Annotated in this window: 42 protein-coding genes and 2 pseudogenes (1 of these 44 only partly in view); 23 read left to right on the top strand and 21 right to left on the bottom strand. The window is 62.6% G+C overall.

Annotated features, from left to right (window positions below; genetic code table 11):
- Nucleotides 1–254: 254 nt before the first annotated feature.
- Nucleotides 255–1,308, top strand: a pseudogene (locus AC4HIX_RS01890) (IS5 family transposase).
- Between the two features lie 78 nt (nucleotides 1,309–1,386).
- Nucleotides 1,387–1,764 (top strand): annotated as a pseudogene (locus AC4HIX_RS01885) (integrase core domain-containing protein); the annotation flags it as partial.
- Between the two features lie 133 nt (nucleotides 1,765–1,897).
- Here AC4HIX_RS01885 and AC4HIX_RS01880 read toward each other — a convergent pair.
- From AC4HIX_RS01880 to AC4HIX_RS01830, 11 genes are all read right to left on the bottom strand, one after another.
- Nucleotides 1,898–3,214, bottom strand: a complete 1,317-nt coding sequence (locus AC4HIX_RS01880; RefSeq protein WP_490397663.1) for a TRAP transporter large permease — start codon at nucleotides 3,212–3,214, stop codon at nucleotides 1,898–1,900.
- Nucleotides 3,215–3,225: 11 nt separating this feature from the next.
- A complete protein-coding gene (locus tag AC4HIX_RS01875) occupies nucleotides 3,226–3,726 on the bottom strand; it encodes a TRAP transporter small permease (RefSeq protein ID WP_490397662.1) in 501 nt (166 codons plus the stop codon).
- Between the two features lie 40 nt (nucleotides 3,727–3,766).
- The gene (gene dctP / locus AC4HIX_RS01870; RefSeq protein ID WP_490397661.1) at nucleotides 3,767–4,735 is read right to left on the bottom strand and encodes a TRAP transporter substrate-binding protein DctP; all 969 of its coding nucleotides are present in this window, start codon (nucleotides 4,733–4,735) and stop codon (nucleotides 3,767–3,769) included.
- 252 nt (nucleotides 4,736–4,987) lie between these two features.
- A complete protein-coding gene (locus AC4HIX_RS01865; protein WP_490397660.1) occupies nucleotides 4,988–6,532 on the bottom strand; it encodes an indolepyruvate oxidoreductase subunit beta family protein in 1,545 nt (514 codons plus the stop codon).
- Complete coding sequence (locus AC4HIX_RS01860) at nucleotides 6,532–8,694, bottom strand: thiamine pyrophosphate-dependent enzyme (RefSeq protein ID WP_490397659.1); 2,163 nt, start codon at nucleotides 8,692–8,694, stop codon at nucleotides 6,532–6,534. The genes AC4HIX_RS01865 and AC4HIX_RS01860 overlap by 1 nt, the downstream gene beginning before the upstream one ends.
- Before the next feature lie 39 nt (nucleotides 8,695–8,733).
- Nucleotides 8,734–9,237, bottom strand: a complete 504-nt coding sequence (locus tag AC4HIX_RS01855) for a MarR family winged helix-turn-helix transcriptional regulator (protein WP_490397658.1) — start codon at nucleotides 9,235–9,237, stop codon at nucleotides 8,734–8,736.
- A 92-nt stretch (nucleotides 9,238–9,329) separates the two neighbouring features.
- Nucleotides 9,330–10,121, bottom strand: coding sequence for a cyclase family protein (locus AC4HIX_RS01850; protein ID WP_490397657.1), 792 nt, complete (start codon nucleotides 10,119–10,121; stop codon nucleotides 9,330–9,332).
- A gap of 1,016 nt (nucleotides 10,122–11,137) precedes the next feature.
- On the bottom strand, nucleotides 11,138–11,485 hold the full coding sequence (locus tag AC4HIX_RS01845; RefSeq protein ID WP_490397656.1) for a response regulator: 348 nt from the start codon (nucleotides 11,483–11,485) through the stop codon (nucleotides 11,138–11,140).
- Nucleotides 11,486–11,812: 327 nt separating this feature from the next.
- Nucleotides 11,813–13,423, bottom strand: a complete 1,611-nt coding sequence (locus AC4HIX_RS01840) for an FAD-dependent oxidoreductase (protein WP_490397655.1) — start codon at nucleotides 13,421–13,423, stop codon at nucleotides 11,813–11,815.
- 684 nt (nucleotides 13,424–14,107) lie between these two features.
- Nucleotides 14,108–15,094 (bottom strand): zinc-dependent alcohol dehydrogenase family protein, encoded by a 987-nt coding sequence (locus tag AC4HIX_RS01835; RefSeq protein WP_490397654.1) that lies wholly within the window; start codon nucleotides 15,092–15,094, stop codon nucleotides 14,108–14,110.
- A 128-nt stretch (nucleotides 15,095–15,222) separates the two neighbouring features.
- Nucleotides 15,223–16,131 carry a LysR family transcriptional regulator gene (locus tag AC4HIX_RS01830; protein ID WP_475051511.1) on the bottom strand — a complete coding sequence of 303 codons (909 nt, stop codon included), beginning with the start codon at nucleotides 16,129–16,131 and terminating at the stop codon, nucleotides 15,223–15,225.
- Between the two features lie 118 nt (nucleotides 16,132–16,249).
- Between AC4HIX_RS01830 and AC4HIX_RS01825 the strand changes: the two genes are divergently transcribed.
- From AC4HIX_RS01825 to AC4HIX_RS01800, 6 genes are all read left to right on the top strand, one after another.
- Nucleotides 16,250–17,239, top strand: coding sequence for a thiamine pyrophosphate-dependent dehydrogenase E1 component subunit alpha (locus tag AC4HIX_RS01825; protein WP_490397653.1), 990 nt, complete (start codon nucleotides 16,250–16,252; stop codon nucleotides 17,237–17,239).
- A 17-nt stretch (nucleotides 17,240–17,256) separates the two neighbouring features.
- On the top strand, nucleotides 17,257–18,276 hold the full coding sequence (locus AC4HIX_RS01820; protein ID WP_490397652.1) for an alpha-ketoacid dehydrogenase subunit beta: 1,020 nt from the start codon (nucleotides 17,257–17,259) through the stop codon (nucleotides 18,274–18,276).
- 132 nt (nucleotides 18,277–18,408) lie between these two features.
- Nucleotides 18,409–18,711 carry a DUF1330 domain-containing protein gene (locus tag AC4HIX_RS01815; protein WP_490397651.1) on the top strand — a complete coding sequence of 101 codons (303 nt, stop codon included), beginning with the start codon at nucleotides 18,409–18,411 and terminating at the stop codon, nucleotides 18,709–18,711.
- Nucleotides 18,708–19,757 (top strand): LLM class oxidoreductase, encoded by a 1,050-nt coding sequence (locus AC4HIX_RS01810; RefSeq protein ID WP_490397650.1) that lies wholly within the window; start codon nucleotides 18,708–18,710, stop codon nucleotides 19,755–19,757. The genes AC4HIX_RS01815 and AC4HIX_RS01810 overlap by 4 nt, the downstream gene beginning before the upstream one ends.
- A gap of 18 nt (nucleotides 19,758–19,775) precedes the next feature.
- On the top strand, nucleotides 19,776–20,561 hold the full coding sequence (locus tag AC4HIX_RS01805; protein WP_490397649.1) for an SDR family NAD(P)-dependent oxidoreductase: 786 nt from the start codon (nucleotides 19,776–19,778) through the stop codon (nucleotides 20,559–20,561).
- 203 nt (nucleotides 20,562–20,764) lie between these two features.
- Nucleotides 20,765–22,060 (top strand): cation:proton antiporter, encoded by a 1,296-nt coding sequence (locus AC4HIX_RS01800; protein ID WP_490397648.1) that lies wholly within the window; start codon nucleotides 20,765–20,767, stop codon nucleotides 22,058–22,060.
- 153 nt (nucleotides 22,061–22,213) lie between these two features.
- Here the strand turns inward: AC4HIX_RS01800 and AC4HIX_RS01795 are convergent, their stop codons facing one another.
- A complete protein-coding gene (locus AC4HIX_RS01795) occupies nucleotides 22,214–23,620 on the bottom strand; it encodes a hypothetical protein (RefSeq protein ID WP_490397647.1) in 1,407 nt (468 codons plus the stop codon).
- Between the two features lie 232 nt (nucleotides 23,621–23,852).
- Between AC4HIX_RS01795 and AC4HIX_RS01790 the strand changes: the two genes are divergently transcribed.
- The 8 genes from AC4HIX_RS01790 (at nucleotide 23,853) to preA (ending at nucleotide 31,833) form a co-directional block, all read left to right on the top strand.
- Complete coding sequence (locus AC4HIX_RS01790; protein ID WP_490397646.1) at nucleotides 23,853–25,262, top strand: UbiA family prenyltransferase; 1,410 nt, start codon at nucleotides 23,853–23,855, stop codon at nucleotides 25,260–25,262.
- On the top strand, nucleotides 25,259–25,678 hold the full coding sequence (locus AC4HIX_RS01785) for a GtrA family protein (RefSeq protein WP_490397645.1): 420 nt from the start codon (nucleotides 25,259–25,261) through the stop codon (nucleotides 25,676–25,678). The genes AC4HIX_RS01790 and AC4HIX_RS01785 overlap by 4 nt, the downstream gene beginning before the upstream one ends.
- Nucleotides 25,675–27,003 (top strand): FAD-binding oxidoreductase, encoded by a 1,329-nt coding sequence (locus AC4HIX_RS01780; RefSeq protein WP_490397644.1) that lies wholly within the window; start codon nucleotides 25,675–25,677, stop codon nucleotides 27,001–27,003. The genes AC4HIX_RS01785 and AC4HIX_RS01780 overlap by 4 nt, the downstream gene beginning before the upstream one ends.
- The gene (locus tag AC4HIX_RS01775) at nucleotides 27,000–27,737 is read left to right on the top strand and encodes an SDR family oxidoreductase (protein ID WP_490397643.1); all 738 of its coding nucleotides are present in this window, start codon (nucleotides 27,000–27,002) and stop codon (nucleotides 27,735–27,737) included. The genes AC4HIX_RS01780 and AC4HIX_RS01775 overlap by 4 nt, the downstream gene beginning before the upstream one ends.
- A gap of 120 nt (nucleotides 27,738–27,857) precedes the next feature.
- Nucleotides 27,858–28,256, top strand: a complete 399-nt coding sequence (locus tag AC4HIX_RS01770; RefSeq protein ID WP_490397642.1) for a RidA family protein — start codon at nucleotides 27,858–27,860, stop codon at nucleotides 28,254–28,256.
- A gap of 88 nt (nucleotides 28,257–28,344) precedes the next feature.
- The gene (locus AC4HIX_RS01765) at nucleotides 28,345–28,986 is read left to right on the top strand and encodes a cupin domain-containing protein (protein ID WP_490397641.1); all 642 of its coding nucleotides are present in this window, start codon (nucleotides 28,345–28,347) and stop codon (nucleotides 28,984–28,986) included.
- Nucleotides 28,987–29,141: 155 nt separating this feature from the next.
- Nucleotides 29,142–30,476: an NAD(P)-dependent oxidoreductase gene (locus AC4HIX_RS01760; protein ID WP_490397640.1), complete on the top strand. Its 1,335-nt coding sequence runs from the start codon at nucleotides 29,142–29,144 to the stop codon at nucleotides 30,474–30,476.
- A gap of 52 nt (nucleotides 30,477–30,528) precedes the next feature.
- Entirely contained in the window at nucleotides 30,529–31,833 is a 1,305-nt protein-coding gene (gene preA, locus AC4HIX_RS01755; protein ID WP_490397639.1) for an NAD-dependent dihydropyrimidine dehydrogenase subunit PreA, read from the top strand.
- A gap of 90 nt (nucleotides 31,834–31,923) precedes the next feature.
- On the opposite strand, the gene AC4HIX_RS01750 is transcribed toward preA, so the two are convergent.
- Nucleotides 31,924–32,538: a TetR family transcriptional regulator C-terminal domain-containing protein gene (locus AC4HIX_RS01750; RefSeq protein WP_490397638.1), complete on the bottom strand. Its 615-nt coding sequence runs from the start codon at nucleotides 32,536–32,538 to the stop codon at nucleotides 31,924–31,926.
- Between the two features lie 269 nt (nucleotides 32,539–32,807).
- Here AC4HIX_RS01750 and AC4HIX_RS01745 point away from each other — a divergent pair, with 269 nt between their 5' ends.
- The 7 genes from AC4HIX_RS01745 (at nucleotide 32,808) to AC4HIX_RS01715 (ending at nucleotide 40,745) form a co-directional block, all read left to right on the top strand.
- Complete coding sequence (locus tag AC4HIX_RS01745; RefSeq protein WP_490397637.1) at nucleotides 32,808–34,058, top strand: Zn-dependent hydrolase; 1,251 nt, start codon at nucleotides 32,808–32,810, stop codon at nucleotides 34,056–34,058.
- Between the two features lie 131 nt (nucleotides 34,059–34,189).
- Entirely contained in the window at nucleotides 34,190–35,644 is a 1,455-nt protein-coding gene (hydA, locus tag AC4HIX_RS01740; RefSeq protein ID WP_490397636.1) for a dihydropyrimidinase, read from the top strand.
- Between the two features lie 60 nt (nucleotides 35,645–35,704).
- A complete protein-coding gene (locus AC4HIX_RS01735; RefSeq protein ID WP_490397635.1) occupies nucleotides 35,705–36,544 on the top strand; it encodes an ABC transporter ATP-binding protein in 840 nt (279 codons plus the stop codon).
- Nucleotides 36,545–36,643: 99 nt separating this feature from the next.
- Nucleotides 36,644–37,561 (top strand): ABC transporter permease, encoded by a 918-nt coding sequence (locus tag AC4HIX_RS01730; protein ID WP_490397634.1) that lies wholly within the window; start codon nucleotides 36,644–36,646, stop codon nucleotides 37,559–37,561.
- 85 nt (nucleotides 37,562–37,646) lie between these two features.
- A complete protein-coding gene (locus tag AC4HIX_RS01725) occupies nucleotides 37,647–38,492 on the top strand; it encodes an ABC transporter permease (protein ID WP_490397633.1) in 846 nt (281 codons plus the stop codon).
- Nucleotides 38,493–38,642: 150 nt separating this feature from the next.
- On the top strand, nucleotides 38,643–39,629 hold the full coding sequence (locus tag AC4HIX_RS01720; RefSeq protein ID WP_490397632.1) for an ABC transporter substrate-binding protein: 987 nt from the start codon (nucleotides 38,643–38,645) through the stop codon (nucleotides 39,627–39,629).
- A gap of 258 nt (nucleotides 39,630–39,887) precedes the next feature.
- The gene (locus tag AC4HIX_RS01715; protein WP_490397631.1) at nucleotides 39,888–40,745 is read left to right on the top strand and encodes a 4Fe-4S dicluster domain-containing protein; all 858 of its coding nucleotides are present in this window, start codon (nucleotides 39,888–39,890) and stop codon (nucleotides 40,743–40,745) included.
- A gap of 31 nt (nucleotides 40,746–40,776) precedes the next feature.
- Here AC4HIX_RS01715 and AC4HIX_RS01710 read toward each other — a convergent pair whose 3' ends face one another.
- From AC4HIX_RS01710 to acs, 8 genes are all read right to left on the bottom strand, one after another.
- Nucleotides 40,777–41,277 carry a flavin reductase family protein gene (locus AC4HIX_RS01710; protein WP_475051565.1) on the bottom strand — a complete coding sequence of 167 codons (501 nt, stop codon included), beginning with the start codon at nucleotides 41,275–41,277 and terminating at the stop codon, nucleotides 40,777–40,779.
- A gap of 74 nt (nucleotides 41,278–41,351) precedes the next feature.
- A complete protein-coding gene (locus AC4HIX_RS01705) occupies nucleotides 41,352–42,761 on the bottom strand; it encodes a 3'-5' exonuclease (protein ID WP_490397630.1) in 1,410 nt (469 codons plus the stop codon).
- Nucleotides 42,762–42,763: 2 nt separating this feature from the next.
- Nucleotides 42,764–43,282 (bottom strand): hypothetical protein, encoded by a 519-nt coding sequence (locus AC4HIX_RS01700; protein ID WP_475051571.1) that lies wholly within the window; start codon nucleotides 43,280–43,282, stop codon nucleotides 42,764–42,766.
- Nucleotides 43,283–43,368: 86 nt separating this feature from the next.
- Nucleotides 43,369–45,192, bottom strand: coding sequence for a DUF294 nucleotidyltransferase-like domain-containing protein (locus AC4HIX_RS01695; protein WP_490397629.1), 1,824 nt, complete (start codon nucleotides 45,190–45,192; stop codon nucleotides 43,369–43,371).
- A gap of 106 nt (nucleotides 45,193–45,298) precedes the next feature.
- Entirely contained in the window at nucleotides 45,299–47,083 is a 1,785-nt protein-coding gene (locus AC4HIX_RS01690) for a sodium:solute symporter family protein (RefSeq protein WP_490397628.1), read from the bottom strand.
- A 1-nt stretch (nucleotide 47,084) separates the two neighbouring features.
- Entirely contained in the window at nucleotides 47,085–47,369 is a 285-nt protein-coding gene (locus AC4HIX_RS01685; protein WP_222503016.1) for a DUF4212 domain-containing protein, read from the bottom strand.
- Nucleotides 47,370–47,552: 183 nt separating this feature from the next.
- Complete coding sequence (locus AC4HIX_RS01680; RefSeq protein WP_475051578.1) at nucleotides 47,553–48,236, bottom strand: adenylate kinase; 684 nt, start codon at nucleotides 48,234–48,236, stop codon at nucleotides 47,553–47,555.
- 7 nt (nucleotides 48,237–48,243) lie between these two features.
- Nucleotides 48,244–48,575: the 3' end of an acetate--CoA ligase gene (acs, locus tag AC4HIX_RS01675; RefSeq protein WP_490397627.1), read on the bottom strand. 1,630 nt of this gene lie beyond the right edge of the window; the window shows 332 of its 1,962 coding nt (coding positions 1,631–1,962); its start codon lies beyond the right edge, outside the window; its stop codon occupies nucleotides 48,244–48,246.

Genomic DNA, 48,575 nt, shown 5'->3' with positions numbered 1-48,575 from the left:
CAAAGCAGGCTTCTGATCCCCGCAAGCGGCGGGCCATGCGGCCCGCCGTCCTGCCGTTTATTCCGCTCGAACCTTCTGCCAGCTAATTGCCAATCAATGCGCGTACACGTCAGTCGTCCGTGCTTGTTTTGGCGGCGCAGGGAAGCTCAGAGCCGGCATCACGTTGGTCAACGGCGGTTTTAACACTGATTGGCCTTGCTGCACAAATCGGGTGAGGGATTCACTGCGTGAATCCAGCATGGTAGCTGGGATGCATGAGCAGTTGGGCCCCTACGAGATACAAGACCACGAACTGGTCGTCTTGCAATGAAGCGCTGAAGCAACGCGGATCTCTGAGCATCTGGTTTGATCCGAGGATGATCTGGACGCCGCCGCCGGCTGGCAAGCGTGGCCGCCGGTGCCAATTCAGCAACGCCGCGATCCAAACCCGTCTAACTCTGAAAGTACTGTTCGGGATGCCACTGAGGCAGACGACGGGATTCGTGCAAAGCCTTCTGCGGCTGGTCGGTCAGGACTGGGCGGTGCCGGACTTCAGTACACTGTGTCGCCGCCAGCGGCAGCTGAACGTGGCTATCACGCACCGTGGCGGCGTGGGTTCGTTGAATTTGCTGATCCCCTCTCGGGACATTGCTGCGCAATGCCCTGCCGGGAAGCGGACAGCACGGGCATCAAGGCCGAGGGTGAGGGCGAGTGGAACGCCCGTAAGCCCCCTCTCGCACATGCTATGCATGTGCTGCCGGGCAGCGGGTGGCCCCAAGCGGCGCATCTGGCGCAAGGTACACATCGGCATCGATGAGGAAACGCTGGAGGTTCGGGCCGTCGAAGCCACCGGAAGCAATATCGGCCCCTCCCGGCGGACTTGCCATGCAAATCGCCTGCCGGGCAGTGGATACGCCCATTCTGCCTGATCTCCTTGATCAAATCCCGGCAGGCGAAGAGACTGGTACCGTGACTGCTGACGGGTCCTACCACACTTGCAAATGCTACGAGGCGATTGCCGCCCGTGGTGCCGCCGCTGTTATCCCGCCCCGCAAGAATGCCACGCCCTGGAAGCCAACGAGCCCGGGCGCGGTGGCACGAAACGAAGTCCTGCGCGCATCAAAGTATCTCGGCCGCGCCATCTGGCGACGGTGGAACGGATATCACAGCCGGAGCCGGGTCGAGTCAAAGATGAACTGCATCAAGCTGCCCGGCTAATCCCTGATGGCGAAAGACTTCGAACGCCAGGCCGCCGAACTGCAAGTTCGTATCGCCGTTCTGAACTGCTACACCGCTCTCGGTATACCTGTCACAGTGCCCGTAGAGTAAATCCGTCCGGGCAACGGGCCCTGTGGTCAGCCCCGGATTTGTACAACAGCGCCCAACCGATACACCAGGCAGGCGCGTCTGCACATGCCCCGCCTGCTCAGTGACATCGGGTCGAGTTGCATCTCGGGCGAGTTGGCCGATTGGCTGGAAGACCGGCAGATGGATCAAGTCTGCGGTGCCCCATATCACCCGCAAACCCAGGGCCAGATCGAGCGCTGGCACCAGACCCTGAAGAACCGCAGCCTGCTGGAGAACTACGTCCTGCCCGGCGATCTCAGGCAGAAAACCGACGCCTTCGTCGAGCATTACAACCACCGACGATACCACGAGAGCCTGCCGAACCTCACCCCGGCCAATGTGTACCTTGAGCGCTGCCAGACCATCCTGAAACAACGAGAAAGGATCAAACGAAAGACTATCGAAACCCGGCGCTTGCTTCACCGAAGATCCGCCGCAAAATCAAACCAACCAGATGAGTCAGACCCTCGCTTAGCTCAGGCGGCCATCTGTCCCAAAATCTCTGACGACGGACATGTGAACCCACCCTGCCAACAAGACTGAAACATAGCACTTGTTTCGGCCTGCAATCTCATTTCGTCATCAGCCCCGGCAGCCATGTGCCTACGGCGGGCTGCCACACAATCAGTGCCAGCACAGCCAGCTTGATCACCAAGAAGGGCGTGACAGCGGCATAGATATGCTTCATCCCGATGCCCTCGGGGGCGACCCCCCGCATCACGAAGAGCAAAAGCCCGAAGGGTGGAGTCAAGAGGCCGATCTCCATGGTCAGCAGATAGACAACGCCAAGCACCAGTTCGTTGATGCCCATCTGCGCTGCCAATGGCACAAACACCGGCACGGTCACCATCAGCATCGAGACCTGATCGACAAAGCAGCCGAGCAGCAGCAGGATCACGATCATGCCGACCAGCACTGTGGTGGGGGTCGGATCAACCGCGTTGATAGCCTTGATCAGCCCATTGGTGGCACCGCTGAAAGACAGCACCTGGGCAAAGGTCTGGCTGGCGGCCATGATGAACAAAATCATCACCGACAGCTTTACGGTTTCCATCAGCGCCCTGCCAACTTTTTCAAAAGACAGCGACCGGTAGGCGGCGCCGGTGGCAAGCGCGGCCAGACAGCCGAGCGCGGCAGACTCCGTTGGGGTTGCGAACCCCAGCAGCAGGCTGCCGATCACCACGGCGAACAGCACCGACAGCGGCGCCACATAGATCAGGAAGGGCCGCCAGCGCTGTCCCAGGGTCATCTGCGGCAGATCGTCGGGCGGTGCCGCCTTCGGGTCGAGCAGGCTGCGGGTCACGATATAAATCACAAAGGCCGCCGCCAGCAGCAGCGCAGGCATGACACCCGCCACCAGCAGGCCGGCGATGGAAATCCCCGCCAGGCTGCCGACCAGAACCGCCAGCGCTGACGGCGGGATGAGCATGGCAATGGCGCCCGAGGCCATGATCGGCCCCATTGCCATCGTCGGATGATAGCCACGCTGCAGCATCCCCGGCATCAGGGTCGATCCCAGCATGGCGGTATTGGCGATGGTCGACCCCGACAGCGCGGCAAAGATGGTGCCCCCGAACACGGTGACCACCGACAGCCGCCCGGGTACCCGAGTGACCACCCGCTCGATCGCATCGATGGCGCGGTGGGCGATGCCGGTCTGGAACAGGATTTCCCCCATCAGGATGAACAGGGGGATCGGTGCCATCTGGAAATTGGCCACCGACTGGGTCGCGTTGCGCGCCAGCTGCAGCAGGCCGCGGTCGCCGCCCAGCACCTCGTACGCGCCGATCATGGTGACGGTGATGAAGGCAAAGGCCACCGGCAGGCCGATCAGCAGCAGCCCGGCCAGGCCGCCCAGCATCAGCGATAGGGTGAGGATCCAATCCATCGGCAGTCCTTTCAAAGACCGGAGAGCGGCACGTCTTCCGTCGCGGGGCGGAAGATCTTGCGCAGGAATTCGAGCGTGCAAAGCGCCATCGACAGCGGCAGCACTGTCAGCGTCCACCATTCGGGAAAGGTGAAGGCGGTGCGCACCATGGAGCCGCGGGCGAAGGACTGCATCAGCGCTTGCAGCCCGGCCCATCCCAAGACGGCACAGGTGGCGGCGCCCAGCAGGCAGGCGGCCAGCACCACCTTGCGGCGGGCGCGCGGCGGCAGGCCGTGGGTCACCAGGTCGACCTGCACATGGGCATTCTGGCGCAGCACCCAGGGCGCGCCGAGAAAGGCTGCAGCCATCAGCCCGTATTCGATGGCGTCGAGCGCGCCGTAGATCACCGGCAGTCCAAGGTTGCGCAACAGGACATTGAGCGGGATCACCAGGGTGATTGCGGCGAGGATGGCAGCGCTGAGCACGGCCAAGCCGGTGAGCAGGGTGCCGAAGCTGCGGTCAAAGCGGATCATGGGGAAAGTTTCGGGGCGGCACCAGGCCGCCCCGGTCCCGTCACTTGAGCAGGCAGGCCTGCAGCTGCTGTGCCAGCTGCGGGTCTGTCTTCTTCACTTCGCCCCAGCCTTCGGCCTGGGCGGTCGTGCTCCACAGTTTGCCGTGCTCGCCCTCCAGGGTGATGGTCTTGATCCCGGCATCGGCCTGGGCTTTGGCCTCGGCCTCGTTGCGGGCGATGTTCTCGGCGTTCTGCTCTTCGATCCAGGCGGCGCCTTGTTCCAGCAGGGCGCGCTGCTCATCGCTGAGCCCGTTCCAGCTGTCGAGATTCACCAGGAAGTTCACGTCCACCTGGTAGAAACCGGGGTCAACGCGGTAGGCGGTCTGCTCGTGCCAGCCGAGGTCCAGCACGCCCTGGCTGGGCCAGCCGTAGCCGTCGATCGCCCCGCGCTCAAGCGCGGTATAGACCTCGCCCGGTGCCGTGCGCACCAGGGTGGCGCCCAGTTTTTCGAACATGGCGCGGTAGACCGGCGTGGTGCGGATGGTCAGCCCTGTCAGATCCGGTCCTTCCAGCGGCTTGGTCAAATATAGATGATAATTCATGTGGTCGCCCACGCGAGCGAGGTATTTCACACCCATCTGGTCCTGGTGGATCTGGTCGATCAACTCGTAGCAGCCATTAGCGCGCTGGTCCTGAATGGTGTTCTGCGCCAGGTGCAGCGCGTCGCCTGCGGGCAGCAGGTTCGGGTAGTAGGCGGTGGTGTTGTTGGCGATGTCGACGATCCCCGCCTGCACCGCGTTGCCCAGTTCAAAGGGCGGCACGGCTTCGGGGCCGCCGAGCAGGTCGATCTGCACGACTCCCTCGCCGTTTTCGTTCACCCAATCAACGAAGGCTTCGAAATCGCGAGAAAAAGTTGTCCCTGTGGCAAAGGCGGTCACTGCTTTCAGCGTGACCTCCCCGGCCTGCGCGGAAGCGGCGGCGAGTGTAGTAGCCCCCAGAAGGGCGGCTGCGGCAAATCTGCGGATGGTCATGTCGGTCTCCCTGGCTGTGTGGCGGCGCGCGGACCGGGCGGTTTGCAGTCCCTTGTTATTCCGGACGCCGTGGGAAAAGCCTAGGTTTAGGCTGTCTCACCTTCAAGCATGAAGTTTTAAGCTTCAAGTAAGTTTATATGTAAACGCATAAAAATTCTTCGTGCGGCGGCTTCGGCGCGGTCTGAGAGGGCAAGTGATTCGGGCTTTCTGCGGCCGCGGACAGCCGGAAGAGACGTCCGCGGCCGGCTGCGGTTATGCCGCAAAGCTCTCCACCGTCTTTATTGCCCCGTCCAGGGCCTCTCCCTTTTCGTCCTGCAGGGCGGCCTCGCGCAGGCGGGCGACCCATTGGGGGCCGTCTTCGCGGTCGGCCACCAGTGCCGCGCCCGCCAGCACCCTGTCGAACTTGGAAAGGCCCCGGGCGTGGGTGTCGGAATAGCCCTTGATCAGGCGGCGGCAGCGGATCACCTCCAGCGCCATACCGTAGCGGTCGGGCAGGTAACCCATCGCCATCTTGAGCCATTCGTCCAGATGCGCCTGCTCCACCGCGTGGCGGCGGGTGCGGCGGCGCCAGAACTTGAGCCCGCCCAGCACGTAGAGCATCAGGAAGCCGCGCAGGCTGTCGGTGCGGATGCGGCGGCCCTTGCCGAAGAGTTTCTCCAGCCGCGCCATCTGCCGCGGATTGGCCTCGACCCTGGCGCCCAGCCCGGCGGGCAGCAGGCTCGCGATCTCCTCGGCCCGCGGGTGCAGGTAGTCGGTGAGCGTCATCAGCTTGCCGTCCGCCTTCATCTCGCTCTCGATCCGGCCAAAGCGGCTGGACCGGGTCTTGAGGTCGGCAACCCGGATCACGTCGTCATAGGCCATGGCATTGGCGATGTATTTCGCGGCGTCGCGGCTCAGCTCATAACCTTGCTCGGCATTGTCCTGCGCCAGCACCTCGCCGAGGCGGGAGAGGTATTCGCGGCCATAGGCCAGGTCCTGGAACTCCACCACTTTCTGCAGGCCGGGCAGAGCCATCTCCTGCACCACCTCCGGTATTTCCGCCACGCGCGCGGCAAGCTTCTGCCACTTGAGCAGCTTGCCTGCGGGGCCTTGCGGCTTTGCAGGGCCCGCGGGGGCGGGGGCTTCCGCGGGCCGCGGCTCGCCCCGCTGCGCCAGATCGAAGCCGGCGGCGAAGGCGCGCAGGCTGGGCTCCACGCCCTTGCCAGCGGCGCGGATCGCATTCTCGAAGGCCAAGCGCGGGAAGGGCAGGGCGCCGGAGCCCGCAAGCGCGCCGAAGAGCGAGGCGGAAATCACCGATCCTGCCCCAGTCGCGGCGCGCTCCATGTCGGCCATCACCAGCTTGCGCGCCGCGGTCTCGGCGGCCGCGCGCACTTCCGAGGCATCGGCCATGCCGTCGCCCGGCACCATCTTCTCCGACACTGCCAGCGCGCGGTGGGTGGAGGCGATGAGCGTGGTGCGGTCGGGCGTCACGAAGCCGCGCAGGATCGACCGGCCGGCCTCCATCATCTCCGCCGCGATCATGATGTCGACGTCGCCGGGCGCGGGCGCGAGAGAGAACACCGGGTTCTCGACCGTGCCCGGCGCCATCTCGATGTAGTAGATCGTCGCGCCCGTCCGCTGGGCGACGCCCGCGACGCTGGTGGCCTGCGCGCTGTAGCCTTGGGCGCGGGCCAGCGCCTCGATCCAGCTTGTCAGCACCCCGCCGCCTTGGCCGCCAACGGCGAGGATGGCGAGCTTGATCACCTCGGGGGCCGCGGGCTGGCTGCCTTGCGGGTAAATGGGCAGTTCCAAAGTCATCAGGCGGCCTCCCCCGCATTATCGCAAGCGAAGGTGAGCTGCCGGGCGCTGCGGCGTGCCTGCAGCCAGGCGATCACCTTGCTGCGCAGGCCCGCCCGGCGGCGCTCCCGCTCAGAGGGGTTATGCACCACCCGCGCCTCATAGAAGGAGGGGCAGAGGATCGCCGCATCGGCCACCTCGCCGCAGTTGCCGCAGCCGACGCAGGTCTGGTCGATATGCGCCACCGGGTCGTCGCGCAGCGGGTCGTCCAGCTGCTTCAGCGACAGCGACGGGCAGCCCGAGAGCCGGATGCAGGCGTGATCGCCGGTGCAGACGTCCTGATCGACGCCGAAGCGGGGGATCTCCACCCGCGCGCCGTCCTTGATCGCCTTGTTGCGCTGCGGCTTCTCGCGCCGCTGCCGGTTCAGCATGCATTCCGAGGAGGCGACGATCACCTTGGGGCCGTCATAGTCGGTCGTTAGCGCCTCGCGGATGGTGGCGCGCATCTGAGTGACGTCATAGGTCCGGTCGATCTGCCGGATCCACTTGACGCCGGCACCTTCCAGCGCCTTGGTGATCGGGTTGTTGGTCGACTTGCTGGCGTTCTTGGCGCGGCTCGACGGAATGTCCTGCCCGCCGGTCGCGGCCGAATAGTAGTTGTCGACGATGATCGCCACGCTGTCCGACTTGTTGAACACCATGTTGCCGATCGAGGTGCTGAGGCCATTGTGCCAGAAGCCGCCGTCGCCCAGGATCGAGATCGCCCGCTTCTCGCCGCCGCCGTCAAAAGCCGCGTTGGAGGCTGGGCCCAGTCCGTAGCCCATCGTCTGTCCGCCGATCTCGAATGGCGGCAGGGCGGCAAACAGGTGGCAGCCGATATCGGCTGAGATCTGGTGCTTGCCCAGCTCCTGCTCGACCAGCTTCATCGAGGCAAAGATCGGCCGCTCCGGGCAGCCGGTGCAGAACCCCGGCGGGCGGATCGGGACGGTTTGGCTCAGATCCGGGATCTCCGGCTGCGGTGTATTGGGCGCACGCACCTGGCCGGGCAGCAGGTGGGCGGCGTATTTGCGGAAGAAGTCATCCAGCCCGTCCATCATCACCTTTCCGGTGTATTCGCCCGCCTTGGGGAAGATGCCCTTGCCTTCGAGCTTGGTGGAACTGCCCGCCTTGTAGAGCATCGCGCCAAGCTGCTGCTCGATGAACTCCGGCTGGCCTTCCTCGATCATCAGCACCGCGTCCTTGCCGTCGCAGAAGTCCAGAAGGTCGCTGTGCACCAGCGGGTAGGCCACGTTCATCACATAAAGCGGCACCTCGGTATTGCCGCTGAGATCGGCCAGCCCCAGCCGCTGCAGGGCGCGGATCACGCTGTTGTACATGCCGCCAAGGCAAATGAGGCCGACCTTGCCCTCCTTCGGCCCGAAACGCTCGTTCAGCCCGTTTTCCAGGATGTATTTCTCGGCCGCAGGCCAGCGGTTTTCGATCTTGTCCTGCTCATGCTGATAGGACATCGGCGGCAGGACCACGCGGGCGAAATCGCGCTGCGGATTGGCCAGCGCGTTGCGCACGGTGAGCGGCGGGCGAAGGTTGTCGCGGCACTCGAAACTGCCGGTCACATGGCACGAGCGGATCCGCACCATCATCATCACCGGTGTGTTCGACGCCTCCGAGAGGGCAAAGCTGTCACCCACCGATTTCACGATGGAGGGCAGGTTGGGGCGCGGGTCCAGCAGCCAGAACTGCGACTTCATCGCAAAGGCATAGGAGCGCTCCTGCATGATCGACGAGCCTTCGCCGTAATCCTCACCCACGATCACCAGCGCGCCACCGGTGACGCCGGATGAGGCGAGGTTGGCCAGCGCATCGGACGCCACGTTGACGCCGACAGAGCCCTTGAAGGTGACCGCGCCGCGGATCGGGTAGTGGACGGAGGCGGCAAGCATCGCCGCGGCGGCGGCTTCCGAGGCGTTGGCCTCATAACGCACGCCGAGTTCGCCCAATAGCTCCTCGGCATCGGCCAGCACATCCATCAGGTGCGAGATCGGCGCGCCCTGATAGCCGCCGACATATCCCACACCGTTCTCCAGAAGAGCCTTGGTGATGGCCAGGATGCCCTCACCGGTGAAGGTGCTGCCCGCCCCCTTCCGCAGATGCTCAACCTCAGCCTTGAATGATCGTTCGGCCATTGGCGCCTCCGTGGATTTACCAGAGAAAGGTTTCCGGGATTAAAACTGGTTCACACGCACGTTGCGCAGGATCTTCTGCAGCGTGGCGGTAAAGGCGCGCTGTTCGTCCGGCTCGATGCCCTTGAACATCTGCGTGCAGGCCTCTGCCACATGCGGCCATAGCCCCTCGTGGGTTTCCCGGCCGTTTCTGGTCATGAAGATGCGGGTGGCGCGGTTGTCGTCGGGATCTGACTTGCGCTCTATCAGCCCGTCGCGTTCCAGCGCGTCAAGGGCGCGGCTGAGGGTGGATTGCTCCACCACAGCATAAACGGACAGGTCGCGGATCAGCAGCCCGTCCAGCACCGAGAGAACGGCCAGCGTGCGCATCTTGGCGGTGGTCAGCCCATGTGCGGCCATTTCCTCCCGCAGGGCGGCGTTGTAGCGGCCCATGATGCGATTCATCAGGTAGGGCGGAAAGTTTTCCAGTCCAATTTCCCCCAGCCGCGGCAAGGGTTTTTTCTCTTCTGCAGGTGCGTGCGGGGGGGCGGTTTTTTCTGCCGTCATGCATTCGTCCTTTCTGCCGGCTTCAGGCCGGGCCGGCTGCCCGGCCGTTGATGCCGGTCCGGGCGCCATGTGGGGCGCGGTGCCCGCCAGGCTCAGCTCCGCGGCACCAGGGCCAGGGCCCGAATCGGGCTGCCGGTGCCGCGCTTGATCTTGAGCGGGGCCGCAATCAGCAGCGCGCCCTTGGGCGGCAGCTTGTCCAGATTGGCAAGAGAGGCAAGGCCGAAGCAGTTGTCGCGGTGCAGCAGGTTGTGGGCAGGGTAGGGCGGTTCCATGCCGCCGGCCTGGCCGGCGTCGGTGCCGATGCACTGGCTGCCCCAGCCGACGATTTTCTTCGACAGCAGGTATTCGACCGCATCCGGGGTCGGCCCGGGGCTGTGCGGGCCTGTGTCGTCTGTGTTCAGGAAGGCCTGTTCGTCGTGCGCGCGCTTGTCCCAATCGGTGCGCATCACCACCCATTCGCCCTCGCTGATGCCGCCGTGCTCTGCCTCCCATGCCCTGATAAGGTCTGCGGTCAGCAGGAAATCCGGGTTTTCGGCGCTCTCCTTGGAGCAGTCTATCACGTTGACCGGCGCCACCAGGCGCTGCACGTCCAGCGTGTCGGTATAGCCGTCGCTGTATTCCTTGCCGGTGATCCAGTGGTGCGGGGCGTCGAAATGGGTGCCCGAGTGTTCGCCCAGAATCATCCAGTTCCAGGCGAAAAACGGGCCGTCCTCGTCATATTCGCTGATTTTGTGGATTTCGACCTTGGGCGTGTTCCTGGCGAAGTCCTCTGGAAGGCGCAGGATCGGCGTCTCGGGGCCCAAAGTGCCGGAGCAGTCCACCACTTCGACCTTTCCCGACAGGATCATGGCGCCCAGGCCGTCCAGTGCATTGGCTGCAGTCATGTTGTCTCTCCTGTTGCGCGCGGTCTGAATGCCGCTTCGTGCTTCCGGCGAAGCACTTCTAAACAGGATATACATGTGTTTGCAAGTTTCCAAGAGTGTAAGATCCTGGCGCTGCCCCTTGGCAGTGCGTTTCGAGCGGATCGATTGCGGCAAGCGGCGGGTTTCCGGGCCGCGCAGCGCGGCAGGCCGCAAGGGGCTGGCGTGTGAGGCAGGCGGGTCCCGCGCTTGGCCTGATTTCCGCTGCGGCCTAGTGGCGGCGGTTCTGTCTGCTTTCTGCTTGATTGCAGCAATTTTCGGCGGGTTTGAGTGGTGCCGTGGCCTTTGATGCCGCATCCAGCTGCGCTGCCGTGATGGTTCCAGGAAAGCTGCTCCGATCAGCAAGCATTGAGAAACGGCGCTCGCAAATCTCATTTGCACCACACATCAGCGGCGCAAGCCGTGGAGAGCCGCTAATGTGATATGTCGTGGTGCGGGCGCCTCTCCTTTCGGGCGGATTGCTGCCAGGGGTATTTAACATGCGTATGCATGCAGTATTGCGAGGCTGATACGTTTGCTCTTGCACTGGCATCCGTCCAGGGCTTTTGCCTGTACGCCATACGGTCTGTCACTTAGTGGTCGAACGGTATTGTTAAAATAGGACTTGGTTTTCAGTATGTGAACCTGACACGTTTTAGTGCTGTCAATCGGCATGGAGCTTTGACCCCCTATAGGCATCCAAACATGCATGCCTGTTCACACATGACCGGCTGTCCTCGTCGCCAGCCATCACAATCCAGTTCTCAAAACCTTTCCAGAACGCCTTCGATCCGCAGGAAAACCGAACAAAGTCATCATCACTGCGGTCGCCCGAGAGCTGGTTTCATTCGCAAACGCACTCGTCAAAGCGCATCGGAAATAGTCGTCTCAGGCCACCTGAGAAATACAGTTGCTAGGACGAACCGGAACGACCGTTTCATCACGACCGGCGCCACGCTGCGAGGCCGCGTGTCTTGGACGGCTGCGGGGCGCGCGGCGCATCAGTGCGAAAGCGACGCCGCTTGGGACAAATGCTCTGGCGACAGGGGTTTGCACAGGAATTTCTTGATCAATGGGACCTTGGCGGCGCGGTCCAGGTCCACCGGATTGACCGTGGTGCTGACAATCACAACAACAGGCACCGGGTCCAGAGCCTGGATCTGATCGGCGTATTGTTCAAGAAACTCGAACCCGCCAATGGGCGGCATGTTGATGTCCAGAAAGATGAGCTCCGGCGGCCGTCCGCCATCCTGGAGGAACTCCATCGCTGCCAGCGGCCCGTCAAACAGCTCGAAATTTTCGAACACCTGCGACATGCTGAAAATGCGTTCCGCGAACTTCCGGTCCATCCTGTCATCATCTTGGACCTGCCGAATTTTAGTGCCGCGTCAATTGCTTGTTTAGGTCACTTTCCGCTCATCACCCGCCAGTCATCGAACCGTGGCTTACCATAGCTGTTGGGAAAGCGGAGTCCCAACCGTGCTGTCTGCTTGCCGGTCAATTTAAACAAGCTGCTCACCACGCCTCCTGGAATTCAGAAGCTTGGATCAGGCCGGAGCAGCAGCTTTAACCAAATCGATGGGTCTAGAATCTAAGACATCGGTCCGGCTGGCCGCAGGTTCTTTGAAAAGGGCATTCTAGGTTGATTGTCCAAGCCGCGCTAAGCGGCGGCCCCGTCACTCCTGCACGTGCTCCCAGACTTGCGAGATCACGACGGAGCCTTCCCCAACTGCCGATGCGACGCGTTTGACCGATCCGGCACGGACGTCCCCAACGGCAAACAAACCCGGGCACGACGTTCCGAAGTTTGAGGCCGTTCCAGCTTGAGAGCCCGTCAGGACAAAGCCTTTTGCGTCCAGTTGACAGGTGTCTGCCAGCCAGCCGGTGTTGGGAGCCGCACCGACCATGATGAAAGCGGCAGGGCAGTCCAGCTGCCAATCCGTTCCGTCGCGGTCGACAGTGACGCTGTTCATGGCATCGCCGCCATGCAGGCTCTTGAGTTGTGACCGGTAGTGGATGGTGATCCGAGGATCAGCGTCCAGCCTCGACAGCAGGTAGTCGGACATCGACGCGGCCAGACTATCCCCGCGCACCAGAACATGAACATGTTTCGCAGTCCGCGACAGGTACATTGCGGCTTGCCCGGCCGAATTGCCGCCCCCCACAACGATGATGTCCGAGCCCTTGCAGTAACGCGCCTCCATCTCGGTCGCGGCATAGTAGATGCCAAGCCCTTCAAATCCCTCTAGCCCTTCCAAGGGCAGCCGCCGGTATTGAACACCCGTTGCAACGACAACTGTTCTGGCGCACAGCTGTTGCTCATTATCCAGCGTCACGCAGAAGATGCCGTCTTTGCGATGCTCTAACCGGGTGGCGCGCCTGGGCCTGAGGAAGCGAGCTCCAAACTTCATGGCTTGAACCTCACCGCGCCAAACAAGGTCGGCCCCGGAGATTCCTGTCGGGAACCCCATGTAATTCTCGATCCGGCTGGATGTGCCGGCCTGGCCGCCAACAGCAAGGTCTTCCACCAGAACAGCGGAAAGCCCTTCTGCCCCGGCATAGACCGCTGCCGCCACGCCCGCTGGCCCGCCGCCCACAATCAGCACGTCGACGGTTTCGTCGCATTCAAATGCCTGCTCAAGACCCAATAGCTGCGCAACCTTAGCCGGCGTCGGGTCGTCAACGACACGGTTGTGGCCGAATACCACGGCTGGTTTTTCCCCGATAAGGCGGCAAGTTTGCCTGACATCATCGGCGTCGGCCGATCCCAGCTCCAAGGTCTGGAAAGGGATTTTGTTTCGGATCGCAAACTCGGCAATACGGCGAATGTTGCGGTCCTGGTCGACGCCGATGAGTGTGAGCGAGCTGTCCCCATCCTCGATCTGCCGCCGTCTGCGTGCGGCAAAAACCGAAATCACGATGTCCGACATTTCCGGGATGCGGGACATTGCATCCAGCATCAGATTCCGGGGGACCGCAATGACGCGGGTATCCTCCTTGGCGCGCATCGGCAGCGTATACGCACCGCCGCTGAGGAAGGCGATTTCTCCCAGGAACTGCGTTGGCCCGAGGGAGTCCGGCAAGTAGGCCTCCCTGGTGTAGGGATCGATCACTTCAATTCTGCCGTCCAGAATGTACAGAAACGTGTCCATTGGATCGCCGGCTTCGGCGATAATCTGGCCAGCTGAATATGTGAGTTCGCTTCCCAATTCCCTCAAGGTGTCGACATGGCTTTGATGCAGGGGCGTTCGGGTCATTTCACGAAGGTTGGCTGCCAGACTTTCCATAGATCGGTCTCCTTTGGATTGGCCCCGCCGTGCTGTCTGCGGATTTCTCGAACTTGTGCAGTTATAACCGCGATGATAGGCGCCTCGAGATTGGAACCGCGTAGCTGGCGAACAAGTCTGCTCCCGTGCAAACTTGCTGAAACCAGCTTCGTTGGTGAACGGATGTAGCTCAGTTTGGAAAGACTGCAAGCATCCGGCCTTCTTGGCAGGTGACGCGGGTCGGCTGCTATTCGTGTCAGCCGAACCGCATCAAAGCACTCTGAATGCGCGGTATTGGGAAGGCATGTCAGGATCCTGAAGTCTTGTTCCGCTGAGCAGAACCATTCTTGTTTCGAGCTGGATGCCGGCGTGTTCTTAAAATTTTCAATGCTATTGGCACTACTGGCCACCCATTATTGCAACTACAGTGTTTAGCGCTGCTGAGCTCCATTTCTCCTGATCGGTGCGTAACTGGTCGATGTCTTTATCATAGCTGTGCGGGCTTGCCCGTAATATGCTCGATATTGCGCTGCGGACTGGATCCCAAGCTAAGGCATGACCCGGTAAAAGCTCACATTAAAATTCAACAGACGGGCAGTGACAGCTTGAGCTAGCGTCCGCGCAAGGCGCTGAAGGGCCCACGTCAACCTTTCGGCCACTGGGAACAACACACGCTGGTTTTCAATCGATGCGGTCCGATATCCATTATATGCTGACAACGACCTTGCCCACTGCCTCGCCTCCGGTTAGCCGCGCATAGGCGTCACCAACCTGTTCGAGCGCAAACTCCTGTACGTCAACAACAGGTTTGAGGGCTCCGCCATCGGCGATCTTGGCCAATTCGCGCAGGATTGCGCCATGTGCCTCGCGGCCCTGATCATGAAGCATCGGGATGAGCATGAAAACGACGTGAATCGACAGCCCTTTAAGATGCGCGGATGTAAGATCGACAGATTGAAGAGCGAGCGTCGTCGCCACATGGCCGTTGAGCTTAGCTGCGTCAAAAGATCCCGGAAGGTTTCCGCCCCCGACCGTGTCGAACACAACGTCGAACCCTTCGCCATCTGTATACTCAGCTACCAGATCGGGCGTACTCTTCGCCTTGAAGTCGATCGGGGTGGCACCCAGCGATTGAATGGTCTGCAAGCGTTTCTGACCCGTGTCGGTTGCGTACGCATCCGCACCCCAGTGCTTGGCAATCTGCACAGCGATATTGCCGACGCCGCCGGATCCGCCTTGAACCAGGACTTTATCGTCTTGAGAAAGCCCGGCCCGGCTCAATGCCTCATACGCCGTTATCCCAACCAACGGTAAGGCTGCCGCCTCGCGCATGGACAACGCGGCCGGCTTATGGGCTATCAACCGTGCATCCGCCGCGATGTATTCAGCCAGCGCGCCTTGCAGGTCGGCGAGCCCTCCTGCGCAGCCATAGACCTCATCACCGATGCTAAAGTCAGAAACACCGGCGCCTACCTCCTCGACTGTTCCCGCAAAATCCATGCCAAGGATCGCCGGAAGCGCAGGCGCAAAGCCAAGATCCGTCCCCATGTTGCGGATCATTGTGTCAATCGTATTGACGCTTGTTGCGGCAATGCGGATCAGGACCTGTCCTTCCGCGGCAGAAGGCTTTGGCCGGTCGGCAACCTTGAACGGTGCGGTTTCGCCATATTGCTCGAGTATCATCGCGCGCATCGACGTGCTCCTGTGTCAGCTTCGGCTGTTACAAGTATGACCTGAAAAATTACCGGCAAAAGCCTGAACATCGAAGTTCAGTTTTCGTCATTTCGATATAATAGACAGTGCGGTACTGAATCAGCCAATCAAGCCCGCAGCCATGGCGGGTCACTGCCGATGCGCTCGATAAGGAAATCAATCAGGGCACGCACCTTCGGTGAGATGACATTTGATTTTGGATAGACAAGGGCGAGCACGGCCTGGTCATCAATGACATAGTCAGGCAGCACACGTTCGAGCCTGCCAGCGCGCAGATCGCGGTCTACTCCCCACAGCGAATTCATGGATATTCCCGCTCCGGCAACTGTTGCAGCTCTCTGACTTGCGCCGTCATCGACGATTAGGCGGCATCCTGCCGCTGCTGGGTCAAAGGCGGTTTCCTTGCCATCAAGACCGCGAAGCGGGCGTGGTGCATCATGGCGGAATCCGATCAAATGATGGTCCGCCAGATCGTCGGGCGTAACGGGGGATCCATGTTCGGCCAGGTATCCCGGCGCCGCCACAAGGATACGCGTATCGTCTGCGAGCTTTCGCATTTTGAACGATGAATCTGTCAAAGGCGCGCTTCGCAGCGCCAGATCGAACGATCCCTCTATTAGATCCAGCGGCAAATCCGACAGCCGGAGGTCAAGCTTCAAATCCGGATAGAGTGCGAGAAGTTCGGGAAGCAGGGGAGCTATGTATTCCTTGGCAAATGTGGACGAGGCTGCGAAGCGCAGCGTGCCCGCTATCCTTGGCTTACCCCGTCCCAAAGCTGCCAAACCCGCCTCGTGCTGCGCCAGAATTTCGCGAGCAAAAGGCAAAAACTCCGCGCCTTCAATCGAGATAGACACTTTGCGCGTCGAGCGATGCAGCAACTGAGTGCCAAGTTCGTGCTCTAGCTTCGCCAGGCGTGCACTAGACGCGGCCGGAGCCATGCCAAGCGTACGGCCGGCTGCGCTGATGTTCAGCATCTCGGCCGAAAGCACGAAGAGGCGCAGGCTGTCTGTGTCCATTTGATTATATCTATTTTGCGAAAACTGAACTCAATATTGAAGCCTTTATGTCGTCTTCTCAACTGCCAACATAGGTGACGCAGCGGAAAGGAGAGCATGCCGCAGAGAGGAGAAAATTATGGAACCTTCAAAAGACCAGCAGATTTGGATGTATCGGACGATGGTGACCAGCCGTCGTTTTGATGAAGCGATTGGCGAGATCTACATGGAGGGCAAAGAGCCCAAAATGGATTTCTCCAAAGGCCCCCTGCCGGGCGAAATGCACCGCAGCGATGGTCAGGAACCGACCGCCGTTGGCGTCTGTGCGCACCTGAACGATGGCGACGTGGTGACCGGATCGCACCGTCCCCACCACGAGGCAATTGCCAAAGGTGTCGACCTCAACATGATGGCAGCAGAGATTTTCGGCAAAGAGACCGGCCTGTCCAGCGGCATGGGCGGACACATGCACCTGATCGATTCCGAAAAGAACTACAGTTGCTCTGGCATCATTGCCCAAGGCGTCGCGCCCGCGGTTGGCGCCGCACTAAGCCGGAGCATTCAGGGCGTTCCCGGTGTTGCTGTCGCCTTTATCGGCGAAGGCGGGGTGAATGAAGGGGCCTGGCACGAGGCCATGAACCTCGCAGCTGTCTGGAAACTGCCTTTCGTCTGTGTGGTTGAAGACAATGGATGGAGCATTTCCACTCCGAAGAAGACTTCGACATCGGTTCAACGGAACAGTGATCGCGCCGCGTCCTACGGAGTCCCCGGTTACTATGTCGAAGGCAACGATCCTTATGAGATCTTTCGCGTCGCGGGAGAGGCGATTGAGCGGGCCCGCCGGGGCGAGGGACCGTCAGTCATCGAAATTGAAACCTACCGCCTGGAAGGTCACTTTGTCGGCGATGATTTCAGCTACCTTCCCGATGGCGAGCTCGAAGAACAGCGCGGCAAGGATCCGATCCCGAAGATGCGGGAGAAGATGATCGCGGACGGAGTGGCGACGGCCGAAGAGCTTGATGCAATCGAGCAGGAGGCCAAAGCCAAAGCCGAACAAGCCGTCAAGTTTGGCAATGAAAGCGCGTACCCCTCGCCGCAATTCGCGCGCGATGCGGTCTTTGCAGCCTAAATCTCAAGGAGGATTCAATGAGTACGCAAAACGAGCGCGCGCTCACCAGCGCGCAAGCCATCGCTGAAACCCTCAAACAGGAGATGCAGCGCGACGAGAAAGTCTTCGTCATGGGCGAGGACGTCGGTACATTCGGCAGCCTTTACGGAAACACTCAAGGGCTTCTCGACGAGTTCGGCGAAAAACGTGTCCGTGACACGCCGATTTCCGAGACCGCGATCATTGGTGCTGCTGTGGGCGCGGCGGCAGACGGAATGCGCCCTGTCGTGGAGCTGATGTTCGTGGACTTCTTCGGTGTCTGTTTTGATGCGATCTACAACCTGATGGCCAAGCACCATTTCCTGTCGGGCGGAAAGGTCAAGGTGCCGATGGTGCTGATGACGGGGACCGGCGGCGGATACGCCGACGGTGCGACCCAGTCCCAAAGCCCTTATGCCGCCTTCGCGCATTTCCCGGGGATGAAGGTGGTCTCGCCGTCCAATTCCCATGATGCCAAAGGGTTGCTCACAGCGGCCATCCGCGACGACAATCCGGTTGTCTACATGTTCGACAAGCGGCTTCATGGACTGGCCTGGCTGTGGTCCGAAGACGCTGCCGCGGTTCATGTCCCTGAAGAGAGCTATACCGTGGAGATCGGCAAGGCGAAGGTCGCTCGCGAAGGCAGTGACGTCACCATCGTTGGTATCGGCATGGGCGTTCATACTGCGTTGAAAGCAGCGGATCAGCTCGCAAGCCAGGGCGTCAGTGCGGAAGTTGTCGACCTGTTGAGTCTTGTGCCGCTGGATCGCGAAACGATCCGCAAGAGTGTCGCAAAAACCGGACGTCTGATCGTCGTGGATGATGACTACCTGAGCTACGGTATGACGGGCGAGATCATCGCCTCGGTCACTGAGCAGGATATCACAATGCTCAAGTCCGCGCCAAAACGGGTCGCTCACCCGGACGTTCCGATTCCTTGCGCGCGCGAGGCCGAAGCCGCGTTCCTGCCGGACGCGGACAAGATCGTCACCGCCTGGAGCGAGATGTCAACGGCCTAGGCACGAGTCTGCCCCATGCGCCGCCGGCGTTCGAGAGGTTCGGCGGCGCGAACTCTCTACCGCTCGTCCAGTGCAATCCTGAACTGGCGAAACCGGTCATAGCAAACACGTCCCTGATGGAGGTTCATTCCCATGACTGCCTACTCTGTACTCGAAGTTACCCCGACCAACGAAGACTGGATCGAGGACTATCTGCCAACCGCCAACAAAGTGATTGCCCGGCACGGCGGAAAATACCTCGCCCGCACGGAAACTCATGAGGTTCTGGAAGGGGACAACCGCGAAGTTGGCCTGCGCATTGTTATTGAATGGCCATCGATGGATGCCGCCAGAGCTTTCGAGAACGATCCTGAATACACGCCGCATCTTGAGACGCGCCTCGCGAACTCGCGCAGCCACCATGCGCTTATCGAAGGCAAGGATGACCTAAGTTGACGAGTATCGCGCCTCCTATCAGTCGCGCCGGATGCACTTCGGACCGTGAAACGCGCAACGGCAAGAAACCGCAGGTCAACGATTTGAATCGCGGGTTTCGCAATACGTTCCGATCCGGCCGGCTGAGTATCGGGCTTGTAGCGCCGATCGAGGCGTATCCGAATAGCTCGGTCCCCGCCCTTGAACGGCACGTCGAGCGGGCGCAGCTTGCCGACCGGCTTGGCTTTGCGGCCATCTGGGTGCGCGATGTGCCCTTCAACGTGCCGTCGTTCGGCGACGCCGGTCAGATCTTCGATCCGTTCACCTATCTTGGCCTGCTCGTCGGCAAGACGCAGCGCATTGCGCTCGGCACCGCTTCGATCATCTTGCCGCTGCGTCATCCCGCGCATGTGGCGAAGGCTGCGGCGACGGTGGACGCCCTTTCGGGAGGGCGTCTGCTGCTCGGTGTTGCGTCCGGCGACCGGCCGGAGGAATACCCGGCCATGGCGGCAGATTTCGAGCAGCGCGGCGCGCTGTTCCGCCAGGCGTTCGAGTACATCCGCCATATGGCCGAGCCATTTCCCACGATCGCAAACACCTTCGGTTCATTGAGAGGAGGTGCCGACTTGCTGCCGAAACCTGCAGCCGGACGCGTCCCCCTACTCGTGACCGGCAGCTCCCGTCAGGACACCCGCTGGACAGCGGTGCATGCAGATGGGTGGATGACCTATCCGCGCGATCCAGCGGCGCAGGCGAACATTGTGCGCGTCTGGCGTGAGCAGGTTGCAAACGCAAGTCTCATGGTCAAACCGGTGATGCAGCCGCTTTACGTGGATCTCGCTGACGACGAAGAGCGGCCAACGCCGATCCACCTGGGCTTCCGCGCCGGTATGAGCTTCCTGCGCGATTACATTGCGCAGTTGCAGGATGCAGGCGTGAACCACGTCGCCCTTAACTTGCGCTTCAACCGCGCCAGCATCGAAGAGACGCTGCACCGGCTGGCCGAAGAGCTGCTTCCCGGGTTCCATACGGGCGAGGGCAAATACAAAGACACTGTCAGCGACTAAGACCAGAAAGGACACATCATGACCGATACGAAAACAATAATGATCACTGGCTCGACCGACGGTATTGGCCTCGCGACCGCGCGCACGCTTGTGGCGGAAGGGCACAAAGTTCTCATCCACGGGCGCAGCGCGACCAAGTTGGAGAGCGTGCAAGCCGAGTTGGGTGAGAAGGTGGAAACGCATCGAGCCGATTTATCGGATTTGGATGCGGTAAGGGCAATGGCCGGTGTCATACGAGAGCACCACGGCCACCTTGATGTGCTCATTAACAATGCGGGCGTCTATAACGTCCCCGCGGAGCGCACGCCGTGTGGTCTTGATATGCGCTTTGCGGTGAATACGATCGCGCCTTATGTGCTGACGCGTGCGCTGTTGCCGATTATCCCTTCTGGCGGACGTGTTGTGAATCTGTCGTCTGCTGCGCAGGCCCCTGTCGACCTCAAGGCTTTGCGCGGCGGGATTTCCCTTTCCGCTGGCGCGGCCTACGCCCAAAGCAAACTTGCCCTAACCATGTGGACCAACGCTGTTGCTGACGAACTCAGCAGCGGCCCCGTCGTTGTGTCGGTCAATCCGGGCTCTTTGCTGGCCACCAATATGGTGCGGGACGCGTTCAACACAGCCGGTCAGGACATAGGTATCGGGGTAGACATCTTGGTGCGCTCGGCCACGTCTTCCGAATTTGCAGACGCCACCGGCCGTTACTTCGATAATGATGCTGGTCATTTCGCGCAACCGCACCACGATGCAACCGACCTTGCGAAGTGTCGAGCCGTCGTGCAGACGATAGAGGATGTGTTGGCCTGATGCGCTTGTCGGTAAGCGCGCCATGAGCAGGCCCCGCACGGCGCGCCGGAAGATCTGCCTATCCATCGCGAACCTCCAGTGTCAACCTGTGTGGTTTCGCCTTGGCCGTTGCTGAACGCCTCCATTGAACGTCGCAGGAAAGCACCTCGCCAACTCAATTAGAATTGCATCATCGATACGGGGTTCATGTTAGGAATGTTCATATGTTGGATACGATCGACCCGCGCGATGTTGTCTATACGATCGTTGGGCTGGCCCTGTTCGGCCTTACACTCGAGTCGGCGCTGTCCCGATATCGGATAGTTAATCTGCCTGCGCTCTACGTCCTATTGGGAGCGCTAGCAGGTTGGCTTGGACAGGCAGAAATCAACCCGCTGAAAGGTGGTTGGCAAACCAGTGTAGTCGAACATGCGTCAGAGTTGATAGTGATCATTTCTCTGGCCGGTGCCGGGTTAGCAATTGACACACTGGGAAGTTGGCGCAACTGGAAGCCTACCTGGTGGCTTCTCATAATTGCGATGCCCTTAACGATTGCGGCGGTTGGCTTGAGCGGCTTTCACATCCTAAGTCTTTCGGTCCCGGGAGCTTTGCTTCTCGCCGCTTCGTTGGCTCCAACGGATCCTGTCTTGGCACGCTCCGTTCAAGTATCTCCACCAGGCCAAGACGAAGAGCCGATGCAGGTCGCACTTACCGCAGAGGCAGGCATGAACGACGGTCTGGCTTTTCCCTTTGTCTACCTCTCGATTCATGCCGCCGTGCTCGGTGCCGGGCAAATGACTTCTGGCGAAATCTGGCTGTTGGACTGGATTGGCTTTGACGTCTTTTATCGCATCACGGTCGGGTTAGGATTGGGATACGCGGTAGGCTGGGTTGTTTCAAAGATCATATTCAGTTCGTTCGGAGATGGATCGCAGGGTGCTTGGAACGCCGTGGTCGTCATCCTATCGGCGACACTTTTGAGTTACGGCATTGCGGAAGCAGCAGATGGTTACGGCTTTCTGGCGGTTTTCGTTGCCATGCGCGCTGGGCGCTCCAATTCTCGCGGAACTGACGGCGAGGGGTACGAAAAATATGCGCACCACGGAGCGGAGCAATTGGAAGCCATTCTGCTCGCAGCCCTTTTGTTGTGGCTCGGGACTTTCATCAGCGCTGGCGCTCTAGAAGGTCTTGTCTGGGCCGAGGTGGCTTTTGCCGTCGTTCTAATCTGCGTGATCCGGCCAGCCGCAGGACTACTTGCTCTGCTTATTGTAGACTGCGATCGGATCAGCCGCTTCAATGTGGCCTTCTTCGGAATTCGAGGAATGGGAACGGTTTTCTACATTGCCTACGCCCAAACGCATGCAGAGTTCAGTGACATCGACGCTGTTTGGCGTATCGCAGTTCTAACCATTTTGCTCTCGATCATAATCCACGGTTATGCGGCGAATTTTATGTTGAAAGACGAGACCTCTACGGCTGACCGAAGACATCCCCTCAAATCTGAAGGCAGGTCCAACTAAGGTCTGAACTTCGTTAACGGGGCGTCCCCGTCAAGCGGATTTAGGCAGGAAGATTGATCCGCTAAAGCGGTCTCTCTGGTTCCATTCTATCCCGTTCTGCTTTCTCCCGTGGCATTCGGCTGAGGTCTTTAGGGTACATGCTTTCGTCCGTGGTTAGCGCGAGCCGTCTGCCGAAGGCAGGTTCTCTGCACCCGCGCGCCCGGCCAGCCGCCTGAGGCGGCGGCCAGCCTCCAAGACCACCACCGCATAAAGCCCCCAAAACAGCGGATGCAGGGTATAGCGCATGCGCTCTTGCTCCGGTCCGTTCACCGCGTGCGCCACCCCCAGAAACAGCACCACCGATAGCAGCATCACCTGAAAGAAAGCCCGGCGCGCCGGATCCTGATCCCGGCGGGCAAGCTCCGCCAGCGCGATCAGTGCAAACAGGTTCAGCGCCAGGGTCAGGAACCGCGACAGGCTGGGATCAATCACGATCGTGTTGTCTCCGGTCAGCACCCGATGGGTGTCGGGCAGCTTGGGGAAGCGGTCCCAATTGAGCGGCGGGAACAGGTATTCGTTCGGCCACAGCGACAGGCTGGTGGAGGCGCGCACGACCACACCGGCGGCATACCGCAGCGGGCTGGCCGAAATCACCTCCAGCGATTTCTTCAGGCAGGACTTGGAATAAGTGATCATCCGCGGATCATTCAGTGCGCTGCCCACGTGCTGGCCGATCAGCCCATGGGTCTCGGCAAAGGTCTTGAAGGAACAACCCTCAATCCGCTCCGGCGCCACCTGCGAGACGTTCAGACCCAGCCAGCTGCCCGAGCTGAAGATGCCAAAGACCGCCTTGTTCTTGACCGATGGCAGCAGCGACACCGCCAGCGTCAGGGCCAGAATGGCGGCGCGCAGCGGTCCGGCACCGGCCTTGTACAGCACCAGGCCGCCAACCAGCAGGATGTAGATCGGGTGAAACAGCGTCCAAGTCAGTGACAGGACCGCCAGAAAGGCACAGAACAGCAGGAAGTACAGCGTCCGGCGCGTTTTCAGCAGCAGCAGGACGCAGAGGCAGGACAGGGCAAAAAGCGCTGCAGTGAAATGGGCATAGAGGATGAAGTTCTCGTAATAGAACACGGCCGGCGACAGCACGTAGGCCAGCGGCAGCAGCCAGGCCATCCACCGCGACGGGGTCAGCAGGCGCAGGGCTGCGAACATGCTGGCTGCGGTCACGACCGTCAGCAGCACATGACTGCCCCAGATCAGCTGGATCATGCAGGCCTCCTGCGCATTGCAGGCCTTGGCCGCCAGCCCCAGCAGGAAGTTCCAGAACGGCGGCTGCGAATGCAAGGTTATCAGCGCATCCAGCAGCCCGTCATGCAGCTGCTGCACCGGCAGGTGCTGGTACGCCTCGGAGAGGTGGACGGGATCGGGGCGGATCTCCAGCAGCAGCGCCGCCAGGGCCCGGGACACCAGCACGATCACCGCAGCGGCAAGGGTGAATACCGTGGTTTCACGCGGCAGCGAAGCCGGCCCGAGCGCCGGTGAAGGCGCCGTGCCGGGAGCGTGTGGAGGAGTTGTCATGCCAGACCTCAATGCTTTTTCCCGGTTATATGCGACGCGGCACGTGCAGGAAATTCCCCGCGCCGGACAACACCTGCAGCGCAGGCATCGGTGCAACAGGCGGTTCCGGCGCTGGCAAGTTGACACCTAGCCAAAAAGCAGAGCTGCTGGTACAAGCGGGGCAGGGACAAAACCTTCTTTCGGTTGACTTCATTTGACGACAGTTTCATCGCTTCCGGCCGGGCAGCCCGGCATGCTCGCCGTCGACCTGGATGGCACCCTGCTGCGCAGCAATATCCTCTATGAAAGCTTTTGGTCGTCCTTCGGCCGCGACTGGAAAAGCCCCCTTACCGCGGCGGTCGCGCTGCTGCAGGGGCGGGCGGCGCTGAAGCAGCATCTGGCCGGCACTTCGCGCATCGACGCGGCAAGCCTGCCCTATGACCCGGAGGTGATGGAGTATGTCAGGGACTGGAGGCAGCGGGGCGGCCAGACAGCGCTGGTGACCGCCAGCGATCAGTCCATCGCCGATGAGATTGCGGCCCATCTGGACCTGTTTGACGAGGTGCATGGCTCCAGCGGCACCGAAAACCTCAAAGGCCCGGTCAAGGCGGACTTTCTGCAAAGCCGGTTTGGCGCGGGCGGTTTTGCCTATATGGGGGACTCTCCTGCCGATCTGCCGGTCTGGCGGCTGGCGGCCAAGGCGGTCACTGTGAACGCCGCCCCGGCACTGCGTCAAAAGGCAGAGCGGGCCGCCTCCGACACCGAACACCTGGCAACGGTGGAGGCCTCTCCGGCCGCGTATGTCAAGGCGCTGCGGCCACACCAGTGGCTCAAGAATATCCTGGTTTTCTTGCCGATGCTGGCCGCGCATCAGCTGGACATGGTCACCCTGATGCAGTCACTGCTGGCGTTCCTCTCGTTCAGCCTGATCGCCTCCAGCGTTTATGTGGTGAATGACCTGCTGGACCTGAACGCCGACCGCGCTCATCCGCGCAAACGCTTCCGGCCCTTTGCTGCGGGCCGAATCCCGATCGAGCATGGCAGCTGGATGGCGGCGGCGCTGTTTCTGGGCGGGTTGGCGGCGGCCCTGCCGCTGGGTCTTCTGTTCCTGGGCGTCATCCTGCTTTATTACGCGATGACAACCGCTTACTCCCTGCATTTCAAGCGGATGATCGTGATGGACATCTGCCTGCTGGCCGGGCTTTACACCATCCGCATCGCCGCGGGCGGCGCGGCCACGGGCATCCCGCTGTCGGTCTGGCTGCTGGCGTTTTCGATCTTCTTCTTCTTCTCGCTGGCGGCAGTGAAACGGCAGGCGGAGCTGGTCGACAGTGCCAAGCGCCAGCAGCTGACCGCCAAGGGGCGCGGCTACCACGTGGACGACTTGCCGGTGATCTCGATGATCGCGATTGCCGCGGGCTATGTCTCGGTTCTGGTTCTGGCACTCTACCTCAACTCGCCGGCGGTGGCCGGGCTTTACACCACTCCGCAGGGGCTGTGGGGGATTTGCTGCGTGCTGCTTTACTGGATCACCAGCACGGTGATGCTGGCCCACCGCGGTCAGATGCAGGACGACCCGGTGGTCTATGCGGCGCGCGACCGCGGCAGCCAGCTGTGCTTCCTGATCGCGATGTCCTTTGCGGTCTGGAGCAGCGCGATATGACCCTGCAGCAGCTTCTGGTCCGCTACACCGCATTTGCGGCGGCTGCCACTGCTGTGAACCTCGCCACCCAGCGCGCGGTGCTGCAGGCGGGGGAGACCGGTGCCTATTTCACCGCCGCCATGGCCGCAGGAACCCTGGCCGGGCTGGTGGTCAAATACCTGCTCGACAAGCGCTGGATCTTCTTTGACCAGCAGGGCGGCCTGAAACACCAGGGCCGGACATTTTTGCTGTACTCGGTGATGGGGATTGCGACCACGGCAGTGTTCTGGATCACCGAGACGCTGTTCTGGCTTACCTGGGGCACCGATGCGGCGCGCGAGGCCGGGGCGGTCCTGGGTCTGGTGGTTGGCTACACGGTGAAATACCAGCTGGACCGGCATTTCGTTTTTACCAGCCGAACTGCGGAGGCGGAATGAGGCGGCTGTCCGGCTGGGGCAACTACCCCGTCACCCAGGCGCAGCTGCTGGCGCCGCGCAGCGAGGCGGAGCTGCAGGAGCTGATCGCCCGCAATCCTTCCGTAATCGCCCGCGGCAACGGCCGCGCCTATGGCGACAGCGCGGCGGGCGTGCCAGCGACCCTGCATATGCGGCATTTCAACAAGATGCTCTCCTTCGATGCAGAGACCGGCCTCTTGGCGGCGGAAAGCGGCGTTCTGCTCGGCGATATCATCTCTGCCTTCCTGCCGCGCGGCTGGTTTCCGGCGGTGGTGCCGGGCACCAAGTTCGTGACCCTGGGCGGTGCGATTGCCGCCGATGTGCATGGCAAGAACCACCATAAGGACGGCAGCTTCCGCAGCTGCCTGGAGTGGGTCGATGTTATGGGGGCGGATGGCACGGTCCGCCGCTGCTCTGCCCGGGAAAACGGCGAGTTGTTCAACTGGACCGCTGGCGGCATGGGGTTGACAGGCGTGATCCTGCGGGCCGCCATCCGCCTGCGTAGGGTACCCTCTGCCTGGATCCGCCAGGAGACGCTACCGGCGGCAAACCTCGACTCTGCCATCGAAATCTTCGAACGCTCCGCCGCCGCAACCTATTCGGTTGCCTGGATCGACTGCCTGGCAGGCGGGGACACGCTGGGCCGGTCGCTGGTTATGCTGGGGGAACATGCCGGGCTTCAGGATCTCAGCTATGAACAGGCGGCGCGGCCCTATGCTGTCCCCAGCACAGGCAAGCGCACCGTGCCGCCGGTGTTCCCGTCCTTTGCACTGAACCGTTTCACCGTGCGCGCATTCAATGCTGCCTATTACTGGGCGGGTGCCCGCAAAGCCGGTCGGCAGATCACCGATTATGACAGCTACTTCTTCCCGCTCGACGCGCTTTTGGGCTGGAACCGGATCTACGGGCGCAAGGGCTTTGCCCAGTTCCAATGCGTGCTGCCGCTGGACAGCGCCCGGCCGGGGCTGCGCGCCTTGCTCCAGGCGATCTCCGCCGCCGGGCAGGGGTCTTTCCTGGCGGTGCTCAAACGGCTGGGGCCGCAGGACAGCCCGTTCTCCTTCCCGATGGAGGGCTACACGCTGGCGCTGGACTTCCCGGTTAACCGCCGCAGCCTGCCGCTGATGCAGGAGCTCGACCGTATCACCATAGCCCACGGCGGCCGTTTCTACCTGGCAAAAGATAGCCGGATGAGCCGGGACACGCTGCGCGCTGCCGACCCCAGGGCGGCAGAATTTGCCGGGATGCGGCAGATGTCCGGGCTGCACCCATCCTTCCAGTCCGCCCAGTCGCAAAGGCTTTCGCTATGACCAAATCCCCCGTTCTGATCCTTGGCGCCCGGTCTGACATCGGCCTGGCGGTCGCTCATGCCTTTGCTGCGCAAGGCCACCCGGTGCAGCTGGCCGCCCGCAATGCCGACGATCTGGACCCTCAGAAGACCGATCTGGAACTGCGCCACGGCGTGCCGGTCACCTTGCATGAATTCGACGCCCTGGCGCTGGAGGATCACGAGGGCTTTGCCGACGCGCTGCCTGAGCTGCCGGGCATTGCGGTCTGCGCGGTTGGGTTCATGGGAGAGCAGGCCGAGAGCGAAACCAGCCCCGCCGCCGCGGCGCGCGTGCTGCGCAGCAACTTCGAAGGCCCGGCCAGCATCCTGTCGGTTCTGGCCAGCCGGTTCGAGCAGCGCGGTTCCGGCACACTGGTCGGCATCAGCTCGGTTGCTGGCGACCGTGGCCGCGCCACCAACTATGTATACGGCTCCGCCAAGGCAGGCTTTACCGCCTTCCTGTCCGGCTTGCGCAACCGGCTGGCCCGCAAGGGCGTGCATGTGGTCACCGTTCTACCGGGCTTTGTCGCCACGCAGATGACCGAAGGCATGGACCTGCCGGAAAAGCTGACCGCCCAGCCCGAGGAAGTCGCCCGCGCCATCACCGATGCCACCGCCAAGCAAAAAAGCATCGTCTATGTGCGGCCGGTCTGGCGGCTGATCATGCTGATCATCCGCAACATCCCGGAAGGCGTGTTCAAGAAGATGAGCATCTGAACAGCAGCGCACCCGCTCTACAAGGCGGGTTTGCTTCAGGCTTATAAGTTTTAAGCTTGAAATAAATCCCGCGGCGGCGCTATTGTCGGCAGCAGGCATTATCAGTAAAGGAGCCCAGCCATGCCGGCCATCAGTGTGCATCCCGAAGGGTGGAAGCCCGCCAAAGGCTACGCCAACGGCATGGTTGCAGAGGGCAAGCTGCTGTTTGTCGGCGGCCAGATCGGCTGGACCGCGGAACAGGTGTTCGAGGCGCATGATTTCATCGGCCAGATGAGCCAGGCGCTGCGCAACATCCTGGAGGTGGTAGAAGCCGCAGGCGGCACCGCCCAGGACATCACCCGGTTGACCTGGTATGTAACTGACAAGGCGGAATACCTCGCCCACCAGGCGGAGGTCGGCAAAGCATACCGCGCGGTGATGGGCTATCACTTCCCGGCCATGACCATGGTCGTCGTCTCGGCGCTGGTCGAGGATGAAGCCAAAGTGGAAATCGAAGCCACAGCCGTGCTGCCCGGCTGACGCTGCGGATCAAGCACGGTTTCGTGAACGCTCTTCCCTTGCCCCCGGCCAGCCGCCACATTGGCTGGCGCAGTCAGGGGAGAGAGACATGCGTATCAATGCCGACTTCACCAAACGCGCCGCGGTGCATTTCGAGGACACGCCCTGGGTGCCCAGCCCGGCTCCGGGGGTAGAGCGCAAGATGCTTGACCGCATCGGCGAGGAGGTTGCCCGCGCCACCACCATCGTCCGCTTTGCGCCGGGGTCCGCCTTTGATCCTCATGTGCATGACGGCGGCGAGGAGTTCCTTGTGCTGGACGGCGTTTTCCAGGACGAGCACGGCGATTTCCCCGCAGGTTCTTATGTCCGCAATCCCCCCACCACCAGCCACACGCCCGCCGCGGGAGAGGGGGCGGTGATCCTTGTCAAGCTGCACCAGTTCGACCCCGCCGACCGCACCGAGGTCAAATCCCGCACCGATGCTGGCCCCTCACAGCAGCAGCTGTTTCAGGACGCGGTCGAGACGGTGACGCTGCAGACCTGGGCGCCTGATCAGGCGGTCAGCCTGGAGGCGCCCGGCGGGCTGGAGGTTTTTGTGGTCGAAGGCAGCTACAGCGAAAACGGCGAGGAATTTGCCCGCTGGGATTGGCTCCGCCTGCCGCCTGGCAGCCGGCTGGAGGCCCAGGCCGGTCCCGGCGGCGCGAAAGTGTGGATGAAAACTGGCCATCTTGCGCAAATGACTGCTGAATAGGCATCTCGGTTTTATATTTTCAAAACAGTCTCTTGCATGCCGCTCCTCCGGGGGCGGCAAAATTTTTGCCTGCCTGAAAAATTTTACCAGTTGATAAAAAATAAGACTGTGGCACTCTGAATAGCAAGAACAACCGAAAATCAGGGAGACACCCAATGGCGACCAGCCATCAGGCATCCGGCATTCAGGCAGCGCGGCTTGACGCTGCCGGGATCGCTGAGAATTTCTCGGACTTGCACCCGCCCTATGACGCGCATGAGGCCGCCGTGGCCGCCGACCGCTGCTATTTCTGCTATGACGCGCCCTGCATGACGGCCTGTCCGACCAGCATCGACATTCCCCAGTTCATCCGGGAGATCCAGGCAGGCCATCCCGAAAGCGCGGCCCGCACCATTCTGGACCAGAACATCCTGGGCGGCATGTGCGCTCGGGTCTGCCCAACGGAAACCCTGTGCGAAGAGGTTTGCGTGCGGGAGACGGCAGAAGGCAAGCCGGTCGAGATCGGCCGCCTGCAGCGCTATGCCACCGACACGCTGATGGAAAAGGGGGAGCATCCCTTTACCCGTACCGCCGCGACCGGCAAGAAAGTTGCTGTTGTGGGCGCTGGTCCCGCGGGCCTCTCTGCGGCGCACCGGCTGGCGATGCTGGGCCATGACGTGGTGGTCTATGACGCCAGGTCCAAGGCAGGCGGCCTCAATGAATTCGGTATTGCCGCCTATAAGACCACTAACGGCTTTGCGCAGCGCGAGGTCGACTGGCTGCTGCAGATCGGCGGCATCACTATGGATTACGGCAAGAAACTGGGCGAAGACTTGTCGCTGGATGCGCTGAAGGAGGCGTATGACGCGGTGTTCCTCTCCATCGGTCTGGCCGGGGTCAATGCCCTGCGCGCGCCGGGCGAGGATATGGACGGTGTCCGCGACGCGGTGGAGTTCATTGCCGAGCTGCGTCAGGCCGATGATCTGACCACGCTGCCGGTGGGCCGCAACGTGGTGGTGATCGGGGGCGGTATGACCGCGGTGGATGCCGCGGTGCAGTCCAAGCTTTTGGGCGCCGAAAACGTTACCATCGCCTACCGCCGCAGCCGCGAGGAGATGGGCGCAAGCCGGTTTGAGCAGGACTTGGCGGCCTCCAAGGGCGTCAAACTGATGTTCAACGTGATGCCGGTTGCGGTGCACGGCAATGGCGCAGCAGCAGAGGTGGAATTGGAGTATACTCAGGTCACGGACGGCAAGGTTTCCGGCACCGGTGAGACCCTGCGCTTGGCCGCGGATCAGCTGTTCAAGGCGATCGGCCAGACTCTGGAAGGCCAGCCCGATGCTTTGGCGCTGGAAGGCCGCAAGATCAAGGTGGACGCCAACGGGCGCACTTCCGTGGCTGGAGTCTGGGCCGGGGGCGATTGCGCATCGGGCGGCGAAGACCTCACCGTGACCGCCGTGGCCGAGGGCCGCGACGCGGCAATGGACATTCACTCCAGCCTGATGGGCTGAGCCAGTCAGGACCGGGAAACCGTTCCGAGCTAGCCTTAAGAGGAGAGATCAAATGGCTGATCTGACAACAGAATTTCTGGGGATCAAATCCCCCAACCCGTTCTGGCTGGCCTCTGCGCCGCCGACCGACAAGGAATACAACGTCCGCCGCGCCTTTGAGGCCGGATGGGGCGGCGTGGTCTGGAAGACCCTTGGCGCCGAGGGCCCGCCGGTGGTCAATGTGAACGGCCCGCGTTACGGCGCGATCTGGGGCGCTGACCGCCGTCTCTTGGGCCTCAACAATATCGAGCTGATCACCGACCGGCCGCTGCAGACCAACCTGGAGGAAATCACCCGGGTCAAGAAGGACTATCCGGACCGGGCCGTGATCGTCTCGATCATGGTTCCCTGCGAGGAGCAGGCCTGGAAGGACATCCTGCCGCAGGTGGAGGCCACCGGCGCCGACGGGATCGAGCTCAACTTCGGCTGCCCGCATGGCATGGCCGAACGCGGCATGGGTTCCGCTGTGGGGCAGGTGCCGGAATACATCCAGATGGTCACCGAGTGGTGCAAGAAATACTATTCCAAACCGGTGATCGTGAAGCTGACCCCGAACATCACCGACATCCGCAACCCGGCGCGGGCGGCGCACGCCGGCAACGCCGATGCGGTCAGCCTGATCAACACCATCAACTCGATCACCTCGGTGGATCTGGACAATATGGCACCGGAGCCGACCATCGGCGGCAAGGGCACCCACGGCGGCTATTGCGGCCCGGCGGTAAAGCCGATTGCGCTGAACATGGTGGCGGAAATTGCCCGCGACCCGCAGACCCGCGGCCTGCCGATTTCCGCCATCGGCGGCGTCACCACCTGGCGCGACGCGGCGGAGTTCATGGCGTTGGGCGCAGGCAACGTGCAGGTCTGCACCGCGGCGATGACCTATGGCTTCAACGTGGTGAAGGAGATGATCTCGGGCCTGTCGAACTGGATGGACGAGAAAGGTTACACCTCCACCGAGGACTTCATCGGCATGGCTGTGCCGAATGTAACCGACTGGCAGTATCTGGACCTTAACTATGTGACCAAGGCCAAGATCAGCCAGGACGACTGCATCAAATGCGGCCGCTGCTACGCGGCCTGCGAGGACACCTCGCATCAGGCAATTGCGATGAGCGAAGACCGGGTGTTCACCGTGAAGGACGACGAATGCGTCGCCTGCAATCTCTGTGTGAACGTCTGCCCAGTGGAAGGCTGCATCACCATGGAGGAGGTGCCCGCAGGCCAGATCGACGAGCGCACCGGCGAGGTGGTCTCGGGCGAATACGCCAACTGGACTACGCATCCGAACAACCCGTCGGCCACGGCCGCGGAGTGAAAAAAAACGCGCCCTGACGGGCACGTGCCTCCGGCGGGGGGTATTTGGAGCAAGAGGAAAGGGCGGTCCATCCGGACCGTCTTTTTCATGTCAGCTTTTGGGCGTAAGCATCCGCCGGTACAGGGTTTCCAGATACTCCGGCGCGGCGTCGAACGGGTCTTCTTCCCCCATCAGCGTGCGCACCTGGGCGTCGAAATCTGCGTAATGCTGGGTCAGCGACCAGATCGAGAACAACAGGTGCTGGGGGTGCGCCCGGTTGATCCGCCCGGCATCCATCCAGTCCTGCAGCAGCTGCGCCTTTTCCTCCACCAGCACCTTTAGGTCGGTCGCGATCACCTCGCGCAGCCGCGGTGCACCCTGCACGATTTCATTGGCATAAAGGCGGCTTTCGCGCGGGAAATCCCGGCTCATCTGCAGCTTGCGCTGCACATAGGCGAGGATCTCCTCCAGCGGATCGCCCTCAGGGTTCAGGCTTCGCAGCGGGTCCAGCCAGGTGTCCAGCAGCCCTGCCATCAGCTCGTTGAAAATCGCTTCTTTGGAAGGGAAGTAGTAAAGAAGGTTCGGTTTCGACAGCCCCGCCGCCTTGGCGATCTGATCCACGGTCGCGCCGCGGAAGCCGTGGCTGGAAAACACGTCCAGCGCCGCTTCCAGGATGGCAGCGCGATTCTTCTTCTGAATGCGGGTGGGCGCGCGGTCTGCGGGCATGGTCGTCCTTGTCTGGTTCTGCCGCCTGGGGCCGGCGAAAGCACGGAATTTCACCTGTTTCCTGCATCGGGGCCGTTTTTTGCAGGGCTCTTGCGGCAATTTCTTGACTGATGGTGAACCCGTGATAGCGTGAGTTTGACCAGTTGGTCAAATCAATGTCCGGATAGCGAACAGACCGGCTTGGTGAAGGACCAGCGTTCGAAGCCACCTAACACGGCGTCAAGCCGGAGCAAGCCTGCAAAGACGGGCGCACAGGGAAGGAAGCTGAGATGACGTCGCTTGGACAGAATCTGAAAATCAATGGCGACAGGCTGTGGGACAGCCTGATGGAGATGGCCAAAATCGGCCCCGGCGTGGCGGGTGGCAACAACCGCCAGACGCTGACGGATGAGGACGGCGAAGGCCGCGCGCTGTTCCGGAAATGGTGCGAAGAGGCTGGCTGCACCATGGGGCTGGACCAGATGGGCAACATGTTTGCAATGCGTGCAGGCACCGACCCGGACGCGCTGCCGGTCTATGTCGGCTCGCACCTGGATACCCAGCCGACCGGCGGCAAGTACGACGGTGTTCTGGGAGTGCTGGCGGGGCTGGAGCTGATCCGCTCGCTCAACGACATGAACATCAAGACCAAGCATCCGATCGTGGCCACCAACTTCACCAACGAGGAAGGCACCCGCTATGCGCCGGCCATGCTGTCGTCGGGGGTGTTTGCCGGAATTCACACCCAGGACTGGGCCTATGACCGGGAAGATGCGGAAGGCAAGAAATTCGGCGATGAGCTGAAGCGCATCGGCTGGCGCGGCGAGGAGGAAACCGGTGCCCGCAAGATGCAAGCTTTCTTTGAGCTGCACATCGAACAAGGGCCGATCCTGGAGGCCGAGGGCAAGGATATCGGTGTCGTGACCCACGGCCAGGGCCTCAGCTGGACACAGGTGACCATCACCGGCAAGGACGCGCACACCGGCTCCACCCCGATGCCGATGCGCCGCAACGCGGGCCTTGCGATGGCGCGGATCCTGGAGCAGGTGGACGAGATCGCCTGGAGCCACGCGCCCCATGCGGTCGGCGCCGCGGGCCATATCGACGTTTACCCGAACTCGCGCAACGTGATCCCCGGCAAGGTAGTCTTTACCGTCGATTTCCGCAGCCCGGAGCTGGATGTGATCACCGATATGGAAAACCGCCTGCGCGAGAAGGGCACCCGGATTGCCGAGGAAATGGGAGTAGAGATCGAGTTCGAGAAGGTCGGCGGCTTTGACCCCGTGGCCTTTGACGAGGGCTGCGTGAGTGCGGTGCGCAATGCGGCGGAGCGGCTGGGCTATTCGCATCTGGATATCATCTCGGGCGCAGGCCACGATGCCTGCTGGATCAACCGGGTGGCGCCGACCGCGATGGTCATGTGCCCCTGTGTCGATGGCCTGAGTCACAACGAGGCCGAGGAGATCAGCAAGGAATGGGCCGAGGCTGGTGCCAATGTGCTGTTCCACGCGGTGGTCGAGACAGCGGAAATCGTGGAGTAGGGGGCGCTGCCCCCGCGGCCCCTTGGGCCGCTCCCCCGGAGTATTTCCGGAAAGATGAAACACGCTGCGCCAGATAGCGGAAGAAATAAGTGGAGGCGTGAAAATACGCCCCGATTCAGGGAGTTAAAACCATGAGTAAAGTCATCAAGAACGGCACCATCGTGACTGCCGATCTGACCTACAAAGCCGATGTGCTGATCGAAAACGGGGTTATCACCCAGATCGGGCCGAACCTGAAAGGCGACGAGGAGCTGGACGCCACCGGCTGCTATGTGATGCCGGGCGGGATTGATCCGCACACCCATCTGGAGATGCCCTTCATGGGCACCTACAGCTCGGACGACTTTGAGTCCGGCACCCGCGCAGGGCTGGCGGGCGGCACCACCATGGTGGTGGACTTTGCGCTGCCCAACCCGGGCGAGAGCCTGCTGGACGCGCTGAAGCGCTGGGACAACAAGTCAACCCGCGCCAACTGCGACTACTCCTTCCACATGGCCGTGACCTGGTGGGGCGAGCAGGTCTTCGACGACATCAAGACCGTGATCCAGGAGCGCGGCATCAACACCTTCAAGCACTTCATGGCCTACAAGGGCGCGCTGATGGTGAATGATGACGAGCTTTATGCCTCTTTCCAGCGGCTGGCAGAGCTGGGCGGCATCGCCATGGTGCATGCCGAAAACGGCGATGTGGTGGCGGAACTGTCGGCCAAGCTGCTGGCACAAGGCAACACCGGCCCGGAGGCGCACGCCTATTCCCGCCCGCCGCAGGTGGAGGGCGAGGCGACCAACCGTGCCATCATGATTGCCGATATGGCGGGTGTGCCGCTGTATGTCGTTCACACCTCCTGCGAGGACAGCCACGAGGCCATCCGCCGGGCCCGGATGCAGGGCAAGCGGGTCTGGGGCGAGCCGCTGATCCAGCATCTGACGCTGGATGAGAGCGAATACTTCAACAAGGATTGGGATCACGCCGCCCGCCGGGTGATGTCGCCGCCGTTCCGTAACAAGCAGCATCAGGACAGCCTGTGGGCCGGTTTGCAGTCGGGCTCCTTGTCGGTGGTGGCGACGGACCATTGCGCCTTTACCACCGAGCAGAAGCGCTATGGGGTTGGCGATTTCACCAAGATCCCGAATGGCACCGGCGGCCTGGAGGACCGGATGCCTATGCTGTGGACGCACGGTGTGGAAACCGGCCGGCTGACCCCGAACGAGTTTGTTGCGGTTACGTCAACAAACATCGCCAAGATACTGAATTGTTACCCGAAAAAGGGCGCGGTTCTGGTTGGCGCCGACGCCGACCTGGTGGTCTGGGACCCGGAAAAGCGCAAGACGATTTCGGCGGACACCCAGCAGTCCTCGATCGACTACAACGTGTTCGAGGGGCATGAGGTGAAGGGCCTGCCGCGCTTTACCCTGACCCGCGGCCATGTGGCGGTGCATGACGGCGAGATCAAGTGCCAGGAGGGCCACGGCAAGTTCGTCGCCCGGGAGGCCAACACCACGGTGAACAAGGCGCTGTCGACCTGGAAGGAACTGACGGCGCCGCGCCCGGTAGAGCGCACCGGCATCCCGGCAACAGGCGTGTAAATCAGGAGCGGGCTGCCGGTAACGGCGGCCCGTTTTCCTGTGTGAAATCAAGGCGAAGATATGAATATGGAACCGACCACCCAGGCAATCCGTTCCGAGGCCGCTGCGTCCGCACCTGCCCCCGCTGACTGCGTGATCGAGGCCCGGAATCTGGACCTGACCTTCCAGACCAACGACGGGCCGGTGCATGCGCTGAAGGATGTGAGCCTGGAAATCAACAAAGGCGATTTTGTCTCCTTCATCGGGCCTTCGGGCTGCGGCAAGACCACCTTTCTGCGCTGTATCGCGGCGCTGGAGACACCGACCGGTGGCAGCCTGAGCGTCAACGGCATGACCCCGGATGAGGCGCGCCGCAACCGGGCCTATGGCTATGTGTTTCAGGCGGCGGGGCTGTACCCGTGGAGGACCATCTCCAAGAACATCAAGCTGCCGCTGGAGATCATGGGGTATTCCAAGGCGGAGCAGGAAAGGCGCGTTAACCAGGTGCTGGAACTTGTTGAATTGTCAGGCTTTGGCGGCAAGTTTCCCTGGCAGCTGTCGGGCGGGATGCAGCAGCGGGCCTCCATTGCCCGGGCGCTGGCGTTTGATGCCGATATCCTGCTGATGGATGAACCTTTCGGGGCGCTGGATGAGATCGTGCGCGACCATCTGAACGAGCAGCTCTTGAAGCTGTGGGCGCGGACCAACAAGACCATCGGCTTTGTCACCCACTCGATCCCGGAGGCGGTGTATCTGTCCACCAAGATCGTGGTGATGTCGCCGCGGCCGGGGCGCATCCATGATGTCATCGACAGCACCTTGCCCAAGGAGCGGCCGCTGGATATCCGCGACAGCCCGGAATTTATCGAGATCGCCCACCGGGTGCGCGAGGGCCTGCGGGCGGGGCATGGCGATGACTGAATTTGCCAGAACGACCCGCCGGAATTGGGGGGTGCCATCCGTGCACCCCCTGTACACCCCCTGTGCACCGGTTGGCTGCCGTTTGCGGAGGGTGCAGCGATGAAGAACCTTGTTGCCGTCCTTACCGTTGTCGCGGCCATTATCGCCCTCTGGTATGCGGCCTGCGTGCCGATGAACATCAAGGGCGTGCTGGATCAGGCAGAGCGGGCAGGGGCGGAAGTGGTCCCGGCCACCGCCAAGGCGCGCCGGGACATGAGCGAGATCGGGCTGGTGGCGAAGAACACATTTGCCATCAATGGCACCTGGGTGCAGGACCGCCCGCGGCTGCCCGCGCCGCATCAGGTGGCGGTGGAGCTGTGGGAGACCACGGTGGAGAAGAAGATCACCTCCAAGCGCAGCCTGATCTACCATGCGCAGGTGACGCTGTCGGCAACCCTGCTGGGGTTTGCCATCGGCACTGGCCTCGGCATCCTGCTGGCGGTGGGCATCGTGCATAGCCGGGTGATGGATATGTCGGTGATGCCCTGGGCAATTGTCAGCCAGACCATCCCGATCATCGCGCTGGCGCCGATGATCATCGTGGTTCTCTATTCCATCGGGGTGCAGGGGATCATTCCCAAGGCGGTGATCTCGGCCTACCTCAGCTTTTTTCCCGTCGTTGTCGGCATGGTTAAGGGCTTGCGCGCGCCGGATGCGATGCAGCTGGATCTGCTGAAGACGTATAATGCCAACACGAACCAGGGGTTCTGGAAGCTGCGGCTGCCGTCCTCGATGCCGTATCTGTTCGCCTCGCTGAAGATCGGCATTGCAGCGTCCCTGGTGGGGGCCATCGTGGGCGAACTGCCGACCGGCGCGGTTGCAGGGCTTGGTGCGCGGCTCCTGGCGGGCAGCTATTACGGGCAGACGGTGCAGATCTGGTCGGCGCTGTTTGCGGCGGCGATCCTGGCGGCGGCGCTGGTGGCCTTGCTGGGCTTGATCGAGAAGCTGGTCCTGAGCCGGATGGGGGTGCGGGCATGATGGATGTTTGGAAAGAGGGCTCTGCCCTCGCCGCTGCGCGGCTCACCCGGGATATTTTTGGCCAGAAGAACAGGGGGATCCTGTCATGATCATGGTGGTTCTTGCCGTTCTGGTCTGGTGTTTGGGGTGGTGGCTGAACAGCCGGCTGGCCAATAGCCCGGCGTCGAAAACCCGTGCGGTGCAGCTCTTGGTGCCGGCCATCTTCGGCATAACCGTGCTGCTGGTTTGGGAGCTGCTGGTGCGGGGGCTGGAGGTATCGCTGGTGATCCTGCCTGCGCCTTCGGTGATTGCGGAGCGGTTCATGGCGAGCCTTCCCATTCTATGGGCAGATTTTGCCCAGACCATCCTGAAGGGCGCGCTTGGCGGCTATGTGATCGGCTGCGGCGCGGCCTTCCTGACCGCGATTCTGGTGGACCGCAGCGATTTCCTGCGCCGCGGGCTCTTGCCGGTGGGGAACTTTGTCGCCGCGCTGCCGATTGTCGGCACCGCGCCGATCCTGGTGATGTGGTTCGGGTTCGACTGGCAGTCCAAGGCCGCCGTGGTGGTGGTCATGGTATTCTTTCCGATGCTGGTGAACACGGTGGCGGGCCTGCGCGAGACCTCGGCGATGCAGCGCGATCTGATGCAGACCTATGCGGCGACCTACTGGCAGAGCTTCTTCAAGCTGCGGCTGCCTGCGGCGCTGCCGTTTGTGTTCAACGGTCTCAAGATCTCCACCACACTGGCGCTGATCGGGGCGATCGTGGCCGAGTTCTTTGGTTCGCCCACAGTCGGGATGGGGTTCCGCATCTCCACCAGCGTCGGCCAGCTGGCGCTGGATATGGTCTGGGCCGAAATCGTGGTGGCGGCGCTGGCGGGATCGGCCTTTTACGGGCTGGTAGCGCTCATTGAGAAGAGCTTCACTTTCTGGCACCCGTCGCAGCGGGGCTGACAGGAAGAAGCCATCCCGCCAGGCGCGGGGCGGCTTTGCCGGAAATTTGCGCGGGGCGCCCGCAAGGGCAGGCCTGATAAAGAAAAAACTTTGAACGGATGGCCGAACCCGGGCAAGCTTCACATCATAATCAATAGGGAGAAATGAGACATGAAACATATTTTGACTGCGGCGGCTTTGGCGCTGGGGGCAACCGGGGCGGCGCAGGCGGCGGATGATGTGACGCTTCAGCTGAAGTGGGTGACCCAGGCGCAGTTCGCGGGCTACTATGTGGCGCTGGACAAGGGGTTCTACGAGGAAGAAGACCTGAATGTCACTATCCTGCCGGGCGGCCCGGATATTGCGCCGACCCAGGTGATCGCCGGGGGCGGCGCCGATGTGACGGTGGAATGGATGCCTGCGGCGCTGGCGGCCCGCGAAAAGGGCCTGCCGCTGGTCAATATCGCGCAGCCGTTCAAATCCTCCGGCATGATGTTGACCTGCTGGAAGGACACTGGCATCGCAGCACCGGAAGACCTGGCCAACCGTACCCTGGGCGTCTGGTTCTTCGGCAATGAGTTCCCCTTTATGAGCTGGATGAGCCAGCTGGGCATCTCCACCGAAGGCAAGGGCGAGAGCGGCGTGGAAGTGCTGAAGCAGGGCTTTAACGTCGACCCGCTGCTGCAGCGCCAGGCGGACTGCATTTCGACCATGACCTATAATGAATACTGGCAGGTCATCGACGCAGGGGTGTCGCCGGATGAGCTGATCACCTTCAAGTATGAGGACCAGGGCGTCGCCACGCTGGAAGATGGGCTTTATGTGCTGGAGGAGAACCTCGGGAACCCTGAGTTCGCGGACAAGATGGAGCGCTTTGTGCGGGCCTCGATGAAGGGCTGGAAATATGCCGAGGAGAATCCTGACGAGGCGGCGGAGATCGTGCTCGACAATGACGCCTCCGGCGCCCAGACCGAGGAGCACCAGAAACGGATGATGGGCGAGATCGCCAAGCTGACCGCAGGCAGCAACGGCGCGCTGGACCCGGCGGACTATGAGCGGACCGTTTCCACGCTGATGGGCGGCGGGTCCGACCCGGTGATCACCAAGGAGCCGGATGGCGCCTGGACGCACGCGATTACCGATGCGGCCCTGAAATAAACCGCCGTTGCGGCTGACAGGAAAAGCGCAGGCCCGCCGGCTTCTGCCCGGCGGGCCCATTTTTTGCTTTGAGAGAACTTTGTAAATACTCCGGCAATTCTGCCAGGATGGTGAATTACACGTATGAGGAGCAGATATTCGTGTTAGCATCCCCTCATGGGAGAGATCCACGCTCATACCCCTGAGGGGCAGAGGCCAGACGGAAACCCGCCGCAAAACGTGTGTTTCTGCCAGCGGCCTGAGACTCCGGATTGCACAGTGCGCCACGCGCCGTGCGGGCGTGCAGCCCTGTTGGATGTGGCCAGCAGCAGCTGCGAGCTGCCGCTGATGGCGCTGTGCGAGGCGGCGCACCGGCGCAAGCATGAAACCGGCCGTGCCCAGGTACTGATCCTGTTTGAGGCCGAACCGGTTGCTCCGCCGCTTGCGGCGTCGCCGCAGGAAGCAGAGAGCGGGGCGGACATGACACCTGTTCTTGTTTGCTGCCTGGAGAAAATCGGCCACGCCGACCTGCTGCATGCGCTGGCCTGCGGATTTGACGTCATTCACCTGCAATCTTGCCCAGGTTCTGCCGCCAGGACGCACCAGCAGCAGCAGGTGGAATTGGCCCGCGTTCTGGGCGGGCTGGGCAGGGTCCTTCTGTTTGACGATGCCGGCATTCTCGCACGGCGTCTGGAGGCGGGGATCTTTCCGTTCCCCTCCGTCGCACCCGACGTGCTGGCGGTGGGCAACCGCAGGGATACCGCGCGGGCCAGCGCCGCGGCGCTGCTGCCGGCCAGGGCCGTCACTATCGCGCTCCCGGAGCAAGCCCCATATGGGGCGGTCAGTCTGGACGAAACCCGCTGCACCCATTGCAGCAGCTGTGTCTGGGTCTGCCCGTCAGACGCGCTGAGCCTTACGGAAGACGGCAGCGCGCTGAGCTTTGTGGAATCCTTGTGCTTTCAGTGCGGCCTGTGCGTTTCGATCTGCCCGCAGCGTGCGCTGAGCATGGAGCCGGGTATGGATCTGACCGCGTCAGCGGTTTTGCCGCATCTGCTGTCGGGGCAGGACGATCGTGCAGGGGACAGCAGCGCAGAGGAAGGGCACACGGGCGTGCCGCCGGTTCAGCCCGCGGGATAGCTGTGGCTGCCTTGCGCGGGCCTGGCGTCGCTTAGCTCTGTTCCAGGAAACCGCCGTACTGGCCGCGTTTGAAGATCAGCCCCTTGCCTGGACGGGTGGTCACGCTGGCCACCTCGCCGATCACGATCGTGTGGTCGCCTGCCGGATGGGCTGCAAAGCGGCGGCAGTCGAACCGGGCAATCACCCCCTCCAGCGCCGGTGCGCCTTGCGCGTTCGGCTGCCAGGCGGCGGCTGCGAAGTCCTCGCCGTTGGCGGCAAAATGCTTGGCCAGCCCCAGCTGATCCTCTGCCATCACGTGAATCGCGAAATGCTCTGCCGCGACAAAGGCGCCGTGGCGCAGCGAGGCCTTGGCCGGGCACCAAAGCAGCAGCGGTGGCTCCAATGAGACCGATGTGAAGCTGTTGACGGTGATCGCCAGCGGGCCGCGCGGGGTCTGGGTGGTGATAACCGTCACCCCGGTGCCGAAGCAGCCGAGCGCATCGCGGTAGGCCCGGGCGGTGTCCGGCCCGGGGATGAAGCTGGTGTCGGCCATATCGCGCGCCTTTTGTTCGTTCCGGCCAGTGACCTGCCACGCATGGGCGTGATTGTCTAGCCAGGGTCAGAGCACTAATTCATGTCCTCGATAAGGCGGCCGTGCTTGCGGGTCTCCTCCAGCACCGCGCCAAAGGTGGTGAGACCGCGGGCCTCCAGCATGGGCAGCATCTTGCAGAACACTTCCGCTGTGGCCTGGGCATCCCCCATTGCAGTGTGGCGCAGAGCCGGCGGTATCGTCACCTCCAGCCGTTCGCACAGCGCATCCAGCGTGTGGCTCTGCGAGGCGCCGAACAGCACCGCGCTCAGCAGCACGGTGTCCAGGACCGGCTGCTCCCAGGTGACACCCGCGCGCTTAGCGTGGCGGCGCAGAAAGGCCATGTCGAAAGGCGCGTTATGCGCGACGATCACAGCGTCCGAGGCAAAGCGGTGGAACCCGCGGGCGGCTTCGCCAATGTCCGGCGCGCCCTGGACCATGGCATCGCTGACGCCATGCACCTTGGTAGAGGCAGCGGGGATTGGCGTGCCGGGATCGACCAGCGTCTCGAACTGCTCGCCCTGGATGATGCGGTTGCGCACCACCCGCAGCGCGCCGATCTGCACGATCTCGTCCTTGTGCGGCAGAAGGCCGGTGGTTTCGGTGTCGAACACCACATAGCTGAGGTGCGAGAGTTTGCGGTGGTCCAGCTCTGCGTGCTCCGTGTCCAGCAGGGCAAAATCATAAACCAGCGGGCGCGAGTCATCAGGGGCGAGGCCCGCATGGGTGCCTTCGAACAGGATAATATAGCCGGGCGCGCCGCCCAGCGGTTTCAGCCGCAGATCGAACACTTGGGCGCCGCTGGCGCTTTTCACCTCGGCCTTAACCTCCATGCCGCTGCGCACCAGCCGGCCATAGGCGGCCTCCAGCCCGGTCAGGTCCAGATAATCGGACAGCGGCGCATTGAGCCTCGGCGGCGCTTCCTGCGCCAGCACGGCGGCGGCCTGGCCGTCATAGAGCACGATCTGATGCGCGGGGCTGGCCATCACGGTGGCTATGGGAATATCCGTCAGCAGTGCGGCGAGGCGGGCTTTCTCTGCTTCCAGATGCTCGGTCTCGCGGGCGATGGCCTCCGCCGCGCTGAGGGCAGAGTCGCCCAATTGGCCCGCCAGCCCCTCGGCAGCGGCCGCCAGATCGCCCAGGTAGCGGGCGCCGTGGGTGTCCAGCTCCTTGTTCACCCCGGCATGGGCCCGGGCGCGCATCCCTGCTGCCAGCCGTTCGATCGGCTTGGCCACGTTTTCGTCGAACAGCAGCCAGACCCCGGCGCACAGCCCAAGCATGGCAAAGCTGCTGAGCAGGCCGGAGAAGATGAAGGCATCGGTCAGACCCGGCTGGCCCGCGCGGCTGTAACCAAGCCACAGCGCGCCGCCGGTGACGGCGATGCCGCCCAGCGCCAGCAGGCAGAAGAACAGGAAAACCCGCAGGCGCAGGCTGAGACGTGACAGCATCGCTACTCTCCGCAGGCCGTGTTCAGAAGCGCGTCTTCCGGGCCGCCGGCAACCCAGTCGAGTCCCGTGGGCAGGCTGTTGCCGGAAAAGACGGTGCCGCTTGCCACCAGCGCGCGGCGCCATTTGCCGCAGTCCAGCACCGCAGGCCGCTTGCTCACCGGCGCCCAGCGGCCGAAGAAATAGACCTCGGCCAGATAGACCTGCGGATGCGCCTCGTGGCTTTTCATGGTGGCGGTGTCGAGTGCGGCAAAGCGGTCCACATAAGGCACGGCATAGGTCCAGGGGCGGTAAAAGCTCTGGTTGTGAACTGTTTCCGCCACTTCCAGCCCCTCAGGCAGGGCCGCTTTGGTGCGCCCGTACCAGCCGTATTCCGAGGCGATGGTGACGCCGATCATCGCAAGCCCCGCAGCCACCGGCGCCATCCAGCGCGGCAGCCGCCCTTTCAGCGTCCGGTTCAGCAGCATCACCACGCCCGCCGCGGCGATGCCTGCAAAAATCACCGCAATCAGTTCCAGAAACATCCCAACTCCCCGATGGCCCCCCGGCCTTTTCATCTTTCCCAAAATACTCCCGCCGGAGGCTCCAAGGCTCTCCGCAGGCGCTGCCGTCAGCTCAGCATTCCCTTACCGTGCCCAACCGCCGATTGCATTGTCTTTACCACAACAAAGGCGTCGCGCAGATGACTTCGCTCAAAATCCGACAGATCCGACGGCGCCAGATAATTGTCCGGCGCCTGACCGCTGCGGATCTGCGCCGCCTGATGCTCAAGCCGGGTCTGGGCGATCAGGTCGTAGGCGTCCAGCAGATCGCGCGCGCCGGAGGGGCTGAGCACTCCCGCGGCCTCTGCCGTTTCCAGCCGGGCGCGGGTGTTGACCTCCGCCAGCTGGCCTTGCAGCGCGTAGATGCGGCCCAGGTCCACCACCGGCACGACGCCGTTGTGCTTCATGTCCAGCGTGTTGCGGTGCTCGCCCGAGCGGATGGTGGCCAGTCCGCGCAAGAGGCCCAGCGGCGGGGCATGCTTGAGCGAGTTGGCGATCATGTGGGCAGTGAAAATCGAATTGGCGCTGGCGGCCTTCAGGGTCTCCTGCTGCAGATCGGCAAACAGCGCGGTATCGCCGCCGATGGGGCGCAGGTCAAACATCACAGAGGCCAGCATCTGCGCCTCCGGGTTCGGCTTGGCGATCCAGCCGCGGAAATAATCGCGCCAGACCCGCAGCGGCTGCCGCCAGCGGGGATTGGAGGCCATCATGTCACCCGGGCAATAGACATAGCCGCAGGTGTTGAGCCCGTCGCAGACAAATTTGGCGAGCTGCTCGAAATAGGCCTCGTCGCCTTCGGCCAGGTCATCGGACAGGATCAGGCAGTTGTCCTGGTCGGAGACGCCGGTCTGCTCGCGCCGCCCTTGCGAGCCGCAGGCGAGCCACAGGTAAGGCACCGGGGCGGGGCCTAGTTTTTCCTCCGCCAGCGCCAGCAGGCGGCGGGTCGCGGTGTCGGCGATGTCGGTGATCAGCCGTGTCACCACCTCATGCCGGTTGCCGCCCGCCACCAGCTGCACCAGCAGGCGGGGGATTTCGGCGGTGACCTTGGCCATGTCCTCAGCCGAGCCGGCACGGGCGATGGCAGAGACCATCTCGCCCGAGCTGACCGCCTGGAAGCGGGTGAGGTCGGTCTGGGTGACGATGCCCGCGAGCCGCCCGGCCTCAACCACCGGGATGTGGCCGATGCCGTGCTCCATCATCATGTGCAGCACGTCGGAGCCGATAGCGGAGGGCGCCAGGGTCAGCGGATCCGGGGTCATCACGTTGCAGACGGGGGTGGAGATCGGCTTGCCCGCGGCGAGGATTTTGGCGGTCAGGTCGCGGGTGGTGAGGATGCCTTGCAGGCTGTCCCCGTCGGTCACGCAGACGGAGGAGATGCGGCGGTCCCGCATCAGCTGCGCCGCGCCCTGGCAGGTGAGGCCGCCGGAACAGGTGACGGGATCGCGCGCCATGATCGCCTCGACCCGTGTGGTGGCCAGGCTGCCGGTGTCCGTGCTGCCGGGGCGGCGGCGGTCGAAGAATTTGGCTACTTTGGGCTGGCTGGCCATCAGGGCATGAAAATCCGCCTTGGGCAGCAGCAACAGGATTGTGTCCTTGGTTGTCCGGGCAGAGGTCACGGCCCGGCCGCCGCGGGTCAGCCCGCGTTCGCCAAAGGAATTGCGGGGTCCGAGGATGGAGACGGGAATGCCGTTCTCATCGGTCACTTCCACCTCGCCGGTATGGACCAGGTAGAGCCCCTGCAGCTCCTCGTTCAGCGCATAGACGGGGGCGCCTGCTGCGGCCTCGATCTGGCGGAACTTGGGGGCCAGCTCCTGCAACAGCGCCGGTTCCAGGCTGTCGTAGGGGTGGACCGAGGTCAGGAAGCGGAGCAGCGCGGCGTCAGATAGGGGCATGTTGGTACCTGCGTGAAATCAGGAAAAAAATGGTCCCGCCGAGTGTGAACCGGACGGGACCATGAGGAAAGAGGCGGGCCGCTGGGAGCAGCCCGCCCAGGGGAGTTTAGTGGTCCTGTGCGGCCCCGGCGCCGCGCGGGATGCGAACGCTTTCCACCAGCTCTTCGATCTCGGCGGGGATCGCCTCGCTCGACTTCGACACCATGAAGGCCACCGCGAAGTTCACCATTGCGCCAATCGCACCGAAGGAGGTGGATTTGATGGTGCCCAGCAGCGGGTCCGCATCGGTGAAGGAGTTGGTGCCCGGGATGAACAGCCAGCCCTTGTGCAGGAAGATGTAGACCAGGGTCACGATCAGGCCTGCCAGCATGCCGGCCACGGCGCCCTTGTTGTTCACCTTGGTGAAGATGCCCATCATCAGCGCCGGGAAGATCGAGGCTGCGGCCAGGCCGAAGGCCAGTGCAACAGTCTGCGCGGCAAAGCCCGGCGGGTTCAGACCCAGGTAGGTTGCCACACCGATGGCCACGGCCATGGCGATACGGGCCGACAGCAGCTCGCCTTTTTCCGAGATGTTCGGGTTGATCGAGCCTTTGATCAGGTCATGCGACACAGCCGAGGAGATCGCCAGCAGCAGGCCCGCAGCGGTCGACAGTGCAGCCGCCAGGCCGCCAGCCGCCACCAGACCGATCACCCAGCTGGGCAGGTTGGCGATTTCCGGGTTGGCCAGAACCAGGATGTCGCGGTTGAACTTGGTCAGTTCATTGCCAGCCCAGCCGTTTGCGGCGGCAGTTGCCTGCAGCTCTTCGGACTGGTCGTTGTAGTACTGGATTGCACCGTCGCCGTTTTTGTCTTCCCAAGCCAGCAGGCCGGTTTTCTGCCAAGTCGCCATCCAGTCGTACTGCGGATCGTTTTCGATCTGCTGCACGGTCACGGCGCCGCCTTCGATGCCGCCGTTCGGCCACATCATTTCGGTGATGTTCAGGCGCGCCATGGCGCCAACTGCGGGAGCGGTCAGATACAGCAGCGCGATGAACACCAGGGTCCAGCCGGCCGACCAGCGGGCGTCAGCCACGCGCGGCACGGTGAAGAAACGCATGATCACGTGGGGCAGGCCCGCGGTGCCGATCATCAGCGACAGGGTGAACAGCACCATGTTGAAGGTGTCGGCGTGGTGCAGTGTGTACTCCTTGAAGCCCAGCTCGGTCACGATGGCGTCCAGCTTGGCCAGCAGCGGTTCACCCGAAGCGGCATGGTCGCCGAACAGGCCCAGGGCCGGGATCGGGTTGCCGGTCAGCTGCAGCGAGATAAAGATCGCCGGGATAGTGTAGGCGGTGATCAGCACGCAGTACTGGGCGACCTGGGTGTAGGTCACGCCTTTCATGCCGCCGAACACGGCGTAGGCAAAGACCACACAGGCACCGATAAGCAGGCCCGCGGTGTTGGAGACCTCCAGGAAGCGGCCGAAGGCCACGCCGACGCCGGTCATCTGGCCGATCACGTAGGTGGTCGAGGCCACGATCAGGCAGATCACGGCCACCACGCGCGCGGTCGGGGAATAGAACCGGTCGCCGATGAACTCGGACACGGTGTACTTGCCGAACTTGCGCAGGTAGGGGGCCAGAAGCAGCGCCAGCAGAACGTAGCCGCCGGTCCAGCCCATCAGGAAGGTGGAGTTGTCATAGCCGGTAAAGGCGATGAGGCCCGCCATCGAGATAAAGGAGGCCGCCGACATCCAGTCGGCTGCGGTTGCCATGCCGTTGGTGACAGGGTGAACACCCCGGCCTGCGGCATAGAATTCAGATGTGGAGCCCGCGCGGGCCCAGATCGCGATGCCGATGTAGAGCGCAAACGACGCGCCCACAAACAGCAGGTTGATGGTAAACTGGTCCATCTTATTCTTCCTCCACGCCGTATTCGCGGTCCAGCTTGTTCATCCGGAACGCGTAGAAAAAGATCAGCCCCAGGAACACCAGGATCGAGCCTTGCTGGGCGAACCAGAAGCCCAGATCGCTGCCGCCGACCTTGATGCCCGCAAGCATCGGGCGCAGCAGGATGCCGAAGCCGAATGAAACAACAGCCCAAATCACCAGGCTGACTAGAATGATGCGCACGTTCGCCGCCCAATAGCCTTTATCGGCTTCGGCGGTTTTTGCCGCATTTGTGGTTTGATCCGCCATGGCGGCTCCTCCTTCTTCCTCCTGAGCCGCCGCGGGGGACCGGGCAGGCTCTCTCCGTTTGCCTGGCTCCGTGTCAGGGGGCGCAGGCATGACTCCTCCGGTCCGCCGGGGCGGTGCCGATGGGTATTCCAATGTCCGGGAGACGGGGTCCTGCCGGTCAGGGCAGGCCCCGCTTCTTGTTCGTTAGCTGGTGGCCTTGGTCACGATGGCCGCCATATCCTGGGCGATGTCGTCGATACCGCCCATGGCATCCGTGGTTTGCAGCACGCCCTTGCCGCCGTAGTAGGCAATCAGCGGCGCGGTCTGCGCGTGATAGGCCTCCAGCCGGCTGGCAACGGTCTCTGCATTGTCATCGGCGCGGCGCTTCATTTCGGTGCCGCCGCACTTGTCGCATTTGCCCGCCTCGGCAGGCTGCTTGAAGCTGTCGTGGTAGCCCTCGCCGCAGCCGCCGCAGGTGTAGCGGCCGGAAATCCGCTCGACCATCGCGGCGTCATCCACCTCCAGGCTGATCGCCGCATTGATCTTCTGATTGGTCTCCGCCAGCAGGCCGTCCAGTGCTTCGGCCTGCACGGTGGTGCGGGGGAAGCCGTCGAGGATCACGCCTTTGGCGCAATCAGGCTCTGCCAGGCGGTCGCGCAGGATGTTGATCACGATCTCATCGCTGACCAGCTGGCCTGCTTCCATCACCGCCTTGGCGGCGAGGCCGGCGGGCGTGCCCGCGGCAACCGCCTCGCGCAGCAGGTCGCCGGTCGAGAGCTGCACGTAGCCGAATTTCTCTTCAAGCATCCGCGCCTGGGTGCCCTTGCCGGCGCCCGGAGGCCCCAGCAGGATCAGAACGGCGGGACGGGTCATAACTGCCACATTCATTGCTCAATCACCCCTTGTTCGCACGGTTTTCAATCAGGTCTTCGACCACCGACGGATCTGCGAGGGTCGAGGTGTCGCCCAGGGAGCCGAAATCGTTCTCGGCGATCTTGCGCAGGATGCGGCGCATGATCTTGCCGGAGCGGGTTTTCGGCAAGCCCGGCGCCCACTGAATGACGTCCGGGGAGGCAATCGGGCCGATCTCGGTCCGCACCCAGGTGCGCAGTTCCTTCAGCAGCTCATCCGACGGCTCGCGGTCATTCATCAGGGTGACATAGCAGTAGATGCCCTGGCCCTTGATCTCATGCGGGTAGCCGACCACGGCGGCCTCGGCCACGGCGG

The sequence above is a fragment of the Leisingera sp. genome (assembly GCF_982940295.1).
Note: the sequence above shows the minus strand (reverse complement) of the source record. Positions and strands in the feature narration are given on the sequence as shown.

Coding starts and splice junctions, on each gene's coding strand:
- AC4HIX_RS01880 (WP_490397663.1), bottom strand. CDS start 3,214: ATGGATTGGATCCTCACCCTATCGCTGATGCTGGGCGGCCTGGCCGGG.
- AC4HIX_RS01875 (WP_490397662.1), bottom strand. CDS start 3,726: ATGATCCGCTTTGACCGCAGCTTCGGCACCCTGCTCACCGGCTTGGCC.
- dctP (WP_490397661.1), bottom strand. CDS start 4,735: ATGACCATCCGCAGATTTGCCGCAGCCGCCCTTCTGGGGGCTACTACA.
- AC4HIX_RS01865 (WP_490397660.1), bottom strand. CDS start 6,532: ATGACTTTGGAACTGCCCATTTACCCGCAAGGCAGCCAGCCCGCGGCC.
- AC4HIX_RS01860 (WP_490397659.1), bottom strand. CDS start 8,694: ATGGCCGAACGATCATTCAAGGCTGAGGTTGAGCATCTGCGGAAGGGG.
- AC4HIX_RS01855 (WP_490397658.1), bottom strand. CDS start 9,237: ATGACGGCAGAAAAAACCGCCCCCCCGCACGCACCTGCAGAAGAGAAA.
- AC4HIX_RS01850 (WP_490397657.1), bottom strand. CDS start 10,121: ATGACTGCAGCCAATGCACTGGACGGCCTGGGCGCCATGATCCTGTCG.
- AC4HIX_RS01845 (WP_490397656.1), bottom strand. CDS start 11,485: ATGGACCGGAAGTTCGCGGAACGCATTTTCAGCATGTCGCAGGTGTTC.
- AC4HIX_RS01840 (WP_490397655.1), bottom strand. CDS start 13,423: ATGGAAAGTCTGGCAGCCAACCTTCGTGAAATGACCCGAACGCCCCTG.
- AC4HIX_RS01835 (WP_490397654.1), bottom strand. CDS start 15,094: ATGCGCGCGATGATACTCGAGCAATATGGCGAAACCGCACCGTTCAAG.
- AC4HIX_RS01830 (WP_475051511.1), bottom strand. CDS start 16,131: ATGGACACAGACAGCCTGCGCCTCTTCGTGCTTTCGGCCGAGATGCTG.
- AC4HIX_RS01825 (WP_490397653.1), top strand. CDS start 16,250: ATGGAACCTTCAAAAGACCAGCAGATTTGGATGTATCGGACGATGGTG.
- AC4HIX_RS01820 (WP_490397652.1), top strand. CDS start 17,257: ATGAGTACGCAAAACGAGCGCGCGCTCACCAGCGCGCAAGCCATCGCT.
- AC4HIX_RS01815 (WP_490397651.1), top strand. CDS start 18,409: ATGACTGCCTACTCTGTACTCGAAGTTACCCCGACCAACGAAGACTGG.
- AC4HIX_RS01805 (WP_490397649.1), top strand. CDS start 19,776: ATGACCGATACGAAAACAATAATGATCACTGGCTCGACCGACGGTATT.
- AC4HIX_RS01800 (WP_490397648.1), top strand. CDS start 20,765: ATGTTGGATACGATCGACCCGCGCGATGTTGTCTATACGATCGTTGGG.
- AC4HIX_RS01795 (WP_490397647.1), bottom strand. CDS start 23,620: ATGACAACTCCTCCACACGCTCCCGGCACGGCGCCTTCACCGGCGCTC.
- AC4HIX_RS01790 (WP_490397646.1), top strand. CDS start 23,853: ATGCTCGCCGTCGACCTGGATGGCACCCTGCTGCGCAGCAATATCCTC.
- AC4HIX_RS01785 (WP_490397645.1), top strand. CDS start 25,259: ATGACCCTGCAGCAGCTTCTGGTCCGCTACACCGCATTTGCGGCGGCT.
- AC4HIX_RS01780 (WP_490397644.1), top strand. CDS start 25,675: ATGAGGCGGCTGTCCGGCTGGGGCAACTACCCCGTCACCCAGGCGCAG.
- AC4HIX_RS01775 (WP_490397643.1), top strand. CDS start 27,000: ATGACCAAATCCCCCGTTCTGATCCTTGGCGCCCGGTCTGACATCGGC.
- AC4HIX_RS01770 (WP_490397642.1), top strand. CDS start 27,858: ATGCCGGCCATCAGTGTGCATCCCGAAGGGTGGAAGCCCGCCAAAGGC.
- AC4HIX_RS01765 (WP_490397641.1), top strand. CDS start 28,345: ATGCGTATCAATGCCGACTTCACCAAACGCGCCGCGGTGCATTTCGAG.
- AC4HIX_RS01760 (WP_490397640.1), top strand. CDS start 29,142: ATGGCGACCAGCCATCAGGCATCCGGCATTCAGGCAGCGCGGCTTGAC.
- preA (WP_490397639.1), top strand. CDS start 30,529: ATGGCTGATCTGACAACAGAATTTCTGGGGATCAAATCCCCCAACCCG.
- AC4HIX_RS01750 (WP_490397638.1), bottom strand. CDS start 32,538: ATGCCCGCAGACCGCGCGCCCACCCGCATTCAGAAGAAGAATCGCGCT.
- AC4HIX_RS01745 (WP_490397637.1), top strand. CDS start 32,808: ATGACGTCGCTTGGACAGAATCTGAAAATCAATGGCGACAGGCTGTGG.
- hydA (WP_490397636.1), top strand. CDS start 34,190: ATGAGTAAAGTCATCAAGAACGGCACCATCGTGACTGCCGATCTGACC.
- AC4HIX_RS01735 (WP_490397635.1), top strand. CDS start 35,705: ATGAATATGGAACCGACCACCCAGGCAATCCGTTCCGAGGCCGCTGCG.
- AC4HIX_RS01730 (WP_490397634.1), top strand. CDS start 36,644: ATGAAGAACCTTGTTGCCGTCCTTACCGTTGTCGCGGCCATTATCGCC.
- AC4HIX_RS01725 (WP_490397633.1), top strand. CDS start 37,647: ATGATCATGGTGGTTCTTGCCGTTCTGGTCTGGTGTTTGGGGTGGTGG.
- AC4HIX_RS01720 (WP_490397632.1), top strand. CDS start 38,643: ATGAAACATATTTTGACTGCGGCGGCTTTGGCGCTGGGGGCAACCGGG.
- AC4HIX_RS01710 (WP_475051565.1), bottom strand. CDS start 41,277: ATGGCCGACACCAGCTTCATCCCCGGGCCGGACACCGCCCGGGCCTAC.
- AC4HIX_RS01705 (WP_490397630.1), bottom strand. CDS start 42,761: ATGCTGTCACGTCTCAGCCTGCGCCTGCGGGTTTTCCTGTTCTTCTGC.
- AC4HIX_RS01700 (WP_475051571.1), bottom strand. CDS start 43,282: ATGTTTCTGGAACTGATTGCGGTGATTTTTGCAGGCATCGCCGCGGCG.
- AC4HIX_RS01695 (WP_490397629.1), bottom strand. CDS start 45,192: ATGCCCCTATCTGACGCCGCGCTGCTCCGCTTCCTGACCTCGGTCCAC.
- AC4HIX_RS01690 (WP_490397628.1), bottom strand. CDS start 47,083: ATGGACCAGTTTACCATCAACCTGCTGTTTGTGGGCGCGTCGTTTGCG.
- AC4HIX_RS01685 (WP_222503016.1), bottom strand. CDS start 47,369: ATGGCGGATCAAACCACAAATGCGGCAAAAACCGCCGAAGCCGATAAA.
- AC4HIX_RS01680 (WP_475051578.1), bottom strand. CDS start 48,236: ATGAATGTGGCAGTTATGACCCGTCCCGCCGTTCTGATCCTGCTGGGG.